Source organism: Mesorhizobium sp. M0217 (assembly GCF_040321955.1).
In the GTDB taxonomy this organism is placed as follows: Bacteria; Pseudomonadota; Alphaproteobacteria; order Rhizobiales; family Rhizobiaceae; genus Mesorhizobium.
In genome coordinates this window covers 53,980-109,390 of record NZ_JAMYSN010000016.1, presented here as the reverse complement: position 1 = coordinate 109,390, position 55,411 = coordinate 53,980, and the positions used below count along the sequence as shown (strand labels likewise).

General features: G+C 62.2%; 60 protein-coding genes, 1 tRNA gene and 1 pseudogene (2 of these 62 running past the window's edge). 16 read left to right on the top strand and 46 right to left on the bottom strand.

Annotation, left to right across the window (positions count from 1 at the left end; genetic code table 11):
- The 5 genes from ccoG to ccoN all read right to left on the bottom strand — a co-directional run.
- Positions 1-375 carry the 5' end (the start) of a cytochrome c oxidase accessory protein CcoG gene (ccoG, locus tag NKJ18_RS23000; RefSeq protein ID WP_352521926.1) on the bottom strand. It extends 1,185 nt beyond the left edge of the window, so only the first 375 of its 1,560 coding nucleotides appear in the window; it begins with the start codon at positions 373-375; its stop codon lies beyond the left edge, outside the window.
- Positions 376-591: 216 nt separating this feature from the next.
- Positions 592-1,455, bottom strand: a complete 864-nt coding sequence (gene ccoP / locus NKJ18_RS22995) for a cytochrome-c oxidase, cbb3-type subunit III (protein WP_031239774.1) — start codon at positions 1,453-1,455, stop codon at positions 592-594.
- A 2-nt stretch (positions 1,456-1,457) separates the two neighbouring features.
- Positions 1,458-1,607 (bottom strand): CcoQ/FixQ family Cbb3-type cytochrome c oxidase assembly chaperone, encoded by a 150-nt coding sequence (locus tag NKJ18_RS22990; RefSeq protein WP_023673929.1) that lies wholly within the window; start codon positions 1,605-1,607, stop codon positions 1,458-1,460.
- A gap of 12 nt (positions 1,608-1,619) precedes the next feature.
- Positions 1,620-2,351, bottom strand: coding sequence for a cytochrome-c oxidase, cbb3-type subunit II (gene ccoO / locus NKJ18_RS22985; RefSeq protein WP_031215651.1), 732 nt, complete (start codon positions 2,349-2,351; stop codon positions 1,620-1,622).
- A gap of 11 nt (positions 2,352-2,362) precedes the next feature.
- Positions 2,363-3,973, bottom strand: coding sequence for a cytochrome-c oxidase, cbb3-type subunit I (gene ccoN / locus NKJ18_RS22980; protein WP_352521927.1), 1,611 nt, complete (start codon positions 3,971-3,973; stop codon positions 2,363-2,365).
- Positions 3,974-4,225: 252 nt separating this feature from the next.
- Between ccoN and NKJ18_RS22975 the strand changes: the two genes are divergently transcribed.
- Positions 4,226-4,642: a hemerythrin domain-containing protein gene (locus NKJ18_RS22975; protein WP_023670842.1), complete on the top strand. Its 417-nt coding sequence runs from the start codon at positions 4,226-4,228 to the stop codon at positions 4,640-4,642.
- Here NKJ18_RS22975 and NKJ18_RS22970 read toward each other — a convergent pair.
- Positions 4,639-5,367, bottom strand: a complete 729-nt coding sequence (locus NKJ18_RS22970) for a Crp/Fnr family transcriptional regulator (RefSeq protein WP_023729591.1) — start codon at positions 5,365-5,367, stop codon at positions 4,639-4,641. The two genes, NKJ18_RS22975 and NKJ18_RS22970, sit on opposite strands and share 4 nt — an antisense overlap.
- A gap of 156 nt (positions 5,368-5,523) precedes the next feature.
- Between NKJ18_RS22970 and hemN the strand changes: the two genes are divergently transcribed.
- The gene (gene hemN / locus NKJ18_RS22965) at positions 5,524-6,873 is read left to right on the top strand and encodes an oxygen-independent coproporphyrinogen III oxidase (RefSeq protein ID WP_352521957.1); all 1,350 of its coding nucleotides are present in this window, start codon (positions 5,524-5,526) and stop codon (positions 6,871-6,873) included.
- Positions 6,874-6,886: 13 nt separating this feature from the next.
- On the opposite strand, the gene NKJ18_RS22960 is transcribed toward hemN, so the two are convergent.
- The 6 genes from NKJ18_RS22960 to NKJ18_RS22935 form a co-directional block, all read right to left on the bottom strand.
- The gene (locus tag NKJ18_RS22960; RefSeq protein WP_023670845.1) at positions 6,887-7,021 is read right to left on the bottom strand and encodes a hypothetical protein; all 135 of its coding nucleotides are present in this window, start codon (positions 7,019-7,021) and stop codon (positions 6,887-6,889) included.
- 148 nt (positions 7,022-7,169) lie between these two features.
- Positions 7,170-7,442, bottom strand: a complete 273-nt coding sequence (locus NKJ18_RS22955) for a hypothetical protein (RefSeq protein ID WP_023670846.1) — start codon at positions 7,440-7,442, stop codon at positions 7,170-7,172.
- A 68-nt stretch (positions 7,443-7,510) separates the two neighbouring features.
- Positions 7,511-9,028, bottom strand: a complete 1,518-nt coding sequence (adh, locus tag NKJ18_RS22950; protein ID WP_352759828.1) for an aldehyde dehydrogenase — start codon at positions 9,026-9,028, stop codon at positions 7,511-7,513.
- A 146-nt stretch (positions 9,029-9,174) separates the two neighbouring features.
- On the bottom strand, positions 9,175-10,143 hold the full coding sequence (locus NKJ18_RS22945) for a helix-turn-helix domain-containing protein (protein ID WP_352759768.1): 969 nt from the start codon (positions 10,141-10,143) through the stop codon (positions 9,175-9,177).
- Between the two features lie 319 nt (positions 10,144-10,462).
- Positions 10,463-10,552, bottom strand: a tRNA-Ser gene (locus NKJ18_RS22940).
- 210 nt (positions 10,553-10,762) lie between these two features.
- Complete coding sequence (locus tag NKJ18_RS22935) at positions 10,763-11,242, bottom strand: MgtC/SapB family protein (protein ID WP_027050850.1); 480 nt, start codon at positions 11,240-11,242, stop codon at positions 10,763-10,765.
- Between the two features lie 295 nt (positions 11,243-11,537).
- On the opposite strand from NKJ18_RS22935, the gene NKJ18_RS22930 reads away from it, so the two are divergent.
- The 7 genes from NKJ18_RS22930 to NKJ18_RS22900 all read left to right on the top strand — a co-directional run bounded on the left by NKJ18_RS22930 (position 11,538) and on the right by NKJ18_RS22900 (position 19,054).
- Positions 11,538-12,743, top strand: coding sequence for a septal ring lytic transglycosylase RlpA family protein (locus tag NKJ18_RS22930; RefSeq protein ID WP_023701721.1), 1,206 nt, complete (start codon positions 11,538-11,540; stop codon positions 12,741-12,743).
- A gap of 103 nt (positions 12,744-12,846) precedes the next feature.
- Positions 12,847-14,013 (top strand): D-alanyl-D-alanine carboxypeptidase family protein, encoded by a 1,167-nt coding sequence (locus tag NKJ18_RS22925; RefSeq protein WP_352759765.1) that lies wholly within the window; start codon positions 12,847-12,849, stop codon positions 14,011-14,013.
- Between the two features lie 72 nt (positions 14,014-14,085).
- Positions 14,086-14,760, top strand: a complete 675-nt coding sequence (gene tmk / locus NKJ18_RS22920; protein ID WP_352759763.1) for a dTMP kinase — start codon at positions 14,086-14,088, stop codon at positions 14,758-14,760.
- Positions 14,757-15,812, top strand: a complete 1,056-nt coding sequence (locus tag NKJ18_RS22915) for a DNA polymerase III subunit delta' (RefSeq protein WP_352759760.1) — start codon at positions 14,757-14,759, stop codon at positions 15,810-15,812. The genes tmk and NKJ18_RS22915 overlap by 4 nt, the downstream gene beginning before the upstream one ends.
- 90 nt (positions 15,813-15,902) lie before the next feature.
- Complete coding sequence (gene metG / locus NKJ18_RS22910; RefSeq protein WP_352759758.1) at positions 15,903-17,453, top strand: methionine--tRNA ligase; 1,551 nt, start codon at positions 15,903-15,905, stop codon at positions 17,451-17,453.
- On the top strand, positions 17,453-18,241 hold the full coding sequence (locus NKJ18_RS22905) for a TatD family hydrolase (protein ID WP_352759755.1): 789 nt from the start codon (positions 17,453-17,455) through the stop codon (positions 18,239-18,241). The genes metG and NKJ18_RS22905 overlap by 1 nt, the downstream gene beginning before the upstream one ends.
- A gap of 3 nt (positions 18,242-18,244) precedes the next feature.
- A complete protein-coding gene (locus tag NKJ18_RS22900) occupies positions 18,245-19,054 on the top strand; it encodes an MBL fold metallo-hydrolase (RefSeq protein WP_352759752.1) in 810 nt (269 codons plus the stop codon).
- A 24-nt stretch (positions 19,055-19,078) separates the two neighbouring features.
- Here NKJ18_RS22900 and NKJ18_RS22895 read toward each other — a convergent pair whose 3' ends face one another.
- From NKJ18_RS22895 to NKJ18_RS22845, 11 genes and pseudogenes are all read right to left on the bottom strand, one after another.
- Positions 19,079-19,222, bottom strand: coding sequence for a hypothetical protein (locus tag NKJ18_RS22895; protein WP_352759750.1), 144 nt, complete (start codon positions 19,220-19,222; stop codon positions 19,079-19,081).
- Positions 19,212-19,280 carry a GNAT family N-acetyltransferase gene (locus NKJ18_RS22890; protein ID WP_352759826.1) on the bottom strand — a complete coding sequence of 23 codons (69 nt, stop codon included), beginning with the start codon at positions 19,278-19,280 and terminating at the stop codon, positions 19,212-19,214. Before NKJ18_RS22890 ends, NKJ18_RS22895 begins: the two co-directional genes overlap by 11 nt.
- 260 nt (positions 19,281-19,540) lie before the next feature.
- Positions 19,541-19,870, bottom strand: coding sequence for a hypothetical protein (locus NKJ18_RS22885; protein ID WP_023668943.1), 330 nt, complete (start codon positions 19,868-19,870; stop codon positions 19,541-19,543).
- Positions 19,867-20,766, bottom strand: a pseudogene (locus NKJ18_RS22880) (translation factor GTPase family protein); the annotation flags it as partial. The gene NKJ18_RS22885 and the pseudogene NKJ18_RS22880, both read right to left, overlap by 4 nt.
- A 41-nt stretch (positions 20,767-20,807) precedes the next feature.
- Positions 20,808-21,710: an alpha/beta fold hydrolase gene (locus NKJ18_RS22875; RefSeq protein ID WP_352499973.1), complete on the bottom strand. Its 903-nt coding sequence runs from the start codon at positions 21,708-21,710 to the stop codon at positions 20,808-20,810.
- Positions 21,711-21,780: 70 nt separating this feature from the next.
- A complete protein-coding gene (locus tag NKJ18_RS22870) occupies positions 21,781-22,557 on the bottom strand; it encodes a DUF8605 domain-containing protein (protein ID WP_245261307.1) in 777 nt (258 codons plus the stop codon).
- Positions 22,558-22,664: 107 nt separating this feature from the next.
- Positions 22,665-23,441 (bottom strand): pyrroline-5-carboxylate reductase, encoded by a 777-nt coding sequence (locus NKJ18_RS22865; RefSeq protein WP_023728025.1) that lies wholly within the window; start codon positions 23,439-23,441, stop codon positions 22,665-22,667.
- A gap of 23 nt (positions 23,442-23,464) precedes the next feature.
- On the bottom strand, positions 23,465-24,343 hold the full coding sequence (locus NKJ18_RS22860; protein WP_023668938.1) for an aldose 1-epimerase family protein: 879 nt from the start codon (positions 24,341-24,343) through the stop codon (positions 23,465-23,467).
- A 174-nt stretch (positions 24,344-24,517) separates the two neighbouring features.
- Positions 24,518-25,234, bottom strand: a complete 717-nt coding sequence (locus NKJ18_RS22855) for a Bax inhibitor-1/YccA family protein (protein ID WP_023668937.1) — start codon at positions 25,232-25,234, stop codon at positions 24,518-24,520.
- Between the two features lie 56 nt (positions 25,235-25,290).
- Positions 25,291-26,067 (bottom strand): anti-sigma factor family protein, encoded by a 777-nt coding sequence (locus tag NKJ18_RS22850; protein WP_023691287.1) that lies wholly within the window; start codon positions 26,065-26,067, stop codon positions 25,291-25,293.
- Positions 26,064-26,597, bottom strand: coding sequence for a sigma-70 family RNA polymerase sigma factor (locus NKJ18_RS22845; protein WP_023668935.1), 534 nt, complete (start codon positions 26,595-26,597; stop codon positions 26,064-26,066). Before NKJ18_RS22845 ends, NKJ18_RS22850 begins: the two co-directional genes overlap by 4 nt.
- A 175-nt stretch (positions 26,598-26,772) precedes the next feature.
- On the opposite strand from NKJ18_RS22845, the gene NKJ18_RS22840 reads away from it, so the two are divergent.
- From NKJ18_RS22840 to mazG, 3 genes are all read left to right on the top strand, one after another.
- The gene (locus NKJ18_RS22840; protein WP_023706554.1) at positions 26,773-27,210 is read left to right on the top strand and encodes a DUF3592 domain-containing protein; all 438 of its coding nucleotides are present in this window, start codon (positions 26,773-26,775) and stop codon (positions 27,208-27,210) included.
- Between the two features lie 129 nt (positions 27,211-27,339).
- Positions 27,340-28,524 carry an amino acid aminotransferase gene (locus NKJ18_RS22835; protein ID WP_023816029.1) on the top strand — a complete coding sequence of 395 codons (1,185 nt, stop codon included), beginning with the start codon at positions 27,340-27,342 and terminating at the stop codon, positions 28,522-28,524.
- 76 nt (positions 28,525-28,600) lie between these two features.
- The gene (mazG, locus tag NKJ18_RS22830) at positions 28,601-29,425 is read left to right on the top strand and encodes a nucleoside triphosphate pyrophosphohydrolase (RefSeq protein ID WP_023691283.1); all 825 of its coding nucleotides are present in this window, start codon (positions 28,601-28,603) and stop codon (positions 29,423-29,425) included.
- 6 nt (positions 29,426-29,431) lie between these two features.
- Here the strand turns inward: mazG and hflX are convergent, their stop codons facing one another.
- The 8 genes from hflX to dusB form a co-directional block, all read right to left on the bottom strand.
- Entirely contained in the window at positions 29,432-30,823 is a 1,392-nt protein-coding gene (gene hflX, locus NKJ18_RS22825) for a GTPase HflX (RefSeq protein WP_023708495.1), read from the bottom strand.
- A complete protein-coding gene (gene hfq, locus NKJ18_RS22820; RefSeq protein ID WP_006202172.1) occupies positions 30,824-31,069 on the bottom strand; it encodes an RNA chaperone Hfq in 246 nt (81 codons plus the stop codon).
- Positions 31,070-31,214: 145 nt separating this feature from the next.
- Positions 31,215-32,075, bottom strand: a complete 861-nt coding sequence (locus NKJ18_RS22815; protein WP_023701734.1) for a D-amino-acid transaminase — start codon at positions 32,073-32,075, stop codon at positions 31,215-31,217.
- A gap of 102 nt (positions 32,076-32,177) precedes the next feature.
- The gene (ntrX, locus tag NKJ18_RS22810) at positions 32,178-33,539 is read right to left on the bottom strand and encodes a nitrogen assimilation response regulator NtrX (protein ID WP_023668929.1); all 1,362 of its coding nucleotides are present in this window, start codon (positions 33,537-33,539) and stop codon (positions 32,178-32,180) included.
- On the bottom strand, positions 33,529-35,817 hold the full coding sequence (locus NKJ18_RS22805; RefSeq protein WP_023706551.1) for a sensor histidine kinase NtrY-like: 2,289 nt from the start codon (positions 35,815-35,817) through the stop codon (positions 33,529-33,531). Before NKJ18_RS22805 ends, ntrX begins: the two co-directional genes overlap by 11 nt.
- Before the next feature lie 144 nt (positions 35,818-35,961).
- Positions 35,962-37,419, bottom strand: coding sequence for a nitrogen regulation protein NR(I) (gene ntrC, locus NKJ18_RS22800; RefSeq protein ID WP_023701735.1), 1,458 nt, complete (start codon positions 37,417-37,419; stop codon positions 35,962-35,964).
- On the bottom strand, positions 37,416-38,561 hold the full coding sequence (locus NKJ18_RS22795) for a two-component system sensor histidine kinase NtrB (protein WP_023668926.1): 1,146 nt from the start codon (positions 38,559-38,561) through the stop codon (positions 37,416-37,418). Before NKJ18_RS22795 ends, ntrC begins: the two co-directional genes overlap by 4 nt.
- Positions 38,558-39,580, bottom strand: coding sequence for a tRNA dihydrouridine synthase DusB (gene dusB / locus NKJ18_RS22790; protein ID WP_023728018.1), 1,023 nt, complete (start codon positions 39,578-39,580; stop codon positions 38,558-38,560). Before dusB ends, NKJ18_RS22795 begins: the two co-directional genes overlap by 4 nt.
- 139 nt (positions 39,581-39,719) lie before the next feature.
- Here dusB and NKJ18_RS22785 point away from each other — a divergent pair, with 139 nt between their 5' ends.
- Positions 39,720-40,943 carry a bifunctional 2-C-methyl-D-erythritol 4-phosphate cytidylyltransferase/2-C-methyl-D-erythritol 2,4-cyclodiphosphate synthase gene (locus NKJ18_RS22785; RefSeq protein WP_023728017.1) on the top strand — a complete coding sequence of 408 codons (1,224 nt, stop codon included), beginning with the start codon at positions 39,720-39,722 and terminating at the stop codon, positions 40,941-40,943.
- Positions 40,940-41,449 (top strand): CinA family protein, encoded by a 510-nt coding sequence (locus NKJ18_RS22780; protein ID WP_023696095.1) that lies wholly within the window; start codon positions 40,940-40,942, stop codon positions 41,447-41,449. Before NKJ18_RS22785 ends, NKJ18_RS22780 begins: the two co-directional genes overlap by 4 nt.
- On the opposite strand, the gene NKJ18_RS22775 is transcribed toward NKJ18_RS22780, so the two are convergent.
- The 11 genes from NKJ18_RS22775 to eno form a co-directional block, all read right to left on the bottom strand.
- Complete coding sequence (locus tag NKJ18_RS22775; RefSeq protein WP_023668922.1) at positions 41,425-41,886, bottom strand: type II toxin-antitoxin system RatA family toxin; 462 nt, start codon at positions 41,884-41,886, stop codon at positions 41,425-41,427. The genes NKJ18_RS22780 and NKJ18_RS22775 overlap by 25 nt on opposite strands.
- A gap of 11 nt (positions 41,887-41,897) precedes the next feature.
- Positions 41,898-42,863, bottom strand: a complete 966-nt coding sequence (gene lipA / locus NKJ18_RS22770) for a lipoyl synthase (protein WP_023668921.1) — start codon at positions 42,861-42,863, stop codon at positions 41,898-41,900.
- Between the two features lie 127 nt (positions 42,864-42,990).
- On the bottom strand, positions 42,991-43,248 hold the full coding sequence (locus NKJ18_RS22765; protein WP_023668920.1) for a GlsB/YeaQ/YmgE family stress response membrane protein: 258 nt from the start codon (positions 43,246-43,248) through the stop codon (positions 42,991-42,993).
- Between the two features lie 102 nt (positions 43,249-43,350).
- A complete protein-coding gene (gene lpdA, locus NKJ18_RS22760; protein WP_023728015.1) occupies positions 43,351-44,799 on the bottom strand; it encodes a dihydrolipoyl dehydrogenase in 1,449 nt (482 codons plus the stop codon).
- A gap of 21 nt (positions 44,800-44,820) precedes the next feature.
- Positions 44,821-45,462 (bottom strand): SGNH/GDSL hydrolase family protein, encoded by a 642-nt coding sequence (locus NKJ18_RS22755; RefSeq protein ID WP_023682555.1) that lies wholly within the window; start codon positions 45,460-45,462, stop codon positions 44,821-44,823.
- The gene (locus NKJ18_RS22750; protein WP_352759746.1) at positions 45,459-45,878 is read right to left on the bottom strand and encodes a hypothetical protein; all 420 of its coding nucleotides are present in this window, start codon (positions 45,876-45,878) and stop codon (positions 45,459-45,461) included. The genes NKJ18_RS22755 and NKJ18_RS22750 overlap by 4 nt, the downstream gene beginning before the upstream one ends.
- Before the next feature lie 14 nt (positions 45,879-45,892).
- Entirely contained in the window at positions 45,893-47,314 is a 1,422-nt protein-coding gene (locus tag NKJ18_RS22745) for a pyruvate dehydrogenase complex dihydrolipoamide acetyltransferase (RefSeq protein ID WP_023816027.1), read from the bottom strand.
- Between the two features lie 18 nt (positions 47,315-47,332).
- The gene (locus tag NKJ18_RS22740; protein WP_023734036.1) at positions 47,333-48,754 is read right to left on the bottom strand and encodes a pyruvate dehydrogenase complex E1 component subunit beta; all 1,422 of its coding nucleotides are present in this window, start codon (positions 48,752-48,754) and stop codon (positions 47,333-47,335) included.
- Positions 48,755-48,769: 15 nt separating this feature from the next.
- Entirely contained in the window at positions 48,770-49,816 is a 1,047-nt protein-coding gene (pdhA, locus tag NKJ18_RS22735) for a pyruvate dehydrogenase (acetyl-transferring) E1 component subunit alpha (protein WP_023668914.1), read from the bottom strand.
- A 195-nt stretch (positions 49,817-50,011) separates the two neighbouring features.
- The gene (locus NKJ18_RS22730) at positions 50,012-50,335 is read right to left on the bottom strand and encodes an FtsB family cell division protein (protein ID WP_023682560.1); all 324 of its coding nucleotides are present in this window, start codon (positions 50,333-50,335) and stop codon (positions 50,012-50,014) included.
- 138 nt (positions 50,336-50,473) lie between these two features.
- Positions 50,474-51,748: a phosphopyruvate hydratase gene (gene eno / locus NKJ18_RS22725; protein WP_352759741.1), complete on the bottom strand. Its 1,275-nt coding sequence runs from the start codon at positions 51,746-51,748 to the stop codon at positions 50,474-50,476.
- Positions 51,749-51,851: 103 nt separating this feature from the next.
- Between eno and NKJ18_RS22720 the strand changes: the two genes are divergently transcribed.
- Together NKJ18_RS22720 and NKJ18_RS22715 are read left to right on the top strand one after the other, a co-directional pair.
- Entirely contained in the window at positions 51,852-53,432 is a 1,581-nt protein-coding gene (locus NKJ18_RS22720; RefSeq protein ID WP_352759738.1) for a glycoside hydrolase family 19 protein, read from the top strand.
- A gap of 109 nt (positions 53,433-53,541) precedes the next feature.
- Complete coding sequence (locus NKJ18_RS22715; protein ID WP_023688444.1) at positions 53,542-53,664, top strand: hypothetical protein; 123 nt, start codon at positions 53,542-53,544, stop codon at positions 53,662-53,664.
- A gap of 83 nt (positions 53,665-53,747) precedes the next feature.
- Here the strand turns inward: NKJ18_RS22715 and NKJ18_RS22710 are convergent, their stop codons facing one another.
- The 4 genes from NKJ18_RS22710 to NKJ18_RS22695 form a co-directional block, all read right to left on the bottom strand.
- Positions 53,748-54,113: a PRC-barrel domain-containing protein gene (locus NKJ18_RS22710; protein ID WP_023668909.1), complete on the bottom strand. Its 366-nt coding sequence runs from the start codon at positions 54,111-54,113 to the stop codon at positions 53,748-53,750.
- A gap of 84 nt (positions 54,114-54,197) precedes the next feature.
- Positions 54,198-54,401 carry a dodecin family protein gene (locus tag NKJ18_RS22705; protein ID WP_023668908.1) on the bottom strand — a complete coding sequence of 68 codons (204 nt, stop codon included), beginning with the start codon at positions 54,399-54,401 and terminating at the stop codon, positions 54,198-54,200.
- Between the two features lie 97 nt (positions 54,402-54,498).
- Positions 54,499-55,377 carry a 3-deoxy-8-phosphooctulonate synthase gene (gene kdsA, locus NKJ18_RS22700; protein ID WP_031199053.1) on the bottom strand — a complete coding sequence of 293 codons (879 nt, stop codon included), beginning with the start codon at positions 55,375-55,377 and terminating at the stop codon, positions 54,499-54,501.
- Positions 55,374-55,411: the 3' end of a VOC family protein gene (locus NKJ18_RS22695; RefSeq protein WP_352759735.1), read on the bottom strand. 835 nt of this gene lie beyond the right edge of the window; the window shows 38 of its 873 coding nt (coding positions 836-873); its start codon lies beyond the right edge, outside the window; the stop codon is at positions 55,374-55,376. Before NKJ18_RS22695 ends, kdsA begins: the two co-directional genes overlap by 4 nt.

Here is a 55,411-nt window from a genome sequence, read left to right as displayed (position 1 = left end):
GCATGTGTAGCCACACCAGGCACGGCCAACAGTCGACGTGATCAGGAAAAGACCGACGCCGGCCATGACCAGAAGGCCGGCGACATAGTAGAATTCCTGGGGCCATATCTCGATGAAGAAGAAATAGAAGCGCCGGTTGGCGACATCAAGCAGCACCGCCTGGTCGGGGGCAAACGGACCCCGATCCCAGCGCAGCCACGGTGTCAGATAGTAGATGCCCAGCGTGATCGCCATCACGATCCATTTAAATCGGCGAAAGCTGCCCGACGCCCGCTTCGGGAAGATCTTCCTGCGCGCGGCATACATTGGCTGGCGCACCTTGGCGGAGTTGACCGCCTCAGCCTTGAGCCGTTCTACCTGCGTATTGTCCAGCACTGGTTTCTCCCGTCGCGCAACTCGTGATTTCGCCAGGGTAAATGTCCTGGCTGGTGCAGTCAGGTCAGCGAAATGCAGCGTGGATCGGATTGTGCCGCCGACCGGATGGCGCCGCGTTGATGCAGGTCAATCGCGGGTACACGCAAACAGATCGAGGCCCGGCAGAGCCGGGCCTCGTCGCTTGGACGGTGAAGGGCAGGGAATAGGCCCCCGTTCCTATTCCCCACCGCCAAGCGAATGCACGTAAACCGCAAGTTCCTTGACCCTGGTTTCGCCCAGGCGCGCGCCCCAAGCCGGCATCACGCCCTGTTTCGGTGCGGTTACCTGGGCGGCGATGGCGGCTTCGCCCGATCCGTAGAGCCAGATGGCGTCGGTCAGATCAGGAGCGCCGAGTTCCTTGTTGCCCTTTGCATTGTCGCCATGACAGGCCACGCAGTTTTCGGCAAAGACCTTGGCGCCGGGCGCCACCAACACCTGATCGCTGACGGTTTGGGACAGGCTGGCAATATAGGCGCTGACCTGTTTGATCTGATCGGCAGTGATGATGTCGCCAAAGGCCGGCATTTCGGACAGGCGCGTATCCGGATCGGTAGCGAAGCGAATGCCATGTGTAACCGTCTGCTGGATCTGGTCCGCCTTGCCGCCCCACAGCCAGTCGTCGTCGTTGAGGTTGGGGAAGCCCTTGGAGCCCTGGGCGCCGGAACCATGGCACTGCACGCAATTGAGCTTGAACGCGGCACCGCCGGCGGCGACGGCGAATTCGCGCAGCGTGTCGTCCGCCGCGATCTCCGAAACACTTTTCGCTTCTATCGCGGCGACATATTTGCCCTTGGCTGCTTCAGCCTTGGACAACTCGTTCCCGACATCGTTGCGACTGGAATAGCCGAGCACACCCTTGGTTGCCGTGTGCAGCAGAGGCCATGCCGGATAGGCGATCGTGTACCCGATCGCCCAGACTATGGTGATGTAGAACGTCCAGACCCACCAGCGCGGAAGCGGGTTGTTGAGCTCCCGGATGCCGTCCCACTCATGACCCGTGGTTGAAACACCAGAGATTTCATCGATGTGCTCGTCGCTCATGATCACTCGTCCTCAAGGGGAATCCGGGCAGCTTCGTCGGCCAGCTTGCGGCTGCCGGGGCGCAGGGCAAAGATGATTGCGCCGACAAAAAACAGCGCCATGGCGACCAGACCCCAGCTGTCAGCGAACTCCCGCATCAAATTGTAATCCATGGACAAACCTCCTCAGCGGTAGCCGGCTGCTTCGTCGTAGTTCTTGAAATCGACCAACGTGCCGAGCATCTGGAGATAGGCGACCAGCGCGTCCATCTCGGTGACCTGTTGCGGGTTGCCGTCGAAGTCGCCGATCTTAGCCTTGGGGTAGCGGGCCTCGAGGCCGGATGTGTCGGCGTTGGGATCAGCCTGCGCCATCAAATCGGCATTGGCGTTGGCGATCATGTCGTCGGAGTAGGGGACGCCGACGCGCCTGTTGGCGACCAGATGCGTAGAGAAGTCCTTCACCGCGATCGGCTTGTCCTTCAGGAAGGCGTAGCTCGGCATGATCGATTCCGGCACCACGGACCGTGGATCTGTCAGGTGATCCACGTGCCACAGGTTGGAATAGCGGTCGCCGACGCGGGCGAGATCAGGTCCGGTGCGCTTCGATCCCCACTGGAAGGGGTGGTCGTACATCGACTCGGCCGCCAGGCTGTAGTGGCCGTAGCGCTCGACCTCGTCGCGGAACGGGCGGATCATCTGGCTGTGGCAGAGGTAGCAGCCCTCGCGGACATAGATGTTTCGACCAGCAAGTTCGAGCGGCGAGTAAGGCCGCATGCCTTCCACCTTCTCGATCGTATTATCGAGATAGAAGAGCGGTGCGATCTCGACGATACCGCCCACGGTGACCACGAGAAGCGAACCGATGAGCAGAAGCGTGGCGTTCTTCTCGATCAGCGCGTGTTTGTCCATCAAGCCCATTGTCTGGCTCCTTATTCGGCAGGCTGCAGGACGGGCAGGGCGCCCGGCATAGGTTCTTCTTCGCGCTGGTAGCCGAGGATGGTCATGGCGATGTTCCAGGCCATGAGCAGGGCGCCGGCCAGATACATGGCGCCGCCGATGGCACGCATGATGTAGTAAGGATGCATGGCTGCCACGGTTTCGGCGAAGGAGTAGACCAGGAAGCCCTGTTCGTCGTATTCGCGCCACATCAGGCCCTGCATGATGCCGGACACCCACATCACCGCGGCGTAGACAACGATGCCGAGCGTCGCCAGCCAGAAATGCCAGGTGACGAGCCTGAGCGAATAGAGGCGTTCACGGTTCCAGAGTCTCGGCACCATGAAGTAGATTGCGCCAAACGAGATCATGCCGACCCAGCCGAGTGCGCCGGAATGGACGTGGCCAATGGTCCAGTCGGTATAATGCGACAGCGAGTTGACCGTCTTGATCGACATCATCGGGCCTTCGAAGGTCGACATGCCGTAGAAGGCGATGGCCATCACCATCATGCGGATGATGGGATCGGTGCGCAGCTTGTCCCAGGCGCCCGACAGCGTCATCAGGCCGTTGATCATGCCGCCCCATGACGGCATCCACAGCATGATCGAGAACACCATGCCGAGCGTCTGCGCCCAATCGGGCAGGGCGGTGTAGTGCAGGTGATGGGGCCCGGCCCAGATGTAGAGGAAGATGATTGCCCAGAAATGGACGATCGACAGGCGGTAGGAATAGACCGGCCGGTTGGCCTGCTTGGGCACGAAATAATACATCATGCCGAGGAAGCCGGCTGTGAGGAAGAACCCGACGGCATTGTGGCCGTACCACCATTGCGTCAGGGCGTCCTGAACTCCGGAAAATGCAGAATAGCTCTTGGAGCCGAGAAAGGAGGCCGGCATCGATAGGTTGTTGATCACATGCAGCATCGCGATGGTCACGATAAAGGAAAGGTAGAACCAGTTGGCGACGTAGATGTGCGGTTCCTTGCGCTTCAGGATGGTGCCCAGAAACAGGATCAGGTAGGCGACCCAGACGATGGTCAGCCAGATGTCGACATACCATTCGGGTTCCGCATATTCGCGGCTCTCGGTGATGCCGAGCAGATAACCGGTCGCGGCCATGACGATGAAGAGCTGGTAGCCCCAGAACACGAACCAGGCGAGATCGCCACCGAACAGCCGGGCGCGGCATGTGCGTTGGACGACATAGAGAGACGTGCAAAGCAACGCGTTGCCGCCGAAGGCGAAGACGACGCCCGAGGTGTGCAGAGGCCGCAAGCGGCCGAAGTTGAACCAGGGCTGGATGTTGAGATCGGGATAGGCAAGCTGCAGCGCGATGACCACCCCGACCAGCATGCCAACCACACCCCAGAACATGGTGGCGATGGCGCCGTAGCGGATTGGACCATCCATGTAGGCGGACGGGTCGATCGGAGCGGCAGCTTCGAAACTCGTGTTGCGGAGGAGGATGGCGACAAAACTGAGCAGCACAAGAAACAGCACCCACATATGCTGCCGGAAGGGCTCGTCCACTCCGAAACCGGCGGCCACCAGGGCGGCAAAGGTAAAAAGGGCCAAAGCGAAGACTTGCGTGCCGAACTTCATGACCTGTCCCCGACTTCGGATTCCTGTGCGCGGACGTCAATCCGCCTGACACCAATCCAGCAGTCACGCGGCTGGCGCCTTGATCCATGTCAAAGCCATTTGATTTTGGATTGGGCAGCGTTGGATTTGCAAAGGATCGGGAGGCTGTCATTGAACAGGGAGAGGGAGCTGCGATCGTGGCTGTTCGAAACGAGCCGCGACAGATCGATGCCGATAGTTCGATCTGGCAGAGAAGCAGTCCCGGTTGCGCTCATGAAACGTGCGCATCTGGAAAAGCTGCAGCTCTGCGATGCCTTGGAAAAAATAGCCGACACCCTGCCCAGGGTCGATAGCCTGGCATGCCTGGCTGCGGCAAACGCGATCGTTCCGCTGTTGCGCAACATTCATCAATATGAGGAGACGGTGATCTTTCCGGCCTACGAGGCTGCTTTGACCGGCAGGGATGCCAACCTTGCTTCAACTCGTCGACTGCGCGCCGAACACGTCGAGGACGAATGCTTTGCCGGCGAGGTGACTGAAATCCTGCTGGCGATCGGCCATGGAGAGACGGTTGAGAACGCCGAGGCTGTCGGCTTCATGCTGCGCGGCTTCTTCGAAAGCTTGCGCCGGCATATCGCCTTCGAACGCGAGCACGTCTTGCCGATGATCGGGGTCGTCGATGGCGGTTAGGCGCCGGAGCGGCGTTCCAGCCGGCCCATATTGTCCACCGTCACGTGCCGATTATTGTCGATCCGGATCACGCTGTCTGTTCGCAGCCTGGTCAGTTGGCGGCTGACCGTCTCGATCGTCAAGCCGAGAAAATCGGCGATATCGGCGCGTGTCAAAGGCAGGTCGAAGGTCGTCGACTGCGCCGCCGGGTCCAGCGTGGGATCGATGTTCCTGGCGATCATCAGGAGAAAGCTCGCCACCTTTTCCGAAGCACTCTTGCGCCCGAGCGTCACCATCCAGTCGCGGGCTTCGTCGAGTTCGTTGAGCGCCTGTTTGAGCAGACGATGCTCGAGTTCCGGAGATTCCTTCATCATCCGCTCGATGGCGGCCTTTGGAAACGAACACACGGAAACCGCGGTTGCGGCTTCAGCGTTGATCGCGCTTTCCACCTTGAAGGGCCTGCCCAGAAAATCGGGGGCGAACTGGAGGCCGACAATCTGCTGGCGCCCGTCCGAAAGGCTCTTGGTCAGCTTCACAACGCCGGAAAGCACGTTCGAATAACTGTCGACGGTCTCGGCGTCGCCAATCAGTTCTGTGCCCGGTTCAACGGTATGCCTCGAGGAGGTCTTGGCCAGGCTTACCAATTGGTCGGGATCAAGCGCACCGCAAACGCCTCGGTGCCGTGCCTCGCAAGACTGGCAAAGCACTGGAATGCTGGAACTGTGAACGTCTTGGCGCACCGTCATCTTAATCGTCCGAGAGATTCCATCTGTCCGGAAGGTAGCATTGGCGGACAAAAGAACCTTGCGTCAGTTTGTCCGCGGGCGGCCTTGACCGAAATCAAGGCCGCTCGCGCCCAATGTGATCAGTATCGCGCCATGCAAAGGGGATCGGATAGCGACATGCGGCCAGAATTAGTAGCCAGGCTCGGTGAGAACGTTCCACGCTACACGAGCTACCCGACCGCGCCGCATTTCCATCCAGGCGTTGATGCTGCCGTTTGTCGTGGCTGGCTGCAAGCGCTCAACGAGGGCGACGAAATCTCGCTGTATCTGCACATCCCATACTGCGACAAGCTTTGCTGGTTCTGTGCCTGCCATACCAAGCAGACACGCCATTACGAACCGGTGAGGATCTATCTCCGCTCACTGCATGCCGAGATCGCTACCGTCGCCGGTCTTGTTGCAGGCAAAGGCCGTGTGCGTGCCGTCCATTTCGGCGGTGGTTCGCCGACGATGCTCAAGCCCGAAGATATGGTGGCGCTGGGAACCGCCCTGCGCAACAGCTTCGGCTTTCTTCCCGGCGCCACGATCAGCGTTGAAATCGAACCCAACGATATGGACGATGCCCGCCTCGATGCGCTTGCCGAAATCGGCATGACCCGTGCGAGCCTCGGCGTTCAGGATTTCGATCCGAAGGTGCAAAAGGCAATCAACCGCGAGCAGAGCTTTTTGCAGACCAAGTCTGTAGTCGACGGTGTTCGTTCGCGCGGGGTCGAGTCCGTGAATCTGGACCTGCTCTACGGCCTGCCGCACCAGACGAGGGAGAGCGTCTCCTCCACCGTCGCGCAGGCGCTGACCTTGGAACCCGACAGGATAGCGCTTTTTGGCTACGCCCATGTGCCGTGGTTCAAGAAACACCAGACGATGATCGACGAGGCCTGGTTGCCGGGTCCGGCGGAGCGCTTTGCCCAATCGCAGCTGGCAGCGCGGGCGATCGTGGACCAGGGATACGAAGCAATTGGGCTCGACCATTTCGCCAAGTCTAACGATGCGTTGGCCGTAGCGGCCCGAACCGGCACTCTGCACCGGAACTTTCAGGGCTATACCGAGGATCGCTGCGAGACATTGATCGGCCTCGGCCCGTCATCCATCGGCCAATTTCGGCAAGGCTATGCACAGAACATGCCATCGACCGCCGAGTATGGGCGCATGGTCGAAGACGGCGGGCTGGCCGCGGTCCGCGGTATCGCGCTTTCCCAGGACGACCGGGTTCGCGGCTGGATCATCGAGCGGCTGATGTGTGATTTCGCCTTCTCGGCGATCGAGCTGGTGGAGCGCTTTGGCGAAGCCGGCCAAAGTCTTCTCGGCAAGGCAAGTGCGACAGCCCTTCATGATCCTGCGCGGTTGCTCGAGCTTGATGGCGACAGTTTCGTCGTGCCGGCGGAAAGTCGGCCCTTTGTCAGAAGCATCGCGGCAAAGTTCGACAAATATTTCGAAACCGGCAAAGCCAGGCATTCGGCGGCGGTCTGAGCATTGGCTCCTGTCAGAAATGTTCGCCGGCCTTGAACGGGCCGATGCGGGTACCTGCCGCGATCAGGTAGGCGGTCGACCAGCCGATCAGCAAGAACCCGTTTACGCCCTCCAGCGCCGCCAGGACACGCCACGCATGGGCGGGCACGATGTCGCCGTAGTGGACGGTCGAAAAGGTAATGGTCGAAAAATAGAGCCCAGTTCGAAATCAGCGAAGATATCAAGCAACCGGTAGAGGCCAGCCCAGAGCCAGACATCCGCGGTCATAACGGCAAAGAGCCCCATCACCACGCTGATTATGGCGGCGATACGGCTGCGGCGTCCGTGCATGCGAAACCGCGCGACCAGGTGTCCCGTCGCGTGCGTGACGCGATCAGACCAAACGTGCGGATCAAAACCGTCAGACTTATGACGAGTGCGATGAGGAGATTGAGGATCATCGTTGGAAGGTAGAGATTGCAGCGGCGCCTTCCTTGCTCGGACTGATGGAACAGCACCGGACCGTGCTCGGCAACGATCTGCGCGATCAGTTCAAGGGCTGCCGGTGCCGCCGCGACCTTAGCCTGCATTGTGTTTTCCGATTTCCAGCCTGTGGCGCGGCCCCTCGCGGAGCCGCGCCTGTAAGTCAAAGCCGCGATCAGAAGAAGCCCAGCTTCTTCGGGCTGTAGCTGACCAGCATGTTCTTGGTCTGCTGGTAGTGGTCGAGCATCATCTTGTGCGTCTCACGGCCGATGCCGGACTGCTTGTAGCCGCCGAAGGCCGCATGCGCGGGGTAGGCGTGGTAGCAGTTGGTCCAGACGCGGCCAGCCTGGATCGCGCGGCCGAACCGGTAGGCGCGGTTGCTGTCGCGTGTCCAGACACCGGCGCCGAGGCCGTACAGCGTGTCGTTGGCGATTGCCAGCGCTTCGGCGTCATCCTTGAAGGTCGTGACCGAAACCACCGGCCCGAAGATCTCTTCCTGGAAGATGCGCATCTTGTTGTGGCCCTTAAACACCGTGGGCTGGACGTAGTAGCCGCCGGCCAGATCGCCGGGCAGGACGTTGCGCGCGCCACCGGTCAGCACTTCGGCGCCTTCCTGGCGGCCGATGTCGATGTAGGAAAGGATCTTTTCCATCTGCTCGGACGAGGCCTGGGCACCGATCATCGTCGCCGGATCCAGCGGATCGCCCTGCACGATGGCCTCGACGCGCTTCAGGGCACGCTCCATGAACCTGTCGTAGATCGATTCATGGATGAGCGCGCGGCTCGGACACGTGCAGACTTCGCCCTGGTTCAGCGCGAACATGACGAAGCCCTCGATCGCCTTGTCGAAGAAATCGTCGTCTTCGGCGACAACGTCCTTGAAGAAGATGTTGGGCGACTTGCCGCCCAGTTCCAGCGTGACGGGGATCAGGTTCTGGCTGGCATACTGCATGATCAGCCGGCCCGTCGTGGTTTCTCCGGTAAAGGCGATCTTGGCGATACGCGGCGAAGACGCGAGCGGCTTGCCGGCCTCGAGGCCGAAGCCGTTGACGATGTTGAGCACGCCTGGCGGCAACAGATCGCCGACTAGATCGGCCCACAGCAAGATGGCGGCCGGCGTCTGCTCGGCAGGTTTCAGGATGACGCAGTTTCCGGCGGCAAGGGCGGGCGCCAGCTTCCAGCAGGCCATCAGCAGCGGGAAGTTCCAGGGGATGATCTGGCCGACCACGCCGAGCGGCTCATGGAAATGGTAGGCGACGGTATCGTCGTCGATCTGCGAAAGGCTGCCTTCCTGGCCACGCAAGGCGCCGGCGAAATAGCGGAAATGGTCGATGGCCAAAGGCAGGTCGGCCGCGGTCGTTTCGCGGATCGGCTTGCCGTTGTCCCAGGTTTCGGCGCATGCGAGGAGATCGAGGTTTTCCTCCATGCGATCGGCGATGCGGTTGAGGATGAGCGATCGCTCGGCAACGCTGGTGCGCCCCCAGGCGTCTTTGGCGGCATGGGCCGCATCAAGAGCTGCCTCGATGTCCTGGGCATCAGAACGCGCCACTTCGCACAGCAGCTGACCGTTCACCGGCGAGAAGTTCTCGAAGTAACGGCCGGAGCGGGGCTCGGTCCATTTGCCGCCGATGAAATTGCCGTAGCGCTTGTCGAAGGGCGCCTTGACCGGGCGTGAGAATTCAACCTTGTTCATCATGTCTTCCTCCCAAAGCTGACGTCGCGGAATGCGACGCTTCAGAAAGAGACTTGCGATCTCCCACCGCTAATGCCAATGCGCCGGGGACAGTGTGCGGGCGGGATGTGTCGCACAATTGCGACAGTCATGCGACGTTTCGAAGGTCAGTGGGACCTGTGGACGTCCAGGCGGTTGAGCTTGCGGTGAAGCGTGGCGCGACTGATGCCGAGCACATGGGCCGCGGCCGAGACATTTCCGTCTGCCCGCGCCAGCGCGCGCTGCAGAACGCCGCGCTCCGCCTCGGCCAGTACTTCGGGGCCGCTCTCCGTCGAACCAAGCAGATCGGCCGCAGGCATCGGCTTGTCGAGACACAGTTGCGTAATTCCTAGCGCTAGGCGAGCCGAACGGGTCACGCCGACAACGAGGTCGTCCGCATCGACCGCGATCAGCGCGCCGGAACCCTTGTCAGGCACCGGCGCCAGCAGAATGCGCGCTTTGGGGAATGCCATCTTGAAGTTCTCCGCCTCGATCCGACGCGCCGCGTCGACCAGGGCCATGGAAATAAGGTTGGAGAAGACCTCGGTCAGATCAGCCCGGCAGGAAGATACGTCAAGCGCAGCGACAAGATCGCCCTGGTGGTCGTAGATCGGAGCCGTGGTGCAGCTCAGCCCGGTGTTGCGCGTGTGAAAATGCTGATCACGGTGGATCGTCAGGACGCGCTGTTCCACAAGACAGGTGCCGATACCATTGGTGCCCTCGCTCTGTTCGTTCCAGACGGAGCCGGTCCACAAACCCCAAGAATGAAACGTCTCATCATCCACAGGCGCACCGCGTCGTTCGACCGGCACGCCGTCACGATCGGCAAGAAGGACGCAGCACCCGACGCCGCCCACCGCAAGATAAAGCCTGTCCAGGCTTAATTGAGCGGCCCGGACAAGCGGCTCGATGCGTTGCCGGGCCTGTCCCAATTCCGTCTCTGTCAGATAGCGTGGAGGGCTGCAATCGGTCGGATCGAGCCGGTGCAGATTGGAAGACCGTCGCCAGGAAGCGACCAGCGCGGACTTCGCCGCCGCGTCCGAGGCGATTGCGGCCTGAACGCGGTCGGCATGATGACCGGATAGATCCTCACCCATGCTTATCCTCCCAAACCTGATTTCTTCCCTCCCGAATTGACCGGTCTGCCGTTCGATCAGCACATAGTCAATTCGTCGAAAGAAGAAGGGCGTCCTTGGCCGATCAATGGCTGTCGCATCGAGAAAGCCTAGCAACAGAATGCAGCGCGTTCATTGATCAGGAACAAAGTTCGCTTGCGAGGACTCGTTCTTGCCGGCGGACCGCTCGGTGAGGCGTGCGGCGGCGAAAACTGGTCAGAAATTGTTTGGTGGGCTTGATGGCGGGTCTTAGCGCAACGGCAACATAACTATCTGTTTTTCAATAACTTATTTGAAGTAGTGGCGGAGGGAGTGGGATTCGAACCCACGGTGGGCTTGCACCCACGCCGGTTTTCAAGACCGGTGCCTTAAACCGCTCGGCCATCCCTCCAACGTGACTTTTCAATCATCTAGGAACATCAACCGACCCAGTGAACGACAGTTGGTATCGAATGATACCTATCCTTCCGGACCAGCTTGCGGTTCATTTCTCTAGAGCGTTGCCCATCGCCAAGTCAACCATCGGCGCTGCCATGGATAATAGGGGGTGGCGTTCGTTACCCGAACGGAGCTGCGAACCCGTTTTCGAAGGAGCCGGGATCTAATTGCGATCCTTGCTGCCGACCTGCACAAGTTGCAGAAGACCCAGCACGACAAGTGCGAGCAAGGTAGCCAAAGCCGCGATCTGCCAGAACCCGAGCCCAACCGCCAGGCCTATGGCGCCTGCCAGCCACATGCCCGCCCCAGTGGTAAGCCCTTGAACCTCGCCCTTGGAGAAGAAGATCAAGCCCGCGGCCAGAAATGCCACGCCGGCAGTCGTGGCTTCGATCAAGCGGATAGGATCAATGGCGATTTCCTGACCATCGAAGACGTGAAGATGAGTAATCTCGATCGTGAGGATGGCAATTAGAGCCGTCGCAACACAGACCAGGATGTGTGTCCTCAATCCGGCCGGTCGGTTACGCCATTCGCGTTCGATCCCAACGATGGAGCCAAGGACGGCCGCGAGCAAAAGCCTGGCTGAAATTACGGAAAAGGGCAGCCACGTCTGTTGCCCGAAACGTTCAATGAATTCATCCATGAGGCGCAGAACGTATCTCGGGTCGGTCGGTTCCAGGCAGCCGCGCTTCATGCCACAGGTTCACTTCCAGACTCCAAAGGACAGAGGTCTCGGATGCCTCCTCACAGGCGCCCGGCCAGCCCGGGACCTGGCCGCCACATTCCTGCCCGGTTTCGGACACAATCGATTAATACGCTGATAAACAATTCCTGCGCACAAGGGATGGGGATTGGCGCGTCGCAGGCATTGCTCATCTGGCTCCGCCGAAATTCTAGAAGCGGCGCCTGTGTCGAGACGGTAGGGGACATCGGAAAACATGCAGACCACGACGCATCGGCGTCTTCGTCGCGCTCCTGCTTTGGTGTTGTGCGCTCTTTCGGCTGCGTTGCTGGCCGCGTGCGCGTCGCCGCAGTCCGAGCCGAAAGCCATGGTCTACAAGAAGCCTCGCTCGAAGGAATATTTTGCCGAGACCGAGTACGGCGTGAAGGCCAGCCCGCGCGTTCAGTACATGCGGCGCGGCGGCGGCCGCGACCAGTTGGGCAAGCCCTATCAGGTGCGCGGCAAGTGGTATTACCCCAAGGAAGACAAGCGCTACGCCAAGGTCGGTCTCGCCTCCTGGTATGGCGATGCCTTCCACGGTCGTCTCACAGCCAATGGCGAAGTCTACGACATGACCCATCTGACGGCGGCGCATCCGACCATGCCGCTGCCAAGCTACGCCCGTGTCACCAACACCGAGACCGGAAGCTCGGTCATCGTGCGCGTCAACGACCGCGGCCCCTATCACGAGGGACGCATCATCGATGTCTCAGAACGCGCCGCGCAAATGCTCGACTATGCCAAGGTCGGCACGGCCAGGGTCAAGGTGGAATATATTGGCCGCGCACCGCTCGACGGCGACGACGACCAATATCTGGTCGCCTCCTACCGCCCGGGCAACCGCCCGGACCCGTCCGATGGCTTGCCGACCGGCGTCATGGTGGCGATGAACGGACCTTCGCCGAGCCTATCTGTTGGCGCACCCCCTGCCGTAGTGCCGTTTCCTGGTCAGTTGACGAATTCCGACACACAGCCAGTGATGTCGATGCAGGCACCGGCCTCAAGCGATGTGACGCTGCCTGAATTCGGGCCGATCGTGCCTCAGCGCCCGGAATCGCCCTTTGCCGTGGCTTCGCTCTCCTATGCGGATGAGCGCGTACAGCGCGCCGACGTCTTTGCAGCGCTTGACGACCAGGGCATGTCGCCAGCCGACATCCTGCAATCGTGGAAGAAATCCAACCCGCAGGCATCGCCTGCCGTTTCCGACTATGTCGCCGCCGGATCCTTCGACGATGCTGCCGAGGCAAAGCGGGTGGCTGCGGCTCTCGAACCGTTCGGCAGGACCGAAATCCAGAGCACCGAACTCGACGGCAATGACTGGTACGCGGTCAATCTCTATCCGGATGGCCATGGCAATGTCGACGACCTCTTGCGCGCGGCATGGTCGCATGGCGCGCCGGACGCGCTGGCTGTGCGCAACTGACCAACAAAGGCACGCCGGTTTTGTCATTGCGCGGTTGATCCGCCGGGAAGAAGCCTGATAGCGTTGCGGCAAGTTTCTGCCGGCTAACAGGTCGAGCCTCTTCATGCGATTTCGCCTTTTCCACTCTTTTGCCGGGCTTTTTGGCCTTGGCTTCTTGCTTGCCGCGCTGGTTCCGGCCAACGCGCAGCTTTTCGAGACCAAGGCCACGCAGGCTTTCATGATCGATGCCGAAACCGGCACGGTGCTGTTTTCCAAGGATGCCGACCAACCGATCCCGCCGGCCTCGATGGCCAAGCTGATGACCATGGAGATGGTCTTCAACGCCATCAAGTCGAAGCGCATGAGCCTCGACGACACCTTCGTGGTCTCGGAGAATGCCTGGCGCAAGGGCGGCGCCCCGTCGGGAACGTCGACCATGTTCGCCAAGCTCAAATCGGCGATCCGGGTCGAGGATCTGATCCAGGGGGTCACCATACAGGCCGCCAATGACGGCTGCATGGTGCTGGCCGAAGGCATGGCCGGTTCGGAAGAGAATTTCGCGGCGCAGATGAACGATCGCGCCCGCCAGATCGGGCTCGCGAAATCGACATTCGTCAATTCGACCGGCCTGCCGGCCGACGGCCAGCAGACGACGGTGCGCGAACTGGCGCAGCTTGGCCTGCATATATGGCGCGAATATCCGGATCTCTATCTCTATTACGGCCGGCCCGATTTCACCTGGAACAAGATCTCGCAAAAGAACCGCAACCCGTTGCTGGCCATGGGCATCGGCGCCGACGGAATGGCGGTCGGGTCGAGCGAGACGGGCGGTTTCGGCATTGTCGGCTCGGTCAGCCATGACGGGACGCGGGTGATCGCCGCGATGAGCGGATTGGCGAACGATCGCGAGCGGGCCGAGGAAGCGCGCAAGCTGCTCGAATGGGGCGTCCGCTCCTTCGAGAAGACCGAGATTTTCGCCAGCAACGAAGTGGTCGGCGAGGCCCAGGTGTTCGGCGGCGCCAAATCCAGCGTAGCGCTGAAGGCAAAGGCGCCGATCGACGTCCTGCTGCCGATCGCCAACCGCGACAAGCTGACCGCCAGGATCGTCTATCAGGGGCCGGTATCGGCGCCGGTGGAGGAGGGGCAACCCGTCGGCGCGCTGCGCGTCTGGATCGGCGACACGCTAAGCCAGGAAACGCCGCTTTTCGCCGCCGAATCGGTCGGCGTAGGCACCCTGCCGCAACGAGCGTTTGATGCCGCCAGGGAACTGGCCGTAGGCTGGCTGCGTTGAGTTCCCGCGGCGTGGACCTTTTCTCAGGCGCGGACTAAGACACCAGCGCAAAGCAGGACAAAGGCCTTTCGATTGGCAAGCGGATTTTTCATCACCTTCGAAGGCGGCGAGGGCGCCGGCAAGTCGACGCAGATCGTGCGGCTGGCCCAGAAGATGCGCGCCAAGAAATACGATGTCCTCCTCACCCGCGAACCCGGGGGGTCACCCGGCGCCGAGGCGGTCAGGCATGTGCTCCTGTCCGGCGCCGCCGAGCCGTTCGGGCCGAAGATGGAGGCGCTGCTGTTTGCCGCCGCGCGCTCCGACCATGTCGAGCAGGTCATCCGGCCGGCGGTGGAGCGCGGCTCCATCGTGCTTTGCGACCGTTTCCTCGATTCGTCGCGCGTCTATCAGGGCGTCACCGGCGGCCTCGATCCGGCTTTCATGGAAGGTCTGGAGGAGGTCGCCATCAACGGCATGATGCCGGACATGACGCTGATCCTTGACATTGACCCTGCCGAGGGCTTGCGGCGCGCCGCCGCGCGGCGTGGCGCCGAGGACGGTCCGGACCGCTTCGAAAAGGAGACGCTGGATATCCACCAGCGCCGCCGTGACGCCTTCCTGGCGATCGCAGCCGCCGAGCCGGACCGCTGCATCGTGATCGACGCGTCGGCGCCTCCCGCTACGGTGGAGGATATCGTCACCGCGGTGGTGTTCGCCGCACTTGAGGCGAGGGCGCCCGCGCGCAACAGACAGGCGGCGCCCGCATGATCTTCGAACGCATCGCTCCCGAGCAGCACGACACACTGGACGGTGTACCGGAGCCGTCCGAGACGCTGCGCCTGGTCGGCCATGAGCAGGCGGCCGCGATGCTCGCTGCCGCTTATCGCTCGGGAAAACTGCCGCATGCGTTGATCTTTGCCGGGCCGGTCGGCATCGGCAAGGCGACGCTTGCCTTTCACCTGGCGCACCATCTGTTGAAGTATCCGGCCTTCGACCAGGCGCCGGATGTCTTTGCCGTTCCCGATCCGGCCTCATCGCTGTTTCGCCAGATCGCCACCGGGGCGCATCCCGGCGTGCTGCACCTGACCCGGCCGCTGAACGACAAGACCAAGAGTTTCAAGACCGTCGTCACCGTCGACGAGATCCGCAAGGTCAACCGCTTCCTGTCGCTGACCTCGCATGACGGCAGCTACCGGGTGGTGATCGTCGATCCGGCCGACGACATGAACACCAACGCCGCCAATGCCTTGCTGAAGAACCTCGAGGAGCCGCCGAGCCGCACGCTGTTCATCCTCATCGTCCATGCGCCGGGCAGCCTTTTGCCGACCATCCGTTCGCGCTGCCAGATGGTGCGGCTGACGCCGCTCGATGCCGGCAGCCTGATGAGTGTTCTGGAAACCGTCGAGCCGCCGCCACCTTCCGATCCTGCTGCGCGCGCGGCACTGGCGGAACGGGCAGGGGGCAGCGCCCGCAATGCGATCCTTCTGACCCAATATGGCGGGCTGGAGATTGCCGGCACGCTCGACGCCCTGGTCACGTCGGGCAAGAGCGACATCGCCGGAGCCTATCGGCTTGCCGAGGCCGTCGCCGGCCGCGACCAGGCGATCCAGTTCGACATCTTCAACCGCCGCGCGCTCGATCTGCTCTCCACCGGCGCCAGTGAAGCCGCGCTGGCTGGGGATCTCGCGCGGGCGAAAACGCTGTCCGACACTTGGCACGAGGCGCTGAACGCCATATCTGAGACCGATACCTACAATCTTGACAAGAAGCAGCACGCCTTGACCATGATCGACCGCCTGAATTCCGCAATGCGAATGTGACCGGTTTCGGCATTGGGGCGGGATGGCAATCGCCGTCTCGATGCGATATCCACCGCTCACATTCATTCGGCCATTCATGACGGTTAATTCATGTCACGCGACACATTCTACATCACGACACCAATTTTCTATCCGAACGGCAAGCCGCATATCGGCCACGCCTATACGGTCATCGCGACCGACGCGCTGGCCCGCTTCCAGCGCCTGGACGGCAAGGACGTGCTCTTCCTCACCGGCACTGACGAACACGGCCTCAAGATGCAGCAGACGGCCGAGAAGGAAGGCATAACGCCACTCGCGCTTGCCGACCGCAACTCGGCGATCTTCCGTTCGATGACAGAGGTCCTGGGCGGCTCGAATGATGATTACATCCGCACGACGGAACCACGCCACTACGAGTCGTGCCAGGCGATCTGGAAGGCGATGGCGGCCAATGGCGACATCTATCTCGACCGCTACAGTGGCTGGTATTCGGTCCGCCAGGAAGCCTATTTCGAAGAGAGCGAAACCACGCTCGGCGACGACGGCGTGCGCCGCGAGCCGCTTGGCTCGCCGGTCGAATGGAATGAGGAGGAAAGCTACTTCTTCAGGCTTTCCGCCTATCACGACAAATTGCTTGCGCTGTACGAAAGCCAGCCCGATTTCGTCGGTCCGGCCGAGCGTCGAAATGAGGTGATGAGCTTCGTCAGGTCCGGCCTCAAGGACATCTCGGTCTCGCGCACGACCTTCAATTGGGGCGTGCCGGTGCCCGGCGACGACAAGCATGTGATGTATGTCTGGGTCGATGCCCTGACCAACTACATCACCGCTGCCGGCTATCCCGACACCAAGGCCGAGCAATGGCGCTACTGGCCGGCCACGCACATTATCGGCAAGGACATCGTCCGCTTCCATGCCGTCTACTGGCCGGCTTTCCTGATGTCGGCCGGCATCGAACTGCCGAAGCGCGTCTTCGCGCATGGCTTCCTGTTCAACCGCGGCGAGAAAATGTCGAAGTCGGTCGGCAATGTCGTAGACCCCTTCACCATGGTCGAGCATTACGGCCTCGACCAGGTGCGCTATTTCTTCCTGCGTGAGGTGCCATTCGGCCAGGACGGCAGCTACAGCCATGACGCGATCGTCAACCGCACAAATGCCGATCTCGCCAACGGTCTCGGCAATCTGGCGCAGCGCTCGCTGTCGATGATCGCCAAGAACTGCGGCGGCGTGGTGCCGCATCGCGGCGAGCTGACCGAAGCCGACAGCGCGATCCTCGACCAGGCGGTGGAAGCGCTGGGTACCGCGCGCCAGGCGATGTCGGAACAGGGCATCCATCTCGCGTTGGCGGCGATCTTCGGCGTTGTGGCGGAAGCGGATCGCTACTTCGCCTCGCAGGCGCCCTGGGCGCTGAAGAAGACCGATCCGGCGCGCATGGAAACAGTGCTGTGGACGACCGCCGAACTGGTGCGTCGCGTGGCATTGCTGTGCCAGCCCTACATTCCGGGGTCGGCCGGCAAGCTGCTGGACCTGCTGGCGGTGCCGGCGGACAAGCGTGACTTCGCGCATGTCCATGCCGACTATGCGCTGGTGCCCGGCACGGCGCTGCCCGCGCCGGAGGGCGTGTTTCCGCGTTATGTCGAAAACCCTGAGGCGAGCGCCTGATGCTCGTCGACAGCCATTGCCATCTCGACTTTCCGGATTTCACCGAGGAGCGGGCGGCCATCGTCGCCCGCGCCAAGGCTGCCGGTATAGGTCACATGGTGACCATCTCGACGCGCGTGAAGCGGTTTGCGCAAGTGCTTGAGATTGCCGAGAGTTTCGACGAAATCTATTGCTCGGTCGGCACTCATCCTCACAATGCCGGCGAAGAGCTGGATGTGACGGCTGAGGACCTTGTGCGCCTGTCCGCGCACCCGAAGGTGGTGGCGATCGGCGAGGCCGGGCTCGACTATTTTTACGACAAGGCGCCACGCGATGCGCAGGCGCAGGGCTTTCGCACTCACATAGCGGCCGCGCGCGAGACCGGCTTGCCGCTGGTGATCCATTCGCGCGATGCCGATGACGACATGGCTGCCATCCTCGAAGACGAAACAGGGAAGGGCGCCTTCCCCTTCATCCTGCATTGTTTTTCGTCGAGGCGACGGCTGGCAGAGGTCGGCGTGGCGCTTGGTGGCTATGTGTCCTTCTCGGGCATACTGACCTTCAAGAACTCCGCCGATTTACGCGCCATCGCAGCCGATGTGCCGCATGACCGGCTGCTGGTCGAGACCGACGCACCGTATCTGGCGCCGGTGCCGTTCCGCGGCAAACGCAACGAGCCGGCCTATATCGCGCATACAGCCAAGGTGCTGGCGGAGACGGTCGGCGTTGGCGAAGCCGAGATCGCGACGCTGACGACGGCAAACTTCTTCCGGCTGTTCGGCAAGATGCCGCGGCCCGCCGGGCTCTGACGCATGAGCGACCGGCTGCGCCTCACCATCCTCGGCTGCGGCTCGTCACCTGGCACGCCGCGCATCACCGGCGATTGGGGCAATTGCGACCCGGCCAATCCGAAAAACCGGCGTACACGCTCAGCCGCGCTCGTCGAGCGGATAGCAGCCAACGGCGCCAGAACCACGGTCGTCATCGACACCGGGCCTGATTTCCGTGAGCAGATGCTGATGGCGGCGGTCCGGCGCATCGACGCCGTCGTCTATACGCATCCGCACGCCGACCACATCCACGGCATCGACGATCTGCGCGGCTACGTGCTGGAGCAGCGCCATTTGATCGATGTCCATGCCGACCAGCCGACCATGCTCAGGCTGCGCGAAGCGTTCGGCTATTGCTTCGAGACGCCGCTTGGCAGTTCCTATCCGCCGATCGTCAGGCCGCACATCATCGATCACGCAAGGGCGGTGACGATCGAAGGCGAGGGCGGTGCCCTCACCCTCGAGCCGCTGCCGCAGATCCATGGCGACATCATTTCGCTCGGCTTCCGCATCGGCGGGCTGGCCTACTGCCCCGATATAAGCGACTTCCCGGATACCACCGCCGAGCGGCTGCGCGGCCTGGAAATGCTGGTCATCGATGCCTTGCAGTACCATACCCATCCCAGTCATCTGTCGCTCGGTCAGGCGCTTGGCTGGATTGAAAAACTGGCGTCGAAACAGGCCGTGCTGACGCATATGCATGTGCCGCTCGACTATGCCACGGTGAAGGCCGAGGTGCCGGCCAACGTCACTCCGGCCTATGACGGCATGGTGATCGAAATTCCTTTATGAGACAGCATGATACGAGCAGATCTTTTATAAGGACGTTCGGTTCTTCAGCGCGAAGATCAGCAGCGTTCCAATCGGCTCATAGCCCATGCGGGGATAAAGCAGCGCTCCGGCACGCGTCGCCAACAGCATCGAGCACCGCGACCCATGCGCTTTGTCGTCATGCAGCATTTTTGGCCATCAGCGCCTGGCCGATGCCTCGACGCCGGTGCGAAGGCTCGACAAACATTGCTTCAGTCTAATGCACAAGTTCCATAATCTATCTTATGCGACTTTCATATGTGGCTGCTGCTTCCATTAGGGGCGTGCCAATATACGCCCTGCTGACTGAGATGCGGGCTGGCGGCTCTGATTGCTTGGCGGGAGGAACGTTGACGAAGCAGTGGCGAAATGAGTTGGCGTGGTCTTCATTTCTCAAGGGATGGCGCCTTTCGCAAAGGCCTCGACTTCCTGCTCGACCGGCCCGCGCCGGGATAACGAACAGGAGCGTCATCCCGAAAAGCTTTCCAGGAGGCCGCTGAAGGCTGCTGCGATTGCAACAAGATGGAAGACGCCAAGGGCCAGCCATCTGGAGCCGCCGGCGCCCGCAACAAATGCCCCATAGGCAGGAAACTGCAGCGCAGCCAATCCGATGGAAAGGCTGGTGATCGTTGTGTTGGTCAAAAGCGTTGCCAGCATGGGGACCGGATAGAGAAGTCGCGCCAGCACATAGTCGCCATGCCCGGCCCCGGCCGAATAGAGCGCCAGGAAAAAGGCGACCGGCGTGACGCCGAGGCCGACAAGGAACCCTGCCCGCGAGGAGAATTTTGGCGACGTCATCTGGCCATGGCCATGGCGGCCGGTGGGTCGCCGCCGGGTGGCAGTGGTACGGGAGCGCATCCGGAATAGTCGGCGCGCAGGCGTGCCAGTCCGTTCGAACAGGACCGGAGCGCATCCTCCAGCATGAACATGTTCGCGAGCGGCATTGTCGCTTTGACAACGACGACCACGCCGCTGATTTCCCGACTCCGGATCAGGCCCCGGCGGCTGTGCAGTTCGGCGATGATTTTGTCGACATAGGCCGCCGACGTGTTCACCTCGACTTGCATGATCGGCTCGAAGAGCTGCACGCCCAGCTTGGGAGCGGCTTCACGGAAGCAGGCTCGGCCGGCGATCTCGAAAGTCAGGGGCGAGGAATCAGTATCGTGATACGCGCCGTCGATCAGCGTTGCCTTCACGCCAAGCATCGGGAAGCCAGCAAACGGGCCTGAAGACAGAATGTTCCGCAGCCCCTTTTCGACGCCCGCAACATATTCGTTCGGAAGCGCACCGTCGGCGACCTTGGACCCGAAGACGAAGTCCCAGCTACCGCCATTCGGCTCGAACGCAATCTTGACGCGGGCGAACTGACCCGTACCACCGGACTGCTTCTTGTGCGTGTAGTCCTGCTCGTGCTTACGGGTGATCGTCTCGCGATACGCTACCTTGGGCGCGCCGACATTCACCTCAATGCGAGACTCGCGGCGCAGGTGGTCGATGACTATGTCGAGGTGGAGTTCGTCCCTGCCGGCGACGATCGTCTGGCCCGATTCCGCATCCTGCTTGACGTGCAGCCAGGGATCCTCGTCCGCCAGCTTCGACAAGGCAGTAGCTAGCTTCTCCTGATCCGCCCGCGACTTCGGCTCGATCGCGATTTGCAGCAGAGGCCAGGGCGCGGCAGACTTTTCCATCATGACGCCATGGTTGCAGATCGATCCGATGACCGCAACGGAGGGGTCTACGCCCGGCCGGCCGCCCTGCCCGTCCCTTTCGCTTCCTGACTGTGGACGCGCGCCAGGAAATCGCGCACCAGCGGAAGTGCCTCATCGAAATGCGTTTCGAGCAACCAGTGGCCGGCGCCATCGATCAGATGAAGCTCCGCTTCCCGCAAATCGCGCTGGTAGGCATGCGCCGATTGTGCCGGCATGTAACCATCCTCGGGGCCCCAGACGATGAGCGTTTGCGGTTGGTGCTCGCGCAGATAGCTCTGATAGCGCGGGAACCAGCCGAGGTTCGCCTCCAGCTTCTCCATCAGGCCGACCGCGAGCCGCCGGCGGATCGGCGTGTCCATCAAAGGCCAGTGGAGTTTCCAAAGATCGGGAGGCACGCGCTCGGCTACAGCGTAATCCACCTCTCCGACGAACTCGTGCCGGAACCCCTCCTCGCTCACCGCCTCTTCCAACGGCCGGTGCTTTTCGGGCGTCTTTTCCGTCCAATAGGCTTTTATCCCAGCGTATTTCGGCCCGAGAACATCCTCGTATATATCGCCGTTCTGGATGATGAGTGCCGCGATGCGCTCGGGATGTGCGATGGCGTGGCGCAGTCCGATCTGTGAGCCATAATCGTGCAGCCAGAGAGCATAGCGCGACGTGCCGAGCGCATCGGCGAAAGCTGTCAGAAACCCGGCATAGGCATCGAAATCATAGCCAAAAACCGACATTTCGGGCGTGGCGCTGTAGCCAAAGCCGGGAAAGTCCGGCGCGAATGTATGCCAGCGATCGGCAAGTGCCGGCATCAACCGTCGGAATTGATAGGACGAGCACGGATAGCCGTGCGGCAGGAGAAGGACGGGAGCATCAGGCGGGCCGTCTTCGCGATAGAAGATGCTGTTTCCGTCAATGTCGATCCGGCGATGTTGCAATTATACCTCCTTGCTCAAAGCTTGCCCGCCACTTTGTTTACGGCGCTCGGGCAAGAAGGTTCCCTTGAAGTCAGGGCGTGACGGCTTCCGGCTCTCCATTGCCCGACAGGATCTGCAGCGTTCCGCGCGTGGCGTTGCGGAACGCATCGTCGAAACTGACGCCACGTACCTGCCAGCGATACTCCTTATCCTTGAAGCTGAGCCGCCAGTCGCCGACCCAGCCCAGCGCTTCCTGGCGCCATACCAAAGTGCCGGCAAGCAGGGCGTCCCCATCCAGCGTGTTGGCCACGTCGGCGAGCGCGACGTCGGACGGCCGAGGCAACTCCAGCGGCAAACCGGTCCGGTGCGCCGCGTCCGCCAGCGCAACGCGCATATCCGCCGCAAGCTCGCCGCCGCCATCGCGCACCAGCGTGAAGCCGTCGCCTTTCATCGGCCTTACATCCAGCAGTGCGACCATTTTTGGCCGCGGCACCGCCCACGGTTTGCGCCCGAGCGACGCCAGCAAGGCATCGATCTTGTCCGGGTCGAAATCGGCGGTGATGTAATGCGGCCGGTCGTGGGTGCCCTGCTCGTCATGCGGCGGGCGGTTGTTGAGCAGGTCGCGGTAGCCGACACCAGTGACATAGTCGGCCGCGTGCCGGCTCATGTCCGCAACACGCGGGTCGCCGATCAGCCGCGGGTCGCCGGAAACCTTGACCAGCACCTCTTCAAGGCACGGCGCCAGGCCCCAGGCCCGGTTCTCCTCGCCAGTGCCGCTGGTCACCGATTGCGCGCGGTAGAGGCTGGCGCGGTCGATGTCGGCGGCAGCGACCGGAAAGACAATCAGCACAGCCAGCGCCGCTGCCACAAAGCCCAATTTCAAGCATCCAGGCACCCGCCGACCCTCCCGAAACGGTCCGGAACATCCGTTGGAGCCATACTCCTGATCATCAGGGAATTTCAAGGTACCGCCCATCAAGGCGTATCGCCGACGATGCGCCGGTGTACGCCGTCCAGGCTCTCGGTGAGCGCCTCGAACACGTTTCGCGCCGTGAGTTCGCGAAGAACCTGTTCGTTGATGCCGCCGCGCGTCGCATAGTCCTGCGCCAGATGCATGAAGTCGGCATCCGGCGACATATCAGGAGCGCATCCCAAGGCTTTGAAAAGCGAGGCGATGTAATCGCGCCCCTTCCCTTCCTCCACGCCATTCCTCTTGAGCCAGCTGTTAATCGTATCGAGATATCTAAAGTAGCTGGCATAGGTTGCGGTGGCCACGCTCAACGCGTTGAATTCGGCTGGGTTCTCGACCTCGATCACTTTCCCCAGATTGCCGAACAAGGCAGCGACAGTGGCATCCGGCGGGCAGATGATCGTTGCCCCCAGCCGGTGGGCGATCATCGGCATGGGCAGCGCTTTCGTCACCTGGTGCGCGGGTGCGGTCAAGCGGGCAATCTCCTCGCGCGGCAGCGTGGCGATCAAGCTGATGAGGTGATGCTCGCGCCGAAACCGCAAACCCGGCAGGACGTCATGCGCAATTTGCGGCCGGACAGCCAGCATGACCAGGTCGCATTGATCGAGAACCGCCTGATTGTCATCAGCGATACGCACATCCGGATAACGGGCTGCCAGCTCTGCGGCGATCTCTTCATTGCGCGGCGACAGCAGCACGGAGACGGAGTTATCCGCGACGGATTTGAGCCCGCTGACAATGGCCGCTGTAAGGGCACCCGTGCCGATGAAGCCAAGTTTCATCGCGCCTGTCTCTGGTTCATCGGTCACAGCGGCGCATGCTCGAGCCGTACCTGATAGCTCAGCACGCGCTTTTCACCGGGCGCGATCAGCATCACGCCCGGCTTGTCCGCGAACTCGCCATCGAAATCCACGGGGCTGGCAAGCCCGTGCCAGGGTTCGATGCACAGGAACGGAGCGCCGCCCGGCTTCGACCAGATGCCCAATTCCTTAAAACCCTGCCACGACATCTCGATCGCCGCACCGTTCGCGGCGGCATAGCGCACGCTGGTGCTGGCCGGCCGGTCGAGGATCACGGCGTCTGCCTCGAACAGCTGTTCGGAAAGCGCCAGCGTTTTGCCTTCGATAGGCGTCGGCCGCGGTGCAGCCAGCACCAGGCCATCCTTCAGCCGGCGGATCGGCGCCGGCTCGTCCTGGGCAAAGGTCAGGTGGTAGTCTGTCTTGGCGAGCCCCGGCTGCAATGGCCAATTGAAAGCCGGATGTGCACCGATGGAGGCTGGCAGCGTCTCGTCGCCGGTGTTGGCAATCTCGAAGCTCACACCAAGTTCGCGACGCTCGAGGGTGTAGGTGATGGCAAGGCGAAAGGCGAACGGATAGCGCGTGCGTGTATCGGCATCGTCGGTCAACACCAGCGTGCAGGATCGGGGGCTCGCGTCAGCCCACACAAATGGCTTGTCGCGGGCAAATCCGTGCTGCGTCAGGGGATAGACCCGGCCCCGATGGCGAAGCTGGTCCCCCTTCAGCCGGCCGACGATCGGAAACAGCACCGGCGAATGCCGCCGCCATTCCGGCCCGGCCTGCCACAAAAACTCCAGACCCTCGGCATTGCGCAAGGAGACGAGCTCGGCCCCCTGCCCGACAATGGTTGCCGAGATGCCGTCGCCCTGAAGCGTCACTTGTTCCATGCGTTCTCGCGGAAAGCTGCGTGCGAGCGGCAGGTTAGCAAAAGCCCGCATGGACTCAAGGGCGCAGCGACATCGCGCTGATAGAGGAGCGATGTCTCCACGCCAAAACGACAGTGGCCGGAGATTCTCCTCCGGCCACTGCGAGATCGAGATTGTTGCCTTGCTACGGTTCGACTATTCGCGTTCGCCGGTGAAGTTCAGCAGCAGCTGGAAGATGTTGACGAAGTTCAGGTAGAGCGACAGCGCGCCGAAGACGGCGAGCTTCTGCTGCGATTCCGCGTCGAAATTCTCAGCATACTGTTCCTTGATCGTCTGCGTGTCCCAGGCGGTCAGGCCAACGAACACCGCGATGCCGATCACCGAAATGGCGAACTGCAGCGCGGTCGAGCCGAGGAAGATGTTGACGACGCTGGCGATCACCACGCCGATCAGACCCATGATCAGGAACGACGAGAACTGGGTCAGGTCGCGCTTGGTCGTGTAGCCGTAGAGGCTGGTGGCGCCGAACATGGTGGCGGTGATGAAGAAGGTGCGCGCGATGCTGGTGCCGGTGAAGACCAGGAACACCGAAGCCAGCGACAGGCCCATCACCGCGCAGAAGGCCCAGAACATCAACTGGGCGCTTGCCGCCGACATCGTCTGCATCTTGAACGAAAACAACAGCACGAAGGCGAGCGGCGCCAGCATCACCACCCATTTCAGCGGGCTGGAAAAGATCGGCACGTAGAGGGCCGGCGTCGAGGACACCACCATGGCAACGATGCCGGTGACGACGAGGCCGATGCCCATATAATTGTAGACGCGCAGCATGTGGCTGCGCAGGCCCTCGTCATAGACGGCGCCGGCGCGCGCGCCAGTGCCCATGCGGTATCCGAGGTCAGGGGTATTCATTGCGGGTTCTCCTTATGTGGTCTCAGTAAAGCGTCTTGATCAGTAAAGTGTCCTGATCAGTAAAGTGTCTTGGCAAGCGTCTCGGCGGTGCGGTCGAGGTCGTGGACATCGCTGCGCGCGACGACCGCGTACGCGACCTCGCCGATCTGGAAATAGGCAGAGGAGATGTCGCCGGAGGGCGCGATGGCAGGCTTGACCACGTCGAAGGTTCCGGGCCGGATCGCAAACAGCGAGACCAGCCCCATATCCTTCGTCTCCAGCGCCACCTCGACGCTCGGCCCGAAGCGCGACGGATAGATCTGGACGTCGCGGACCTTCCAGTCCTTGGGCAGCGATGGCATGACGATTGCGGTGGCGGCGCGGATTTCGTCGCCATTGTAGTTGGGCGCCTCCAGCTGCGAGGGCATCGCCTCGCGCATGAGCGTCGTCTTGTGCGCCCGGATCGCTTCTTCGACATAGGCGGGCGGCGGCGGCGAAGCCACGACCTTGGTCACCAGCAGCGGCCCGAAGAGGCCGTTCGCCAGCCAGCCGGCAGCGACAAAGATGGCGACCGCGGCCGCCCGCTGCAGCACGGCGAAGACGCGGCGACTGGCCAGCCCCCTGCCCAGCCGGCGCGCGACTTCAGTCGTCGCCGGCCGCGCCATGCCTGTGGAAGCAGCCAGCGCCAGGCGCAGTTCGTCGCGCGTCCTCAAGTCGGACATCACCCGCGCCGCAGCCTCCGGACGAGCCGACAGGAACGCCTCGACCTCGATGCGGCGCGCGACATCCAGCTGGTCGTCGACATAGGCGTCGAGATCGGTATCGGTCACCGGGTCCCGCAACAGGTCGGTCATGATGGGTCTCCCACGATCCTCAGATGGCTTTTGGCCGGCGAAGGTGCAGCGTTTTCCATCTCGCGCAGTGCTGCGCGCGCCCTGCCGATACGCGACATCAGCGTGCCCAGCGGCACCCCGCTGGCGTCGGCGGCCTGCTGGTAGGAAAGGCCCTCGATGGCGACCAGATGCAGCGCCGAACGCTGCTCCTCCGGCAGACTGAAAAAGGCCTCGCGCACCTGCGCCAGTCGCACGGAATGTTCCTGCGGCGCCGGCGTGCTGGCATCGGTGAGATAGCCGGCCTGCTCGACACGCGCTGATTCCGACCGGCGCGAGCGCATCTTGTCGATGAAAGCGTTGTGGACGATCGACAGCAACCATGCCCGCAGATTGCCGCCCGAGCGGAATGTGTCGCGCCGCTCGTAGGCGCGCACCAGCGCATCGTGCACCAGATCCTCGGCGTCAGTGCCGTCGCGCGTCAGCGAGCGTGCGTAGCGCCTGAGCGAACCCAGCTGTCCGACAATATCGAAGCGTGGCATCGACCGTTTCATGCCCCGTTTACGAAACAGGCGGGGATCTTAATCCATCGCCACCAAAACTTTTTTGCGTCGCCACAATAGGCATCATGCAATCAGAAGTCCGCTGCGCACTTACCCATCTCCCGTGCGGCAGATGTTTGCTTTATGGATGAAGTCTAGCCTTATCCGTCTGTCCCAGGAGCAAAAGATGGCCAATGGTAGTCGTGTAACGGGTTTTGCAGCGTTGCCGATCGTCGGCAGGGTGTTCATCATCTTTGGCATTGTCGGACTGATCGCTTCCGGCGTGCTGGCCATCGTCGAGATGTACGGCCCTCGTACCGCTTCGGCGACAGGCAGGATTGTCGCCGCCGAATACAATCCCCGCATCGAGTTCTCGACCGCCGACGGCACCGTCATCCGCTTCAACAATGCCGTCCACAGCTCGTTCTGGGGTGATGGCGACAGCGTCCCTGTCGCTTACGACCCAACCAATCCGCAAAATGCCTCCGTCGACAGCTTCGCCGGACGCTGGTTCCTTGCCGGGCTGGCCGGCATGCTCGGCGGTTTCTCCCTGCTGACCGGCATCGGTCTCGCCGTGATTGGACGGGTGCTTATCCGGCGGATTGGAATGAACCCGTCGCCATAGCCGCCGACCCCTGCCGTACAGACAAAGCTTGGCGTAACGGTCCAGTACGCTAGCGGACTGGCGCAGATGGAAGCACTGGCGAAACGCGGCCGCTTTGCGTATTACTCCGCCGCCATTGGAGCCGTATTGATGTTCGAGACCCTGCAACCTGCCCCGGCCGACAAGATCATCGCCTTGATCGGCCTCTATCGCGCCGATCCGCGCCCCGGCAAGATCGATCTCGGCGTCGGCGTCTACAAGGACCGCGACGGCAGGACGCCGGTCATGCGCGCCCTGCGCGAGGCCGAGAAGCGGTTGCTGCAGGACCAGGACACCAAGACCTATCTCGGCCTTGCCGGCGACACCGGCTTCAACACGGCGATGGTCAAGCTGGCCTTCGGCCCCGCTGCCGACATGACGCGCATCCGCGCCGCGCAAGCGCCTGGCGGTTCCGGCGCGCTGCGGCTGGTGGCGGAGCTGTTGAAGCGGACCCGCCCCGACGCAACCGTCTGGCTGTCGGACCCGACATGGCCGAACCACCCGCCGGTGATGCGCGGGGCCGGCCTCAAGGTGCGCGATTATCCCTATTTCGATGCCGTTTCCGGCGCGGTGCGCTTCCACGAGATGCTGGCAACGCTTGGCGCAGCCGAGCCCGGCGATATCGTGCTGCTGCATGGCTGCTGCCATAACCCGACCGGCGCCAATCTCGATATCGCGCAATGGGCCAGCGTCACCGATCTTGTCGTCGAGCGCGGGCTGTTGCCCTTTGTCGACATTGCCTATCAGGGCTTTGGCGAAGGCCTGGACGCCGATGCGGCCGGCTTGCGCCTTCTCGCGGGCAAGGTGCCTGAAATGGTCGTTGCCTCGAGCTGCTCGAAGAACTTTGCCGTCTACCGCGACCGCGTCGGCGCGGCGATGATCCTGGCGAAGGATGGTGCGCAAGCCGATGTGGCGATGAGCCAGATGCTGGCGGCGGCGCGCGCCATGTATTCGATGCCGCCGGACCATGGCGCCGCCGCCGTGCGCATGGTGCTGGAAGATGATGGCCTTCGCGCCGACTGGGAGGCGGAGCTGGAGGAGATGCGGCTGCGCATGCTGAGGCTGCGCGTCCAGTTCGCCGACGCGCTGCGCCGGCAGTCCAACTCCGACCGCTTCGACTTCATCGCCAGCCATCGCGGCATGTTTTCCAGGCTTGGCCTGACCGAGGCGCAAGTCGAGCGGCTGCGTGCCGAGTATGGCGTCTACATGGTCGGCGACAGCCGCATCAACGTCGCCGGCCTGCCCGAGGACGGCATGGATGACCTCGCCAAGGCGGTTGTGTCGGTACTCGGCTGAAGCTCGCTGTGGACAATCTCCCCTCTCCGGCTGACGCCGTTGGCCGCACGACAGGCAGCGGGATAGCATTCGCCGCATGAAACCTTCGCGCGACATTTCCCGGCTGATCGAGATCATGGCGGCGCTCAGGGCGCCGAAGACCGGTTGTCCCTGGGACATCGAGCAGGATTTCTCGACCATCGCGCCCTATACGATCGAGGAAGCCTATGAGGTGGCCGACGCCATTGCGCGCGGCGATCTCGACGATCTGCGCGACGAATTAGGCGATCTCCTGCTGCAGGTCGTCTACCACGCGCAGATGGCTGAGGAAGCCGGCGATTTTGCCTTCGGTGATGTGGTCGAGGCCATCACCACCAAGATGATCCGGCGCCATCCGCATGTCTTCGGCGACGAGAAGGCGCGCAACGCCGGCATGGCAAAGGGCATGTGGGAAAAGATCAAGGCTGAGGAAAAAGCCGAAAAGCGAAGTGCGCGCCTCGCCCGCGGCCTCGACCCCGAAGACCATGGCAAGGGTTTCCTGGACAGCGTGCCCGTCGCCCTGCCCGCTTTGACTCGTGCGCTGAAGCTGCAGGAAAAGGCAGCGCGTGTCGGTTTCGACTGGAGCGAGGCAGCACCCATCCTCGACAAGATCGAGGAAGAGATCGGCGAGCTGCGCGAGGCACTGGCTAAGGGCGAAACGGCTGAGATCAAGGACGAATTCGGCGACATGCTGTTTGCCGTCGTCAATCTGGGGCGTCACCTCAAGCTCGATTCGGAAGCGGCGCTTAGCGGCACCAACGAAAAGTTCCGCTCGCGCTTCCACTATGTCGAGCGCGCGATCGATGCATCGGGAAGCACGCTCGAAAAAGCCACGCTGGACGAGATGGAAGTGCTCTGGCAGCAGGCCAAGGGCGTGAAATAATCAGGCTTACTGCCTGTTTTTGCGGTGCAATCGGCTTTCGATCTCTTGCCGGGCGGTGTGCGTGGCCTTGAGTGCGATGGTCGCGCTGCCATCCTCATTGTCTACCCGCGAAACGACGTCGCCATTGCGGTATAGCCAGTCGACAAGGCCGAACTGCGGCGGTTCGATCGTCACCGTCAATTCCTCGAGTTCGCCCGACATCCTGGTCTCGATCAGCGCCTTCAGCGCATCGATGCCTTCGCCGGTGACCGCCGAGATGGCGATCGGCGGCGCCTTGTTGGCGTCAGTGCCGTCGGCGAGCAGGCGCTCCCGGTTGCCGTCGTCGAGAAGGTCGACCTTGTTCCACACCTCGATGACCCGGTTCGCATCGCCAGCGTCGACACCGAGATCGGCAAGGATGCGCTCGACGTCCTCGGCCTGGGCGGCCGTATCCGGATCTGAGATATCACGCAAATGGATGACCAGATCGGCCTCGACGACCTCTTCCAGCGTGGCGCGGAAGGCGGCGACCAGATGCGTCGGCAGGTCCGAAATGAAGCCGACTGTGTCCGACAGGATGATCGGCGTGCCGTGCGGCAGGCGCACGCGGCGCAGCGTCGGGTCGAGCGTTGCAAACAGCATGTCTTCGGCCAGCACGTCGGCCCCGGTCAGCCGGTTGAACAGCGTCGACTTTCCGGCATTGGTGTAGCCGACAATCGCCACCACCGGGAACGGCACCTTCTTGCGCTTGGCGCGGTGCAGGTCGCGGGTGCGGCGCACCGTTTCCAGCTCATGCTTGAGCTTGATGATTTTTTCCTGCAGCTGCCGCCGGTCCGACTCGATCTGGGTTTCGCCGGGGCCGCCGAGGAAGCCGGCTCCGCCGCGCTGGCGTTCAAGGTGGGTCCAGCTCCGCACCAGACGGCCCTTCTGGTAGTTGAGATGGGCAAGTTCGACCTGCAGCGTGCCCTCCTTGGTCCGCGCGCGCTCGCCAAAAATCTCCAGGATCAATCCGGTGCGGTCGAGCACCTTGGCATTCATTTCTTTTTCGAGATTGCGCTGCTGCACCGGCGTCAGCGGATGGTCGACGATGACCACCTCCGCGTGACCCTCTTTGACGATCTCGGCGAATTCCGCGACCTTGCCGCTGCCGAGCAAGGTTGCCGGGCGTGGATCGTTGACGGTGACCACCGCCGTGTGGATCAGATCCAGGTTGATGGCGCGGGCAAGGCCGACCGCTTCGTCGTGGCGCGCATCCGCCGAACGCGTCAGCCGTGGACGGTTCGTTTCGTCATCGTTGCGCTGATGCCGGGTAAGCACCGGCACAATGACAACCGCCCGGGTCGGACCTGTGGCTTCCGTCCCGGAATTATGTGCTGGTTTCCCGCGGACGCCGCGGTCCGCGTCTTTTTCACGTGCCAATCAGGCGCCCTGGCTTTCCTCGCCATCGAACATCTGAACCGGCTGGCTCGGCATGATCGTGGAAATGGCATGCTTGTAGACGAGCTGGGAGTGGCCGTCACGGCGCAGCAGAACACAAAAATTGTCGAAGGAAGTGACCACGCCGGTCAGCTTGACGCCGTTGATGAGAAAGATGGTGAGTGGATTTTTGCTCTTGCGAACAGAATTCAGGAACAGGTCCTGAAGGTTTTGCGATCGTTCCGCCATTGTTCTTGTCTTTCGCCGATCCCCTTCGGTTTGCAGGCTAATGCGCCAAATTAGCGGGCACATGTCAAGCTTGCAAACACCCCCTTGCCGTCAGTAACGACAAGCAGAACGAGATATATTGATGTGCAGTCCGTCTGTGCGGTTATCAGGCTGGACTTTTTTCCGCAACGTCAAAAAAGGCTTGCCGCAATGAAAGTGTTATCGAACCGGGGTGCCCATTGGCGACCGCGGCACCGTCGATTGCCACGACCGGCATGGCGATTGTCGTTGCCGAACTGATGAAAGCTTCTCGCGCAGCCTTGGCTTCAGTGACTGAAAAACCGCGCTCCTCGATCGTCAACCCGAGCTTTGCCGCCACTTCGAACATGGTCGTGCGGGTGATGCCGCGCAGGATGCCATGCTCCGCCGGCCGGGTGACCAGAACGCCGTCCCTTGTAACGATCCAGGCGTTGGACGAGCCGCCCTCCTTGACGTTGCCATCGGTGTCGACGAACCAGGCCTCCTGGGCGCCGGCCTCCTTGGCCTTCTGCTTGGCCAGTACGTTGGGCAGCAGGCCGGTGCTCTTGATGTCGACCCGGTCCCAACGGTTTTCCGGCACGGTGATGACCTTGATGCCCGCCTCGGCTCGCTTGGCGGCCGCCGCCGGGTCGGCCTTTCTGGCCGTAATCACTAGCGATGACGGTGTATCGGCGGGGAAAACGAAGTCGCGGCTGGCAACACCGCGCGTAACCTGGACATAGACCAGGCCGTTGACGACGTGGTTGCGCCGGACGATTTCGCGCAGAAGAAGCGGCAGCACACCCTTGGTGACCGGCCAGTCGATCGACAATTCGCTAAGGGAGCGGCTCAGCCGGGCAAGATGGCGCGGCATGTCGACGATAAAGCCCTGCGCCACCTCGCAGACCTCGTAGACGCCGTCGGCGAATTGATAGCCGCGATCCTCGATATGCACGGCAGCGTCGGCATGGGCGACATAGCGCCCGTTCACATAGGTAATGCGCGGCATGGGTGATCCCTCAGAAAAGTCCCGGTTTTTCTATGCGATTCCGCCGCTGCCGTAACCGGCAATTGAATGGGCCACAGCCCGCTGGACCAACAACAACGGGGGTCAGACCCCCAGCGACTTCAGTTTCCGGTGCAGCGCCGAGCGCTCCATGCCGATGAATTCGGCCGTCTTCGAGATGTTGCCGCCGAAACGGTTGATCTGGGCGATCAGATAGTCCTTCTCGAACTGTTCGCGCGCCTCGCGCAGCGGCAGCGCCATGATGTGCTGGTCGGACTGGTTCGGCGTGCGCGGCATGACATCGCCGATCTCCGACGGCAACAGGTCGGCGGTGATCGGCGCATCGATATCGTCGCCACGCGCCAGGATCATCAGCCGTTCGACATTGTTGCGCAGCTGGCGGACATTGCCCGGCCAGTTGTGCGCCTGCAGCACGGCAAGCGCATCGTCGCCGATGCGGCGCGGCTTGATGCCGGCCTGGCGAGCGATCTGCTTCATGAAATTGTCGACGAGATAGGGAATGTCCTCTCGCCGCTCGGCCAGGCCCGGCACCATGACCGGAACCACCGCCAGGCGGTGATAGAGGTCTTCGCGAAAACGGCCGTCGGCGATCATCGCCTCCAGGTTCTGCGAGGTCGAGGAGATGATGCGGACGTCGACCTTGACCCGCTTGGTGCCGCCGACCCGCTCGAACTGCTGTTCGACCAGCACGCGCAAAATCTTGTTCTGCGTCTCGCGCGGCATGTCGGCCACTTCGTCGATGTAGAGAATGCCGCGGTGCGCCTCTTCAAGCGCGCCGACCTTGCGCTCGGTGCCGTTCGATTCGGTACCGAACAGCTCGATTTCCATGCGCTCGGGCGTGATGTTGGCCGCGCTCAGCGTCACGAACGGCGCGCCCTTGCGCGTCGACAGCGTGTGGATGGCGCGCGCGGCGAGCTCCTTGCCCGAGCCGGACGGACCGATGATCATGACGCGGCTGTTGGTCGGCGCCACGCGCTCGATGGTCTGGCGCAGCTGGCTCATCGCCGACGACATGCCGATCAGGTCGAAGGTTTCGCCGCTGCGCTGCTTGAGGTCGGACACCTCGCGCCGCAATTTCGAGGTTTCGAGCGCCCGCTCGGCGATCAGGATCAGCCTGTCGGCCTTGAACGGCTTCTCGATGAAATCATAGGCGCCGCGGCGGATGGCCGACACCGCTGTCTCGATATTGCCGTGGCCGGAGATCATCACCACCGGCAGGCTCGGATGCATCGTCTTGATCTCGTCGAGCAGCGCCAGCCCGTCGAGGCGCGAGCCCTGCAACCAGATGTCGAGGAAAATCAGCCGCGGCGCCCGGTCGGCGATTGCCGCGAGCGCGCTGTCGGCATCGAATGCCGTGCGGGTTTCATGCCCTTCGTCGCTCAATATGCCCGCGACGAGTTCACGGATGTCTTCCTCGTCATCGACGATGAGAATATCAGACGCCATTACCGACCTTTTCAGTTTCTCGTTCGTGTTCCGTTTCGCCTTGACCGCGTGGCGGCGCGGTTGCGGCAGCTGGCGGCAGGATGATCGAGATCATCGCGCCGCGTCCACCGTGGAAATCCGCGGGCGCATCGTGCAATTCGAGCCGCCCGCCATGGTCCTCCACGATCTTCTTGACGATGGCGAGACCGAGCCCGGTGCCCTTCTCGCGCGTCGTCATGTAGGGCTCGAGCAGCCTTTGGCGGTTCTCGCGCGGCAAGCCTTTGCCATTGTCGATGACGTCGATTCTGATCGCGCCATTCTGCCGGGCAGCTTGAATCCGGATTATGCCGTGCGAACCGTCCTTTTGTTCCAGCCCGTCAATCGCCTCGGCCGCGTTCTTGATGACGTTGCCGAAAGCCTGCGCCATCAATCGGCTATCGAACGTGCCCTTGAGCGGTTCGTTGCCGAACACGCGTTCGAAAGCAATGTCGGCGCGGCTGACTTCGACCAGGAACGACGCCTCGCGCAGCGATTCACGCAGATCGATGGCTTTCATCTCGGGCTTGGGCATGCGGGCGAAAGCCGAGAACTCGTCGACCATGCGGCCGATATCCTCGACCTGCCGGATGATCGTGTCGGTGCACTGGTCGAAAATCTCGCGGTCCTCGGTGATGACCTTGCCGAAGCGTCGCTTGATGCGCTCGGCCGAGAGCTGGATCGGCGTCAGCGGGTTCTTGATTTCATGTGCGATACGCCGCGCCACATCCGCCCAGGCCGACGAGCGCTGTGCCTGGACGAGATCGGTGATGTCGTCGACCGTCACGACGTAGGATTTCTCCTCCTCGCCGTCGTCGCCGGCCTCGATGGTGATCTGCACGTTGAAGGTACGCTCGGCGCCGGTGCGATAGAAGGTGACCTGCTCGCGATAGACCGGCTTGCCGGATTTGCGGCCGATCTCGAAGACACGCCCGACATGCGGTAGCACGGCGGACAGGTTCTGCCCCAGCGCCGCCGTGGCCGATATGGCCAGCATCGTTTCGGCCGATTTGTTGACGATGGAGACGATGCCGTAGGGATCGACGCCGATGACGCCGGCGGTGACGCCGGCCAGCACCGCTTCCGAGAAACGACGCCGTTCGTCGATCAAATCCTTGGCCGACAGGATCTCGTTGCGCTGCGATTTAAGCTCCAGCAGCATCTTGTTGAACGTATCGCCAAGCGAGGCGACATCGCCGTCGGAAGGCCGTACCGGAACGGCGACATCGAGATTGCCGGTCGCAACCTCGTCAGCCGCGCCGATGAGTTGACGGATGGGCCGCACCAGACGGTCGGCCACCGCTATGCCGGTCCAGATGGCCGACAGGATGATGATCAGCGTCAGTGACAGATAGGGCAGCGCGAACGCCACCTGCGACGTCCGCCTGTTGTCTTCCAGGCCGCGATATTCGGCGGTGTTGGACTGGACGATCGCCCTCGCCTTGATCACTTCGGGGTCGACCAGGCGATTGGTGTAGAGGTAGAGGCCTTCGATCTCCCGCAGCTTGATGATGGCGCCCATGATGTTGCGCGTCTTCGGCTCGATCAGCACCGGTTTGCCGTCGGCCGCACTTGCCACCGCGCCCTCAGGCGGTGCCGGCATGGCGAAGTCCGCATCGGTCTGGGCACTCACGACAAAGGAGCCGTCTTCCCTGACCAGCGCCGCATGCACCAGGCTTCTGCCGACGGCTTCCTTGTTCATCAGGTCGAGAAAGCCGGTTCGATCGAGGCCGTAAAGCGTGCGCGACGCATCGAGATCGTAGGCCATCGACAGCGTCGTGCCCTGAAGATTGCGAGCGTTTTCCTGCACATAGGCGTCGGCGATCGACAGCGACGAGTTGACGATCGCCTTGGTGCGGATCTCGAACCAGCGGTCGAGGCCGATATCGAGCGTGATCGAGGCGATGATGGCCACCATGATGGCGGGGATGGCCGCGACCAGCGCAAACATCGTCACGATGCGCACATGCAGCCGCGACGCCGCCTTGCCGTGCCGGCGCGCCATGGTGATGCGATGCACCTCGCGGCCGACGAGGGCAATCAGCGCCAGCACAAATAAGGCATTGGCCGCAATCAGCGTCAGCGTTGTGTTTGCGTCTGGCGTGATCGGCGTGGCGCCGACAAGAATCGCAAACGAGATTGCCGCCGTAACCAGCGCGCCGGCAATTGCCACAACGCCAGGCAACGCAAGCAGCCGCCGTCCATCCCTCTGGCCGGATCTGCTGAAAAGCGGTTCGTTTGATGTCAGAGCTTGCGAAGCCATGTCGCCGTCTAAGAGCCAGTGATTGCGTTGGATGTATGCAACGCATTGTGGCGATTATGCAACAAGTGTGGCCGTGACGGAAATCTTTCGGCCGCCGATCCCCTGAAAAGGGGATGACCTCGCGTCACTTCGGGCAGCAGGCGCTCATGGTCTCGACGATTTGTAGACGTTGACGCCCAGCTCGCGAATCTTCTTGCGCAACGTGTTGCGATTCAAGCCGAGCAATTCGGCCGCCTTGATCTGGTTGCCGCGCGTTGCCGTCATGGAAGCGAGCACCAGCGGATATTCGACCTCCGACAAGATGCGTTGATAGAGACCTGCCGGCGGCAAATCACCGGCGAAAGAGGCGAAATAGCGCTGCAGGAAGTGCTCCACCGCCTGGCCGATGGACAGATCGTCCGGGATCAAATTGCCGCCGCCGGGAACGACCGGCCTTTCGCCTGTCTTCAGTTCGGCTTCGATGATTTCGGCTGATATTTCGTCCTGCGAATAGAGCGCCGCAAGCCGGCGCACCAGGTTTTCCAGCTCGCGCACGTTTCCCGGCCACGGATAGCGCTTCATCAATTCGATACCGCCGGTCGAAATGCGCTTGGTCTGCAAGCCTTCGCTGGCGCCGATCTTGAAGAAATGCCGCACCAGATCGGGAATGTCTTCCGACCTCTCACGCAAACCCGGCAGCCGAAGCGGCACGACGTTCAGGCGATAGAACAGATCCTCGCGGAAAAGCCCCTGGTTGATCAGCGTGCGCAGATCCTTGTTGGTGGCGGCGACGATGCGCACATCGGTCTTGATCGGCGTGCGCCCGCCGACCGTGGTGTATTCGCCCTGCTGCAGCACGCGCAGCAGCCGCGTCTGCGCCTCCATCGGCATGTCGCCGATCTCGTCGAGGAACAGCGTGCCGCCCTCGGCCTGCTCGAAGCGGCCTGTCGAGCGGTTCTGTGCGCCGGTGAAGGCACCCTTCTCATGACCGAACAGTTCCGATTCGATGAGGTCGCGCGGGATTGCCGCCATGTTGATGGCGACGAACGGACCGCCTCGGCGGCGGCCATATTCGTGCAGCGCGCGCGCCACCAATTCCTTGCCGGTGCCGGACTCGCCCGAGATCATCACCGTCAGATCGGTCTGCATCATGCGCGCCAGCATGCGGTAGATGTCCTGCATGGCGGCCGAGCGGCCGACCAGCGGCATGGCGTCAGGCTGTTCTTCCGGTCGCGTATCGATCTTCGGTCGGCGCGGCTCTGACAGCGCACGATTGACGATGTTGAGCAGCTCGGTCAGGTCGAACGGCTTCGGCAGATATTCATAAGCACCTGTTTCGGAAGCACGAATCGCCGTCATGAAAGTGTTTTGCGCGCTCATCACGATGACCGGCAGCTCCGGCCGGGCCTTCTTGATGCGGGGCAGCATGTCGAAGGCGTTCTCGTCCGGCATGACAACGTCGGTGATCACCAGATCGCCCTCGCCCGCCGCCACCCAGCGCCACAGCGTCGAGGCGTTGGAGGTCACGCGCACCTCATGGCCGACGCGCGACAGCGCCTGATTGAGCACGGTGCGGATGGCCGCATCGTCGTCGGCGACGAGAATATTGCCGCGAACCGTCATTTGCGGTCTCCTTCGCCTTCATCATCGGCAGTGTCGATGGGTGTTTCTTTCCAGGCCGGCATCAGGATTCGGAAGGTGGTGCCGCGCGGCGTCGAATCGCATTCGATGATGCCGCCATGCTCGCCGACGATTTTCGCCACCAGCGCCAGGCCGAGCCCCGACCCGTTCGGCTTGGTGGTGATGAACGGATCGAACAGGATCGGCAGAATGTCTTCCGAAACGCCCGAACCATTGTCGCGCACGCAGAATTCAAGCGGCAGCGACACGCGGTCCTGGGTTCCGGGAACGGAAACGCGGATGCCCGGCCTGAACGCGGTCGACAGCACGATCTCCCCCTGTGGGTCGCCGCCGATGGCCTCGGCGGCGTTCTTGACCAGGTTGAGGAACACCTGGATCAGTTGGTCGCGGTTGGCGAAAACCGGAGGCAATGATGGATCATAGTCCTCCATTATCCTGATCCTCTTGGCAAAACCGTTCTTCGCGATTGCCTTCACATGGTCCAGCACGACATGGATGTTGACGGGATAGCGGTCAATCGGCCGCTCGTCGGAAAACACCTCCATGCGGTCGACCAGGGAGACTATGCGATCAGTCTCGTCAGTGATGAGGCGGGTCAGGGCGCGATCCTCGTCGGACGCCGAGAGTTCGAGCAGCTGTGCGGCGCCACGAATGCCGGACAGCGGGTTCTTGATCTCATGCGCCAGCATGGCGGCAAGGCCGGTGACCGAACGCGCGGCACCCCTGTGTGTCATCTGCCGGTCGATCTTGTCGGCCATCGAGCGTTCCTGGAACATCACCACGATCGAGCCTGGGAATTCCGGCACCGGCGCGACATAGAGATCGACGACCTTCTCGATGCCGAGACGCGGCGACGACACGTCGACACGGTATTCGTTGACCGGCGCACGGCGCTCGCGCACCTGATCGACCAGCTGCAGCAACGGGCTGCCGAACGGGATCAGCTTGGACAGTGTGTTGCGGGCAAGCATGTTGGCACTTGAACGGAAGAAGTCTTCCGCATCGGCATTGGCGTAGGTGATGAACCCGTCCGGATCGACCATGATGACCGGACGGCGGATGGTGTTCAGCACGATACTGGCGGCATCCGCCATGTCGGAGCTCGGTGTGACGGTGGCGTTCATGCGGCGCTCCGCAAGGGCGTGGCTTCGCCGGAAAACACCTCATGCAGCAAGGCAATGACGCGGGCGGGTTCGAAAGAGGTGAGGATGGCTTTCCGCCGCTCATCGGAAACGCCAGCAGAGTGGCGGTCGAGATACCAGCCGAGATGCTTGCGCGCCTGGCGCAAGCCGCTTTCGACGCCGTAAAGCGTCAGCATGTCCTCGTAGTGGGAAACGATGTAGTCGGCCATGGCTTGCGGGCTTTCCGGCACGCCGGAGAGCGCGTCGCCCGCAGCCTTCGCCGCAATGCGGCCCGCCGTCCATGGCGCGCCATAATGGGCACGACCGATCATCACCGCGTCGGCGCCCGACTGTTCAAGGATTTCGGCGGCCTCCGCGGGCGAGCCCACATCGCCGTTGGCGACGACCGGGATCGAGACGGCGTCCTTGATGCGGGCGATGGCGCCCCAATCGGCCTTGCCTTGATAAAACTGGCAGCGCGTGCGCCCATGCACGGTCACCATTTTAACACCGGCCTCTTCGGCGCGGCGCGCCAAAACGGGTGCATTGAGCGCATTGTCGTCCCAGCCGAGCCGCATCTTGACCGTGACCGGCACCTGGACCGCGCCGATCACCGCTTCGATCAGCGACAGCGCATGGTCGAGATCGCGCATCAGCGCCGAGCCGGCATAGCCGCCGGTCACCTTCTTGGCCGGGCAGCCCATATTGATGTCGATGATGTCGGCGCCCTCGCCGGCAGCGATGCGCGCGCCCTCGGCCATGTGCTCGGCCTCGCGGCCGGCAAGCTGAACCATATGGACGGGCAGCCCGGAATGACGGATGCGCAGGTCGCATCCGGCCCTGCCCTTGGCAAGCTCGCCGCTCGCCACCATTTCCGACACGACCAGGCCCGCGCCATGCGCGTCGGCGCGCTGCCGGAACGGCTCGTCCGTTATTCCCGACATGGGCGCGAGGAAGACGCGGTTGCGGATTGTCACGCCGCCAACGTCGAGCGGCGAAGCCAATTTTGTCACTTCAAGCATGCACAAAAACCAAGCATATCGGATTGCTGCACATTCTCTAGCCATAAGAAAGGCATTCTGCAACGCGCAATGACGTCACATTGCGGCGCATTTGGGAAAATGCTGGCCTTCGCCATAAGCCGCGACTAAGCCTCTCGGCATGACAGACGCAAGCGAAAAACCGGCCGAGGCGACGACCGACAAGGTCGGCGTGGTCATCGTTGCAGCCGGCCGCGGCGCGCGTGCCGGACAGGCCGACGGGCCGAAGCAATATCAACGCATCGGTGGCCGTGCCGTCATCGCGCGCACGCTGGAGACGTTCCTGGCGCATCCCAAAATTGGCCCCGTCGTCGTCGCCATCCATGCCGATGACCGCGCGCTTTTCGACAAGGCAGCCGGCGTGTATGCCGAGCGGGTTACCGCCGTGGTCGGTGGCGAGTCGCGCCAGGCCTCGGTCCGGCTCGGCCTGCTGGCGCTGAGGGAACGTACGCCCGGCCGTGTCCTTGTCCATGACGCGGTGCGGCCGTTTGTCGACACGGCCCTGATCGACCGTATCATCGCCGCCATTGGCGAGCGCCAGGGCGCGCTGCCCGCTTTGCCCGTCGCCGATACGCTGAAGCGCGAGTCGGCCACCGGCATGATCGAGGAGACGGTGCCAAGGGCCGGCCTTCATGCCGCGCAGACGCCGCAAGGCTTTCCGTTCTGGCCGTTGCTCGCCGCGCACGAAAAAGCCCATCATCTCGGCAAGACGGATTTCACCGACGATGCCGCGATCGCCGAATGGGCGCATATTCCGGTAAAAATCGTCGAGGGGTCGCCGGACAATGTCAAATTGACCTGGGCAAGGGATATCGCGATGGCGGATCAACGGCTTACTGGCGAGCGTTTTCCAGACATTCGCACCGGCAATGGCTATGACGTGCACGCCTTCGAGGCCGGCGACCATGTCACCCTGTGCGGCGTCGCCATTCCGCACGGCAAGAAGCTTTCCGGCCATTCGGATGCCGATGTCGGCCTGCACGCGCTGACCGATGCGCTGCTCGCCACTTGCGGCGCCGGCGACATCGGCACGCATTTCCCGCCTTCCGATCCGCAATGGAAGGGCGCGGCGTCAAAGATCTTCGTCGAGCATGCGGCCAGGTTGGTGCGCGAACGCGGCGGCCGCATCGCCAATGCCGACATCACGCTGATCTGCGAGGCGCCGCGCGTCGGCCCGCATCGCGGGGCCATGACCAATGCGCTGTCGGCGATGCTGGGCATTTCCAGCGATCGCATCTCGATCAAGGCGACGACGAACGAGAAACTCGGCTTTGTCGGCCGCGAGGAAGGCATCGCCGCCATCGCCACCGCCAGTGTCGTCTTCCCCGGGGAGGTTCCCGCATGAACAACAGCGATCTTGCCAACGCCCTGCTCCAGGTCTGCCAGCAACGCGGCATCATGCTGGCGACGGCCGAGAGCTGCACCGGCGGCATGATCATCTCGGCACTGACCGACATTGCCGGCTCGTCCGCTGTCGTCGATCGCGGCCTCATCACCTATTCCGATGAAGCAAAGATGGAGATGCTCGGCGTCTCGCCCGCCACACTCGAGGCGCATGGCGCCGTCTCGCGCGAAACGGTTCTGGAGATGGCGGAGGGCGCTCTGGCCCGCTCGCGCGCCGGGCTTGCGCTTGCCGTCACCGGCATTGCCGGCCCAGGCGGCGGCTCGCCGGAAAAACCGGTCGGCCTCGTCTGGTTCGGAGTTGCCCTAAGAGGTGGGCCGGTGGCTGCCGAGCTCAATATGTTTGCCGACAATGGCCGCGACTTCATCCGCCGCGAGACGGTCAAGCATGCGCTGGAGATCGGCCTGCGCGCGCTCGGCGACACTCATGAGATGGGCGTCGTTCCGTAGATGACGTCCGCACGTTTTTCGAAGGCTTCGGAAAACATGCGGAAGGCGCGATCGAACATGGTGCCCATCAACACGCCGAGGATACGGCTCTTGAACTCGTAGTCGATGAAGAAGCGAACGTTGCAGCCGCCGCCGTCGGCCGGCTCGAAGCGCCAGATATTGCTGAGATATTTGAACGGCCCATCGATGTATTTGACGTCGATTGTGTTCTCGTCCGGCTTCAGCAGCACCTGCGTCGTAAAGGTCTCGCGGATCGCCTTGTAGCCGATGCTCATATCGGCGAGGAGAATGGTGCGGCGATCACGCTCCTTGCGAGAGCGCACCGTCAGCGCCTCGCACAGCGGCAGAAATTGCGGATAGGTCTCGATATCGGCGACCAGCGCAAACATCTGCTCCGGCGTGTGGGCAACGCGGCGTGTGGCTTCGAATTTCGGCATTGAAGCAGGATTTAACTGGCTTTTTTGAGCTGCGCCTCACGCGCCGCCCGCAGCCTGGCGAAATCGTCACCGGCATGATGCGAGGAGCGCGTCAGCGGGCTCGACGCCACCAGCAGGAAACCCTTGGTCTTGCCGATCGTCGCGAAGGAGCTGAATTCCTCCGGCGTGACGAAGCGGATCACCGGGTGGTGCTTCTTCGACGGCTGCAGATACTGGCCAATGGTCATGAAGTCGACATTGGCCGAGCGCAGGTCATCCATCAGCTGCAGGATCTCGTTGCGCTCTTCGCCGAGGCCGACCATGATGCCGGACTTGGTGAAGATCGACGGATCGAGCTCCTTGACCCGCTGCAACAGCCGGATCGAGTGGAAATAGCGGGCACCCGGCCGCACCGTCAGGTAGTTCGACGGCACGGTTTCGAGATTGTGGTTGAAGACATCGGGCTTGGCCGCCACGACGATCTCCAGCGCGCCTTCCTTGCGCAGGAAATCGGGCGTCAGGATTTCGATCGTGGTCAGAGGTGTCGCTGCCCGGATCGCCCGGATAACCTCGGCGAAATGCTGCGCGCCGCCATCGGCGAGATCGTCGCGGTCGACCGAGGTGATGACGACATGGGTCAGCCCCATCTGCTTTACGGCATGCGCGACACGCGCCGGCTCATCGGCATCGAGCGCGGTCGGAATGCCGGTGGCAACATTGCAGAACGCGCAGGCGCGCGTGCAGATCTCGCCCATGATCATGAAGGTGGCGTGCTTCTTTTCCCAGCACTCGCCGATATTGGGGCAGCCGGCCTCTTCGCACACCGTGACCAGCTTGTGCGACTTCACGATCTCGCGGGTTTCGGCATAGCCCTTGGACATCGGCGCCTTGACGCGGATCCAGTCGGGTTTGCGCAGCACGTCCTGATCAGGCTTGTGCGCCTTCTCGGGGTGCCGCAGGCGCGGCGCGTTGGCGATCGTGTCGAGGACGGTGACCATCTCAAACCTGACTTGTTGGCGTCTGCCCGTCGGCATTCGCCCTTCTGACGTCATCTAGGACTTTTCGGTGCAAAGAAAAAGGCCGCGGCGGCGCATGCCGCCACAGCCTTTTTCGCATAGCGGTAGTCTAGCGGCGTATCAGCCGCCCGGCAAAGATCAGCAGGCAGGCGCCGATGAAGCCGGTGATCAGGTAGGCGAGCCAGCCGACACCGAAGGGTTCGATGTTGAGCGCCCTGAGAATTGCGTTCAGCACCACCGCGCCGACAATGCCCATAATGATGTTCATCAAGACGCCGGTATTGCTCTTCATGACCATCTCGGCCAGCCACCCGGCCAAACCGCCGATGATGATGGCCGCAATCCAGCCCACGCCATTCACGTCCATATGCCAACTCCTCCAGTGTCAGGTGAAAATGCATCCGGAAACGAACTGTCTTGCCGTAAGGTTCCTCCGGCGCATGCGTCTGAGTCTCGCGGCAGCAATTTATCACGCGTTGAGCGCACGGCCATAGGCATCAAGCACGCTTTCCTTCATCATCTCCGACAGCGTCGGATGCGGGAAGATGGTGTGCATCAGTTCTTCCTCGGTGGTCTCCAGGTTCATCGCCACGACAAAGCCCTGGATCAGCTCCGTCACCTCGGCGCCGACCATATGCGCGCCGAGCAGCTGGCCGGTCTTCTTGTCGAAGACGGTCTTGATGAAGCCCTGGTCCTCGCCAAGCGCGATCGCCTTGCCGTTGGCGCCGAACTGGAAGCGGCCGACACGAATGTCCTTGCCTTCGGCCTTGGCCTTGGCTTCGGTGAGCCCGACCGATGCGACCTGGGGGTTGCAATAGGTGCAGCCCGGGATCTTCAGCTTGTCTGTCGCATGCACGCCGGGGAAATTGGCGATCTTTTCGATACACACCACGCCTTCATGCTCGGCCTTGTGGGCAAGCATAGGCGGTCCGGCTACATCGCCGATAGCGTAGATGCCGGGAACGTTGGTCTTGCCATAGCCGTCAATGACGACGCAGCCGCGATCGGTCTTCACGCCGAGCGTCTCGAGGCCGAGATTATCGATGTTGCCCTGCACGCCGACGGCCGAGATCATGCGGTCGGCGGTGATCTTCTCGACCTTGCCGTCCTTCATCTCGACATGGGCGGTGATCGAGTTGGCACCCTTCTCGACCTTGGTCACCTTGGCCTCGAGGATGATTTTCATGCCCTGCTTCTCGAACTGCTTCTGCGCGAATTTCGAGACCTCGGCATCCTCGACCGGCATCACCGCCGGCAAAAGCTCGACCACCGTCACCTCGGCGCCCATGGTGCGATAGAAGGAGGCGAACTCGATGCCAATGGCGCCCGAACCCATGACCAGCAGCGATTTCGGCATCTCCTTCGGCACCATCGCTTCAAAATAGGTCCAGATCAGTTTGCCGTCCGGCTCGATGCCGGGCAGCGCGCGCGGCCGGGCGCCGGTGGCGAGAATGATGTGCTTGGCGGTGTAGGTCCCCTCGCCCTTGACGCCCTTGGGCACCGGCGGCTGCGGCTCCATCGGTTTCTTGGCCGTCTTGGAAACGACGATCTCACCGGGCTTGGAGAGCTTCGCCTCGCCCCAGATGACGTCGACCTTGTTCTTCTTCATCAGGAAGGCGACGCCGCCATTGAGCCTCAACGACACTTTGCGCGAGCGGTCGACGACAGCGGCCGTGTCGGCGCTGACCTTGCCGCCTTCGAGCTTCAGGCCGTAGTCCTTCAGATGATCGGAATAGTGCATGATCTCGGCCGAGCGCAGCAGCGCCTTGGTCGGGATGCAGCCCCAGTTGAGGCAGATTCCGCCGAGATGCTCGCGCTCGACGATCGCCGTCTTGAAGCCGAGCTGGGCGGAGCGCACCGCCGTGACATAGCCGCCGGGGCCTGAGCCGATGATTATGACGTCGTAGGATTCAGCCACGGGGTTTCTCCCTGATTTTCTCTAGAGTTCCAGCATCACACGCACCAATGGCGCCAATGCGTCACCTATATTGCGCGTGTTTTCGGCATCGAGATGGACCCCGTCGATCGGTGTGGTCTCGGCCACCGTGCCGGCATCGAAAAAGCCGCAGCCGGCCTCGTCGGCGAGCGCGGAATATTGCGGCGCCAGCCGCTTCGAGGCCTCGTCGCCGCCGGCAAACATTTCCTTGAACTCGGCATTGTCGGTGCGGCTGACCGCTGGTGGCGCAACGATCAGGATTTGCGGCGCGGCCCAGTCGAACGGATAATCGTGGCCGCGCACGATGTCGATCAGCCGCTGCACGCCCTGCTTGGCCGCGACCGGATTGCCGTGGATCCAGGGCTTCATGTCGTTGGCGCCGAGCATGATGATGATCAGGTCGAGCGGCGCATGGCTGGTCAGGATCGTCGGCAGCACCTTGGCGCCATTGCGGTCGGCACCAGCCAGGTGATCGTCGAAAGCCGTGGTGCGGCCGTTCAGACCTTCGGCAATGACTTCGATATCATCGTCGCCCAGCGCCGCCTTGAGCACGCTCGGCCAGCGATCCTCCAGCGCATGGCGCCCGAGGCTTGCCGCGTCATAGCCCCAGGTCAGGGAATCGCCGTAGCAGAGGATCGTCTTCATGCACCCGCACCCGCCTCCGCCTTAAGCCCGCGCCGCACGCGCCATCCCACGAACAGCCACTGCACGATAACCGTGGCGATGCTTGGCAAAATCAGACCGGCGACAACGGGGAGATCGCCCGACCACTGGGCTTTGCCCGGCGGCTGAGAGAACATCCAGGCAATCAGCCCGATCCCGGCCAGCACGAATAACGCAACCCCAACAAGCCCCGCCAGATTGATCGCCCTTTGTGGGTTTGGCACCAATTGCGCGATGAAAAACGCCACCGTCGCAACGATAGAGACCAGCGCCGAAACCATGAAGACAAGGATGTATTCGGAATTCGCATTGGTGACGATTGCCAGCCACAGCGCCACCAGCCCGCCGGCCAGGCCGGAAAGGATCAGGGCGAAAAGGCTGGTGACGAATTTCCGCACAGCCTTTTTCCTTCCTAGACCAGCATGCCCATCGGATTTTCGATCATGCGCTTGAAGGCGACCAGAAGTTCGGCGCCGAGCGCACCGTCGACGGCGCGGTGATCGGTCGACAGCGTCACCGACATGATATTGGCGATTCTGATCTCGCCATTCTTGACCACCGGCCGCTGCTCGCCGGCACCCACCGCCAGGATCGTCGCATGCGGCGGGTTGATGACGGCGGCAAAGTCCTTGATGCCGAACATGCCGAGATTGGAGACAGCCGTCGTGCCGCCCTGATATTCCTCAGGCTTCAGCTTGCGGCTGCGCGCACGGCTCGCCAGATCCTTCATCTCGTTGGAGATAGTGGACAGCGTCTTTTCGTCGGCGTGGCGGATGATCGGCGTGATCAGGCCGCCGGGGATCGACACGGCAACGCCGACATCGGCGTGCTTGTGCTTGACCATGGCGCTTTCGGTCCACGACGCATTGGCATCCGGCACCGCCATCAGCGCCATCGCCATCGCCTTGATCACCATGTCGTTGACCGACAGCTTGTAGACGGGCACTTCGCCCTTGTCGGTCTTCTTCATCGGAGCCGCCGCATTGATCTGTGTGCGCAGCGCCAGCAGGGCATCGAGCTCGCAGTCGAGCGTCAGGTAGAAATGCGGGATGGTGGTCTTGGCCTCGACCAGGCGGCGCGCAATGGTCTTGCGCATATTGTCGTGCGGGACGAGCTCGTAGGACCCTTCGGCAAACAGCTTCAGCACCTGTTCGTCCGACATCGCCTTGGGTGCCGCAGCCGGAGCCGCAGGTGCCGGAGCGCCGGCAGGTGCGGCTTTCGCGGCCGGCGCGGCCTTGGCGCCACCGCCGGCGATCGCCGCCTCGACATCGGCCTTGACGACACGGCCATGCGGGCCGGTGCCACTCACGGCGGACACATCGACGCCGGCGTCTTTGGCTATGCGCCGCGCCAGCGGCGAGGCGAAAGTGCGCTCGCCTGACGATTGGCTGATCTCCCCCTTTGTGGGGGAGATGGCCGGCAGGCCAGAGGGGGGCGCGACAGACTGAGAGGTCGGCGGGACAGCGCCCCCCTCTGTCGACTTCGTCGACATCTCCCCCACGGGTGGGGAGATTGACGCCTTATCCTGTTTGGCATCGGCTTTCGCGGGCGCGGCATCGCCGCCGCCCTTTGCCGCCGCCCCTGCATCCTCGCCTTCGCCAGCCAGAATGGCGATCAGAGCATTGACCTTGACGCCTTCGGTGCCGGCCGGAACGACGAGCTTGGCAACCGTGCCCTCATCGACGGCCTCGACTTCCATCGTCGCCTTGTCGGTCTCGATCTCGGCGATCACGTCGCCCGGCGAAACCTTGTCGCCCTCCTTGACCAGCCACTTGGAAAGATTGCCCTCTTCCATCGTGGGCGAGAGCGCCGGCATGGTGATGTTGATTGGCATGATGTCCTCCCGACCGGCTCAGCGATACGTGACGGCTTTGACCGCCTCGATGACCTCGCCGACATTGGGCAAGGCCAGCTTTTCGAGGTTCGCCGCATAGGGCATCGGCACGTCCTTGCCGGCGATGGTGATGACCGGCGCGTCGAGGAAATCGAAGGCGCGCTGCGACACCTGGTTGGCGATGTGGTCGCCGACCGAGCTTTGCGGGAAACCTTCTTCGACCACGATCAAGCGGTTGGTCTTCTTCACCGAGGCAATGACGGTGTCGAGGTCGAGCGGACGGATGGTCCTGAGATCGATGATCTCGGCATCGATGCCCATGCCGCGCAGCTCGGCTTCCGCCTTGATGGCATAGGTCATGCCGATGCCGAACGAGACGATGGTGACGTCCTTGCCCTGCTTGTGAATGCGCGCCTTGCCGATCGGCAGCACGAAATCGTCAAGCTTCGGCACGTCGAAGGACTGGCCGTAGAGGATTTCGTTCTCGAGGAAGATGACCGGGTTCGGATCGCGGATCGCCGCCTTGAGCAGGCCCTTGGCATCGGCAGCCGTGTACGGCATCACCACTTTCAGGCCGGGAATATGGCTGTACCAGGCGGCATAGCACTGCGAATGCTGGGCGCCGACGCGGGCGGCAGCCCCGTTCGGGCCGCGGAACACGATCGGCGCGCCCATCTGGCCGCCCGACATATAGAGCGTCTTGGCGGCGGAGTTGATGATCTGGTCGATCGCTTGCATGGCGAAATTAAAGGTCATGAATTCGACGATCGGCTTCAGGCCGGCCATTGCCGCACCGACGCCGACGCCGGCAAAGCCATGCTCGGTGATCGGCGTGTCGACCACGCGGCGCGGCCCGAATTCCTGCAGCAGGCCTTGCGTGATCTTGTAGGCGCCCTGGTATTCCGCGACCTCCTCGCCCATGACGAAGACATCGCCGTCGCGGCGCATTTCCTCGGCCATGGCATCGCGCAAGGCCTCGCGCACCGTGGTCGAGACCATCTCGGTGCCGGCGGGAATATCCGGATCGGCGGCAGGTTTGGCTGCCGGAGCGGCGGGAACTGCCTTCGGAGCCTCGCCGGCATCCTGGGGAGCCGCTTTTGAACCTTCCTCGGCTGCATCGGTCCGCTGACCGCCAGCGGAAACGGCATCCTGGGTTGAGGCAGGCTGGCCGCTCTTTTCGACATCGCCTGCACTTTCGCCGTCCTGCAGCAACACGGCGATCACCGCATTGACCTTGACGCCTTCGGTGCCGGCGGGAACCACGATCTTGCCGATCGTGCCTTCATCGACGGCCTCGACTTCCATCGTCGCCTTGTCGGTTTCGATCTCGGCGATGACATCACCGGCGACGACCTTGTCGCCCTCGTTCTTCAACCATTTGGAAAGATTGCCCTCTTCCATGGTCGGCGAGAGAGCGGGCATGAGAATTTCGATCGGCATGTCCTTGCCCTCCCGTTACAATACGATGTCGGTCCAGAGCTCGGACGGATCCGGCTCTGCGTCGTGCTGGGCAAATTCGGCGGCGTCGGCGACGATGTCGCGGACTTCCTTGTCGATGTTCTTGAGTTCGTCCTCGGTCGCCCACTTCTTGGCCGTCAGCCGCACCTTGACCTGCTCGATCGGATCATGATCCGAGCGCATCTTCTGCACTTCTTCCTTGGAGCGGTATTTCGCGGGATCCGACATCGAGTGACCGCGATAGCGATAGGTCTGCATCTCGAGGATGATCGGACCGTTGCCGGCACGGCACCATTCGGTCGCCTGATCGCCGGCGGATTTGACCGCACGCACATCCATGCCGTCGACCTGAATGCCGGGAATCTTGAACGAGGCGCCGCGATGCGAAAAATTGGTTTCGGCCGACGAGCGCGACACCGAAGTGCCCATGGCGTAGCGGTTGTTCTCGATGATGTAGATCACCGGCAGCTTCCACAGCGAGGCCATGTTGAAGCTTTCATAGACCTGACCCTGATTGGCAGCGCCATCGCCGAAATAGGTCAGCGACACATTGTTGTTGTCGCGGTAGCGGTTGGCGAAGGCGAGACCGGTGCCGAGCGAGACCTGCGCGCCGACAATGCCGTGGCCGCCGTAAAAATGCTTCTCCTTGGAGAACATGTGCATGGAGCCACCCTTGCCCCTCGACAGGCCACCACGGCGTCCGGTCAGCTCTGCCATGACGCCCCGCGGTGACAGTTCCATCGCCAGCATGTGGCCATGGTCGCGATAGGCGGTGATCATCTGGTCGCCGTTGATCAGCGACATCTTCATGCCGGTGACGACCGCTTCCTGGCCGATATAGAGGTGGCAGAAGCCGCCGATAAAGCCCATGCCGTAGAGCTGGCCGGCCTTTTCCTCGAAGCGGCGGATAAGCAGCATGTGCCGGTAGGCGGCAAGCTCCTCGTCCTTGGTGAAGTCGGCCGGCTTGGGGGCGGAAAGCCCGGTTGATTTGGCGGATGTCGATTTAACGGATTTGGCAGGCGCTTTTTTGGCGGCGGTGGCCATGCATCACTCCCTGTTGGCGTCTCTTTGCGGACACTAAAGCAGACCATGTCTGCTCCGGGGAGGATCAGCTCCTCCCCACCGATTGGAAGGAAGCTAACATGCGAGACCGCGTTTCGCCATGCAGAAAAACGCATGGCTGGCATGCATCTAAACGCCTAGAATCATTGGAAATAAAAGCGATTAACCGAAATTAGGTTATTTCGAATTGGCCGGCAGCATGATGGTGATTTCATCGGGCTGGGACAGATTGAGCGCCCGGCGTGCCTGCTCGTCGAGCATATCCTTTTCAAGCGTGCCCTCATGCATCAGCTGGACGCGCCGCTCCAGATCGATCCGGCGCGCCTTGATGGCATCGTACTTGGCCTGCAATTCGATGGTCTGCGCTTCGAGCTGATATTTGGAATTGATGCCGAACTCGCCATGATAGGCATGGAAGCCGAAATAGGCCAGGAACGCCACGCAAAGCGACGGGATGATCAGCCGGCCGGTGTTTCTCTGCTTGTGCTGGCGTGTCCACATGGTCGCAATCCTTTGACCGCCATTTGTCGCTCGATTGTGCTTAATGGACGGTTACGGACAGGTGCATTAGCCAGCGGCCGCAACGAAAAAGGGCGGGAAAATCCCGCCCTTCCATCGTTTTCGCCAGTTCGGCAGAATTTAGGCTTTGACCACCGACTTGCCAGCGTAGCGCGCCTGCTTGCCGAGCTCTTCCTCGATGCGGATCAGCTGGTTGTACTTGGCCATGCGATCCGAGCGCGACAGCGAACCGGTCTTGATCTGCCCGCAATTGGTGGCGACGGCGAGGTCGGCGATGGTCGAATCCTCGGTTTCGCCCGAACGGTGCGACATGACTGCGGTGTAGCCTGCCTTATGCGCGGTCTCGACAGCGTCGAGCGTTTCGGTAAGCGAGCCGATCTGGTTGACCTTGACCAGGATCGAATTGGCGACACCCATGCGGATGCCGTCGCGCAGCCGCGCCGTGTTGGTGACGAAGAGGTCGTCGCCAACCAGCTGCGTCTTGTTGCCGATCAAATCGGTCAGGTACTTCCAGCCCTCCCAGTCGTCCTCGGCCAGGCCGTCCTCGATCGAGATGATCGGATAGTCGGCGGCGAGCTTGGCCAGGTACTTGGCCTGCGCCTTCGGATCGCGGGTCTTCTTCTCGCCCTCATAGACGTAATTGCCGTCCTTGAAGAATTCGGTCGCCGCACAGTCGAGACCGAGCGCGATCTCTTCGCCCGGCTTGAAGCCGGCCTTCTCGATTGATTCCATGATGAAATCGAGCGCCACCGGCGCACTCTTCAGATTGGGCGCGAAGCCGCCTTCGTCGCCGACATTGGTGTTGTGGCCGGCATCCTTGAGCTTCTTGCGCAGCGTGTGGAAGATTTCCGAGCCCCAGCGCACGCCTTCGCGCAAAGTCGGCGCGCCGACCGGCAGGATCATGAATTCCTGGAAATCGATCGGATTGTCGGCATGCGCGCCGCCATTGATGATGTTCATCATGGGCACCGGCAGCAAATGCGCCTTGGTGCCGCCGACATAGCGGTAAAGCGGCAGTCCGGCGGCTTCCGCCGCGGCCTTGGCGACCGCCAGCGAGACGCCGAGGATGGCGTTGGCGCCGAGCCGGCTCTTGTTGGGCGTGCCGTCGAGCTCGATCATGGTCTGATCGATGTGGATCTGGTTTTCGGCTTGCATGCCGCCGATCGCCTCGAACAGCTCGCCATTGACGGCCTCGACCGCCTTGAGCACGCCCTTGCCGAGATAGCGGGCGCCACCGTCGCGCAGTTCGACGGCCTCATGCGCGCCGGTCGACGCGCCCGACGGCACCGCGGCGCGGCCCATTGAGCCGTCTTCGAGAACGACGTCGACCTCGACGGTCGGATTTCCACGGCTGTCCAGGATTTCACGCCCGACAATGTCGATGATGGCGGTCATTGCGATGTCCCCGATTGATCGATTGAAAGCGTCGCGCCCCTCTTAGCCAAAGTGCCGCAAAAGGCAATCAGGAATGGCATGAAATAATAGTGACGATCGCCCCATGCGCTCAGGCCGTGGGGCATGGGCGACGCCATCTGAACGCAAACAGCCCGCCCTGACGTCATATGTCTGGCGCCGCATGGGGCGGGTGCCCCTCCCCTTTGATTGCGGCAATCCCTTATCACAAAATACCAGGCGGCACGCAAACTCCAGCAGATGCTTCAAAAGAGGCTACCGCCAACGTGACAAACTTCACAATGCAGAGAATTCGAAGATGTTAGCGTCACATCTACAACGCGAACTATTTGGCGACCACAGTGAAATCAACAAACTTGAACTCTTTGGGGAGGCGGCAATGGCAGCGATTTCAGGCACTGGCTGGGAACTTCTTATTAGCCGCAAAGTCGAGCATATGAGGGGCACCCGACGCAGGACAGTTGGTACCTATAAAGTCTTCCACAACGGCACGGCAGTAACGGGTCTATCGGGGTTCGTGTGTGAATCTCGCGGCCCTGGCGACAATTCCAAAGAAGACAATGGCAGGCGCATCGAGCCCGGCACCTATCCACTGGCGACACAGGCCGGAGGCAAATATGTGACCATAGGCTACACTGGCGCCAAGACGCCACCCAAACCTGGACTCGAACTGCTGAAGACCAACAAGCGCACCGAAATCCTGATCCATCCGGGCGTCAATTTCCTGTCCAGCGTCGGATGCATCAACCCGACGAAGAAGGTGAGTGGTCCGCTTTCCGACATGGATTTCACGGAGAGCCGGACACGCGTAATCGCCCTCATTGACGATCTGAAAACCTTTGCCGGCGGTGGCTTCCCGAAAAGCAACGGCAAGCGAATTCCCAATGCTTCGGTGGTCGTCGAAGGCGAACCGGTGCTGTCGACCGAGAGTGTCGAGAGCGTGCTCGAAGCGGTTGCGGGCGATCCGAACAAGGGTTTGCCGGCAGCGGTCTTCCAGAAATTCGCGCCGAGACCGGCAAGCGGTTCCAAGCGAACAATCTATGACGGTTACATCGGCGCCTTTACCTCCGACAAGGGCCTCAAGACACTTGGCGATCATGGCGTGTGCAACAATTATGATCGGCTGATGCATTTCTTCGCTCAAGCGGCGATGGAAACCGGTGGCTTCACCCTCATTCGCGAATCCCTGACCTACACGACCGTGGCGGCAATCCGGAAAGCATGGAGGTCGCGAGCCGCGGGCAAGACCGATCAGTGGATCGAGGACAACCTGCTGCGCAAGCCGCAAGCCCTGGGCGACTGGGCCTATGGCGGGCGGATGGGCAATGTGAAAGGAACGTTGGACGGCTTCAATTTCCGCGGCGGCGGTACGTTCCAGACCACCGGGCGCGACGCGTACACGGCCAAGGGCAAGCTCGCCAAGGTTGAACTCGCCAATCATCCTGAACTGATCGAGGATCCACAGATTTCGCTGCTCGCAGCTTGCGCCGAATGGAAAGGGTCAGGCTGCAATGCCTTTGCCGATGCCGGCCTGATTAAAAAGATCTCGCGCGCGATCAACGTCGGCAACGCCAATTCGACCACGCCGGCCAATGGCGAAGCGGATCGGATCGCCTGGCATGAGAAGGTTTTCAAGGCGGTCAAGAATGCCGGACTCCTCGGCTGAGCATGCCTCGGATCACGTTCGACAACACCACGTCATCATAATTCAGAGATAACAATCTCTGTGTCGACTAGGATGGTGATGCGCGGGGCGAAACAGGAGGAGTTTCGCCATGTCCGAGTTGAGCGGTATCGTGAGTTTGTTCCTGATCGCGGCGGCGTTCCTGACGTCGTGCGATACGCAGCAGCCGCCAAAGGCGGCGACGCAGCTGTCCACGCTTTACGCAGCAGAATAATTTAGAAACTGTTGGGTTGCACTGAAAAGGCCCCCGTTTCGGAATTTCGGGGGCCTTTTCACGTCAGGCGTCAGCGCAGCTGATCAATGCCAATACGGCGTGACCTTGTAGTAATCATAGGAAGCATCACGTGCGGCCTCGCCATCGGCGCCGGCCAGTTCATTGATCGAATAGGCGGGTGCTGCCTTCAGCTGCTCCTTCGAGAACGGCACGACATAGCCGCCCTTGTCCTCGTCATAGTCGAGGCTCGCCCACGGAATGGCGTGATACTTCTCGCCAATGCCGAGAAATCCACCGAACCCGATCACCGCGAACATGATGCCGTTCGACGTCTTGTCGAGCATGATGTCCTCGATGCTGCCGATGCTCGTGCCTTCGGTGTTGTAGACCGACGTGCCGATGACGCGCGAAGCGGCGATGGCTTCGGTGTGGCCTGTCTGGGTGGTCATGGCTGCTGCTCCTCATGTCGTTGATCGATACTTTGACAATGAGGGGCGCGGGCGAAAGTTCCCGTTTTTTCGAGCGGCGGGCGGTTACTCCGCGAGGATGAACGTCACCTTCATGTTGACGCGATAGGCCGCGATCCTGCCGTCCTCGACGACGATCTTCTGGTCCTGGATCCAGGCGCCTTCGACGTTCTTCAGGGTCTTTGAGGCGCGCTCAATCCCCTTCTCGATGGCGTCCTGAAAGCTCTTTTTCGACGACGACGTGATTTCGGTGACGCGGGCGACGGACATGGCTTCCTCCTGCCAAGACGCTCATTTGCAGCAGCGAGCCTACAGCCGGCTTATGCCTTCCACAAGCAGGGCAGCGCGCGCGCCATAGCCGAAACCATCAGCCTCGGTTCAGGTCAGCAGCATTCTTGGCGATGCGGTCGAACGCCATCAGTCTTTCGAGCAGCGCCGGCATGTCCTTCAGTGGCAGCATGTTGGGCCCGTCGGAGGAGGTCGAATTGTCGGGATCCTGGTGGGTCTCTATGAACACGCCGGCGACGCCGACGGCAACGGCAGCCCGCGCCAGCGTCTCGACAAAGCGGCGCTCTCCACCGGAGGAACCGCCCTGCCCGCCTGGCTGCTGCACCGAATGGGTGGCGTCGAAAATCACCGGCGCGCCGATCTCGGCCATCACAGGCAAGGCCCGCATGTCCGACACCAGCGTGTTGTAGCCGAAAGACGCGCCGCGCTCGGTGGTCAGCACATTGAGGTTGCCCGAACCGGTGATCTTGGCCACCACGTTCTTCATATCCCAAGGCGCCAGGAATTGCCCCTTCTTGACGTTGATCACCTTGCCGGTCTTGGCGGCGGCGACCAGCATGTCGGTCTGGCGCGACAGGAACGCCGGAATCTGCAGCACATCGACATGGTGTGCGACGATCGCGCACTGCTCCTCGGTGTGGACATCGGTCAGAATGGGAACCGAAAATTCCTTGCGCAACTCGTCGAACACCGGAAGCGCCGCGTCCATGCCGGCGCCGCGCGTTGCCGACAGCGAGGTGCGGTTGGCCTTGTCGTAGCTGGTCTTGTAGACGAGGCCGATGCCGAGCTTGCCGCTCAGTTCCTTCAGCGCGCCGGCCATGTCGAAAGCGTGCTGGCGCGATTCGAACTGGCACGGGCCGGCGATCAACGCCAAGGGCCCGCTGTTGTCGAAGACGACGTTGCCGACGGTTACCGACGAATTCGGCGCCAGCGAATTGGGCCCTTGCGGCTTGCTCATGGGGTCTCCCGGAAGATGAAAGCCGCGCCCTGTC

Bases quoted from the DNA above. Each gene is read 5' to 3' on its own strand.
- ccoP (WP_031239774.1), bottom strand. From the start codon at position 1,455: ATGAGCGACGAGCACATCGATGAAATCTCTGGTGTTTCAACCACGGGT.
- NKJ18_RS22990 (WP_023673929.1), bottom strand. From the start codon at position 1,607: ATGGATTACAATTTGATGCGGGAGTTCGCTGACAGCTGGGGTCTGGTC.
- ccoO (WP_031215651.1), bottom strand. From the start codon at position 2,351: ATGGGCTTGATGGACAAACACGCGCTGATCGAGAAGAACGCCACGCTT.
- ccoN (WP_352521927.1), bottom strand. From the start codon at position 3,973: ATGAAGTTCGGCACGCAAGTCTTCGCTTTGGCCCTTTTTACCTTTGCC.
- NKJ18_RS22975 (WP_023670842.1), top strand. From the start codon at position 4,226: ATGAAACGTGCGCATCTGGAAAAGCTGCAGCTCTGCGATGCCTTGGAA.
- NKJ18_RS22970 (WP_023729591.1), bottom strand. From the start codon at position 5,367: ATGACGGTGCGCCAAGACGTTCACAGTTCCAGCATTCCAGTGCTTTGC.
- hemN (WP_352521957.1), top strand. From the start codon at position 5,524: ATGCGGCCAGAATTAGTAGCCAGGCTCGGTGAGAACGTTCCACGCTAC.
- NKJ18_RS22955 (WP_023670846.1), bottom strand. From the start codon at position 7,442: ATGCAGGCTAAGGTCGCGGCGGCACCGGCAGCCCTTGAACTGATCGCG.
- adh (WP_352759828.1), bottom strand. From the start codon at position 9,028: ATGAACAAGGTTGAATTCTCACGCCCGGTCAAGGCGCCCTTCGACAAG.
- NKJ18_RS22945 (WP_352759768.1), bottom strand. From the start codon at position 10,143: ATGGGTGAGGATCTATCCGGTCATCATGCCGACCGCGTTCAGGCCGCA.
- NKJ18_RS22935 (WP_027050850.1), bottom strand. From the start codon at position 11,242: ATGGATGAATTCATTGAACGTTTCGGGCAACAGACGTGGCTGCCCTTT.
- NKJ18_RS22930 (WP_023701721.1), top strand. From the start codon at position 11,538: ATGCAGACCACGACGCATCGGCGTCTTCGTCGCGCTCCTGCTTTGGTG.
- NKJ18_RS22925 (WP_352759765.1), top strand. From the start codon at position 12,847: ATGCGATTTCGCCTTTTCCACTCTTTTGCCGGGCTTTTTGGCCTTGGC.
- NKJ18_RS22915 (WP_352759760.1), top strand. From the start codon at position 14,757: ATGATCTTCGAACGCATCGCTCCCGAGCAGCACGACACACTGGACGGT.
- metG (WP_352759758.1), top strand. From the start codon at position 15,903: ATGTCACGCGACACATTCTACATCACGACACCAATTTTCTATCCGAAC.
- NKJ18_RS22905 (WP_352759755.1), top strand. From the start codon at position 17,453: ATGCTCGTCGACAGCCATTGCCATCTCGACTTTCCGGATTTCACCGAG.
- NKJ18_RS22900 (WP_352759752.1), top strand. From the start codon at position 18,245: ATGAGCGACCGGCTGCGCCTCACCATCCTCGGCTGCGGCTCGTCACCT.
- NKJ18_RS22895 (WP_352759750.1), bottom strand. From the start codon at position 19,222: ATGCTGCATGACGACAAAGCGCATGGGTCGCGGTGCTCGATGCTGTTG.
- NKJ18_RS22885 (WP_023668943.1), bottom strand. From the start codon at position 19,870: ATGACGTCGCCAAAATTCTCCTCGCGGGCAGGGTTCCTTGTCGGCCTC.
- NKJ18_RS22865 (WP_023728025.1), bottom strand. From the start codon at position 23,441: ATGAAACTTGGCTTCATCGGCACGGGTGCCCTTACAGCGGCCATTGTC.
- NKJ18_RS22860 (WP_023668938.1), bottom strand. From the start codon at position 24,343: ATGGAACAAGTGACGCTTCAGGGCGACGGCATCTCGGCAACCATTGTC.
- NKJ18_RS22855 (WP_023668937.1), bottom strand. From the start codon at position 25,234: ATGAATACCCCTGACCTCGGATACCGCATGGGCACTGGCGCGCGCGCC.
- NKJ18_RS22850 (WP_023691287.1), bottom strand. From the start codon at position 26,067: ATGACCGACCTGTTGCGGGACCCGGTGACCGATACCGATCTCGACGCC.
- NKJ18_RS22845 (WP_023668935.1), bottom strand. From the start codon at position 26,597: ATGAAACGGTCGATGCCACGCTTCGATATTGTCGGACAGCTGGGTTCG.
- NKJ18_RS22840 (WP_023706554.1), top strand. From the start codon at position 26,773: ATGGCCAATGGTAGTCGTGTAACGGGTTTTGCAGCGTTGCCGATCGTC.
- NKJ18_RS22835 (WP_023816029.1), top strand. From the start codon at position 27,340: ATGTTCGAGACCCTGCAACCTGCCCCGGCCGACAAGATCATCGCCTTG.
- mazG (WP_023691283.1), top strand. From the start codon at position 28,601: ATGAAACCTTCGCGCGACATTTCCCGGCTGATCGAGATCATGGCGGCG.
- hfq (WP_006202172.1), bottom strand. From the start codon at position 31,069: ATGGCGGAACGATCGCAAAACCTTCAGGACCTGTTCCTGAATTCTGTT.
- NKJ18_RS22815 (WP_023701734.1), bottom strand. From the start codon at position 32,075: ATGCCGCGCATTACCTATGTGAACGGGCGCTATGTCGCCCATGCCGAC.
- ntrX (WP_023668929.1), bottom strand. From the start codon at position 33,539: ATGGCGTCTGATATTCTCATCGTCGATGACGAGGAAGACATCCGTGAA.
- NKJ18_RS22805 (WP_023706551.1), bottom strand. From the start codon at position 35,817: ATGGCTTCGCAAGCTCTGACATCAAACGAACCGCTTTTCAGCAGATCC.
- ntrC (WP_023701735.1), bottom strand. From the start codon at position 37,419: ATGACGGTTCGCGGCAATATTCTCGTCGCCGACGACGATGCGGCCATC.
- NKJ18_RS22795 (WP_023668926.1), bottom strand. From the start codon at position 38,561: ATGAACGCCACCGTCACACCGAGCTCCGACATGGCGGATGCCGCCAGT.
- dusB (WP_023728018.1), bottom strand. From the start codon at position 39,580: ATGCTTGAAGTGACAAAATTGGCTTCGCCGCTCGACGTTGGCGGCGTG.
- NKJ18_RS22785 (WP_023728017.1), top strand. From the start codon at position 39,720: ATGACAGACGCAAGCGAAAAACCGGCCGAGGCGACGACCGACAAGGTC.
- NKJ18_RS22780 (WP_023696095.1), top strand. From the start codon at position 40,940: ATGAACAACAGCGATCTTGCCAACGCCCTGCTCCAGGTCTGCCAGCAA.
- NKJ18_RS22775 (WP_023668922.1), bottom strand. From the start codon at position 41,886: ATGCCGAAATTCGAAGCCACACGCCGCGTTGCCCACACGCCGGAGCAG.
- lipA (WP_023668921.1), bottom strand. From the start codon at position 42,863: ATGGTCACCGTCCTCGACACGATCGCCAACGCGCCGCGCCTGCGGCAC.
- NKJ18_RS22765 (WP_023668920.1), bottom strand. From the start codon at position 43,248: ATGGACGTGAATGGCGTGGGCTGGATTGCGGCCATCATCATCGGCGGT.
- NKJ18_RS22755 (WP_023682555.1), bottom strand. From the start codon at position 45,462: ATGAAGACGATCCTCTGCTACGGCGATTCCCTGACCTGGGGCTATGAC.
- NKJ18_RS22745 (WP_023816027.1), bottom strand. From the start codon at position 47,314: ATGCCAATCAACATCACCATGCCGGCGCTCTCGCCCACGATGGAAGAG.
- NKJ18_RS22740 (WP_023734036.1), bottom strand. From the start codon at position 48,754: ATGCCGATCGAAATTCTCATGCCCGCTCTCTCGCCGACCATGGAAGAG.
- pdhA (WP_023668914.1), bottom strand. From the start codon at position 49,816: ATGGCCACCGCCGCCAAAAAAGCGCCTGCCAAATCCGTTAAATCGACA.
- NKJ18_RS22730 (WP_023682560.1), bottom strand. From the start codon at position 50,335: ATGTGGACACGCCAGCACAAGCAGAGAAACACCGGCCGGCTGATCATC.
- eno (WP_352759741.1), bottom strand. From the start codon at position 51,748: ATGACCGCCATCATCGACATTGTCGGGCGTGAAATCCTGGACAGCCGT.
- NKJ18_RS22720 (WP_352759738.1), top strand. From the start codon at position 51,852: ATGCGCTCAGGCCGTGGGGCATGGGCGACGCCATCTGAACGCAAACAG.
- NKJ18_RS22715 (WP_023688444.1), top strand. From the start codon at position 53,542: ATGTCCGAGTTGAGCGGTATCGTGAGTTTGTTCCTGATCGCGGCGGCG.
- NKJ18_RS22710 (WP_023668909.1), bottom strand. From the start codon at position 54,113: ATGACCACCCAGACAGGCCACACCGAAGCCATCGCCGCTTCGCGCGTC.
- NKJ18_RS22705 (WP_023668908.1), bottom strand. From the start codon at position 54,401: ATGTCCGTCGCCCGCGTCACCGAAATCACGTCGTCGTCGAAAAAGAGC.
- kdsA (WP_031199053.1), bottom strand. From the start codon at position 55,377: ATGAGCAAGCCGCAAGGGCCCAATTCGCTGGCGCCGAATTCGTCGGTA.